The 56,114-nt window shown below is 65.9% G+C and carries 53 protein-coding genes and 1 other RNA gene (1 of these 54 running past the window's edge); 35 read left to right on the top strand and 19 right to left on the bottom strand.

Annotation, left to right across the window (positions count from 1 at the left end; all coding sequences use genetic code 11):
* From NF616_RS17375 to NF616_RS17360, 4 genes are all read right to left on the bottom strand, one after another.
* Positions 1-424, bottom strand: partial view of a BON domain-containing protein gene (locus NF616_RS17375; protein WP_252274643.1) — the 5' portion only. The gene continues 110 nt to the left of window position 1, outside the view; 424 of the gene's 534 nt are visible here — the first part of the coding sequence; the start codon lies at positions 422-424; its stop codon lies off the left edge, out of view.
* Entirely contained in the window at positions 421-1,014 is a 594-nt protein-coding gene (locus tag NF616_RS17370) for a phosphoheptose isomerase (RefSeq protein WP_252274642.1), read from the bottom strand. Before NF616_RS17370 ends, NF616_RS17375 begins: the two co-directional genes overlap by 4 nt.
* Before the next feature lie 126 nt (positions 1,015-1,140).
* Complete coding sequence (locus NF616_RS17365) at positions 1,141-1,506, bottom strand: YraN family protein (protein ID WP_252274640.1); 366 nt, start codon at positions 1,504-1,506, stop codon at positions 1,141-1,143.
* Entirely contained in the window at positions 1,493-3,304 is a 1,812-nt protein-coding gene (locus NF616_RS17360; protein WP_252274638.1) for a penicillin-binding protein activator, read from the bottom strand. The genes NF616_RS17365 and NF616_RS17360 overlap by 14 nt, the downstream gene beginning before the upstream one ends.
* 129 nt (positions 3,305-3,433) lie before the next feature.
* Here NF616_RS17360 and rsmI point away from each other — a divergent pair, with 129 nt between their 5' ends.
* From rsmI to lpxC, 18 genes are all read left to right on the top strand, one after another.
* Positions 3,434-4,300, top strand: a complete 867-nt coding sequence (rsmI, locus tag NF616_RS17355) for a 16S rRNA (cytidine(1402)-2'-O)-methyltransferase (RefSeq protein ID WP_434091905.1) — start codon at positions 3,434-3,436, stop codon at positions 4,298-4,300.
* Between the two features lie 40 nt (positions 4,301-4,340).
* Positions 4,341-4,690, top strand: an RNA gene (gene rnpB / locus NF616_RS17350) — RNase P RNA component class A.
* A gap of 300 nt (positions 4,691-4,990) precedes the next feature.
* On the top strand, positions 4,991-5,446 hold the full coding sequence (mraZ, locus tag NF616_RS17345) for a division/cell wall cluster transcriptional repressor MraZ (protein WP_252274637.1): 456 nt from the start codon (positions 4,991-4,993) through the stop codon (positions 5,444-5,446).
* Positions 5,447-5,451: 5 nt separating this feature from the next.
* A complete protein-coding gene (gene rsmH, locus NF616_RS17340) occupies positions 5,452-6,393 on the top strand; it encodes a 16S rRNA (cytosine(1402)-N(4))-methyltransferase RsmH (protein ID WP_252274635.1) in 942 nt (313 codons plus the stop codon).
* Entirely contained in the window at positions 6,390-6,683 is a 294-nt protein-coding gene (gene ftsL, locus NF616_RS17335) for a cell division protein FtsL (protein ID WP_252274633.1), read from the top strand. The genes rsmH and ftsL overlap by 4 nt, the downstream gene beginning before the upstream one ends.
* Positions 6,680-8,431 (top strand): peptidoglycan D,D-transpeptidase FtsI family protein, encoded by a 1,752-nt coding sequence (locus tag NF616_RS17330; RefSeq protein ID WP_252274631.1) that lies wholly within the window; start codon positions 6,680-6,682, stop codon positions 8,429-8,431. The genes ftsL and NF616_RS17330 overlap by 4 nt, the downstream gene beginning before the upstream one ends.
* A complete protein-coding gene (locus tag NF616_RS17325) occupies positions 8,431-9,894 on the top strand; it encodes a UDP-N-acetylmuramoyl-L-alanyl-D-glutamate--2,6-diaminopimelate ligase (protein ID WP_252274629.1) in 1,464 nt (487 codons plus the stop codon). The genes NF616_RS17330 and NF616_RS17325 overlap by 1 nt, the downstream gene beginning before the upstream one ends.
* Positions 9,887-11,260 (top strand): UDP-N-acetylmuramoyl-tripeptide--D-alanyl-D-alanine ligase, encoded by a 1,374-nt coding sequence (locus NF616_RS17320; RefSeq protein WP_252274627.1) that lies wholly within the window; start codon positions 9,887-9,889, stop codon positions 11,258-11,260. The genes NF616_RS17325 and NF616_RS17320 overlap by 8 nt, the downstream gene beginning before the upstream one ends.
* Positions 11,261-11,262: 2 nt before the next feature.
* The gene (mraY, locus tag NF616_RS17315; protein ID WP_252274626.1) at positions 11,263-12,345 is read left to right on the top strand and encodes a phospho-N-acetylmuramoyl-pentapeptide-transferase; all 1,083 of its coding nucleotides are present in this window, start codon (positions 11,263-11,265) and stop codon (positions 12,343-12,345) included.
* Positions 12,346-12,351: 6 nt separating this feature from the next.
* Positions 12,352-13,698, top strand: coding sequence for a UDP-N-acetylmuramoyl-L-alanine--D-glutamate ligase (murD, locus tag NF616_RS17310; RefSeq protein ID WP_252274624.1), 1,347 nt, complete (start codon positions 12,352-12,354; stop codon positions 13,696-13,698).
* The gene (gene ftsW / locus NF616_RS17305) at positions 13,695-14,918 is read left to right on the top strand and encodes a putative lipid II flippase FtsW (protein ID WP_252274622.1); all 1,224 of its coding nucleotides are present in this window, start codon (positions 13,695-13,697) and stop codon (positions 14,916-14,918) included. Before murD ends, ftsW begins: the two co-directional genes overlap by 4 nt.
* Positions 14,908-15,978 (top strand): undecaprenyldiphospho-muramoylpentapeptide beta-N-acetylglucosaminyltransferase, encoded by a 1,071-nt coding sequence (gene murG / locus NF616_RS17300; RefSeq protein ID WP_252274620.1) that lies wholly within the window; start codon positions 14,908-14,910, stop codon positions 15,976-15,978. The genes ftsW and murG overlap by 11 nt, the downstream gene beginning before the upstream one ends.
* A 34-nt stretch (positions 15,979-16,012) precedes the next feature.
* Complete coding sequence (gene murC / locus NF616_RS17295; protein WP_252275055.1) at positions 16,013-17,419, top strand: UDP-N-acetylmuramate--L-alanine ligase; 1,407 nt, start codon at positions 16,013-16,015, stop codon at positions 17,417-17,419.
* Positions 17,416-18,357 carry a D-alanine--D-alanine ligase gene (locus tag NF616_RS17290; RefSeq protein ID WP_252274618.1) on the top strand — a complete coding sequence of 314 codons (942 nt, stop codon included), beginning with the start codon at positions 17,416-17,418 and terminating at the stop codon, positions 18,355-18,357. The genes murC and NF616_RS17290 overlap by 4 nt, the downstream gene beginning before the upstream one ends.
* Before the next feature lie 3 nt (positions 18,358-18,360).
* The gene (locus NF616_RS17285) at positions 18,361-19,224 is read left to right on the top strand and encodes a cell division protein FtsQ/DivIB (RefSeq protein WP_252274617.1); all 864 of its coding nucleotides are present in this window, start codon (positions 18,361-18,363) and stop codon (positions 19,222-19,224) included.
* Positions 19,225-19,247: 23 nt separating this feature from the next.
* Positions 19,248-20,492: a cell division protein FtsA gene (ftsA, locus tag NF616_RS17280; protein ID WP_252274615.1), complete on the top strand. Its 1,245-nt coding sequence runs from the start codon at positions 19,248-19,250 to the stop codon at positions 20,490-20,492.
* A 52-nt stretch (positions 20,493-20,544) separates the two neighbouring features.
* Positions 20,545-21,744 (top strand): cell division protein FtsZ, encoded by a 1,200-nt coding sequence (gene ftsZ / locus NF616_RS17275; RefSeq protein ID WP_252274613.1) that lies wholly within the window; start codon positions 20,545-20,547, stop codon positions 21,742-21,744.
* 106 nt (positions 21,745-21,850) lie between these two features.
* Positions 21,851-22,762, top strand: coding sequence for a UDP-3-O-acyl-N-acetylglucosamine deacetylase (gene lpxC, locus NF616_RS17270; protein ID WP_252274611.1), 912 nt, complete (start codon positions 21,851-21,853; stop codon positions 22,760-22,762).
* Positions 22,763-22,829: 67 nt separating this feature from the next.
* On the opposite strand, the gene NF616_RS17265 is transcribed toward lpxC, so the two are convergent.
* On the bottom strand, positions 22,830-23,285 hold the full coding sequence (locus NF616_RS17265) for a DUF721 domain-containing protein (RefSeq protein ID WP_252274609.1): 456 nt from the start codon (positions 23,283-23,285) through the stop codon (positions 22,830-22,832).
* A gap of 244 nt (positions 23,286-23,529) precedes the next feature.
* On the opposite strand from NF616_RS17265, the gene secA reads away from it, so the two are divergent.
* The 4 genes from secA (at position 23,530) to NF616_RS17245 (ending at position 29,347) form a co-directional block, all read left to right on the top strand.
* Positions 23,530-26,277 (top strand): preprotein translocase subunit SecA, encoded by a 2,748-nt coding sequence (gene secA / locus NF616_RS17260; RefSeq protein WP_252274608.1) that lies wholly within the window; start codon positions 23,530-23,532, stop codon positions 26,275-26,277.
* Positions 26,278-26,373: 96 nt separating this feature from the next.
* Positions 26,374-27,606, top strand: a complete 1,233-nt coding sequence (argJ, locus tag NF616_RS17255) for a bifunctional glutamate N-acetyltransferase/amino-acid acetyltransferase ArgJ (RefSeq protein ID WP_252274606.1) — start codon at positions 26,374-26,376, stop codon at positions 27,604-27,606.
* A gap of 170 nt (positions 27,607-27,776) precedes the next feature.
* Positions 27,777-28,409: a glutathione S-transferase family protein gene (locus tag NF616_RS17250; protein ID WP_252274604.1), complete on the top strand. Its 633-nt coding sequence runs from the start codon at positions 27,777-27,779 to the stop codon at positions 28,407-28,409.
* The gene (locus tag NF616_RS17245; protein WP_252274602.1) at positions 28,406-29,347 is read left to right on the top strand and encodes a Nudix family hydrolase; all 942 of its coding nucleotides are present in this window, start codon (positions 28,406-28,408) and stop codon (positions 29,345-29,347) included. Before NF616_RS17250 ends, NF616_RS17245 begins: the two co-directional genes overlap by 4 nt.
* Positions 29,348-29,411: 64 nt before the next feature.
* Here the strand turns inward: NF616_RS17245 and NF616_RS17240 are convergent, their stop codons facing one another.
* The 4 genes from NF616_RS17240 to NF616_RS17225 form a co-directional block, all read right to left on the bottom strand.
* Positions 29,412-29,993, bottom strand: a complete 582-nt coding sequence (locus NF616_RS17240) for a cob(I)yrinic acid a,c-diamide adenosyltransferase (RefSeq protein ID WP_252274601.1) — start codon at positions 29,991-29,993, stop codon at positions 29,412-29,414.
* A complete protein-coding gene (locus NF616_RS17235) occupies positions 29,993-31,966 on the bottom strand; it encodes a sensor histidine kinase (RefSeq protein WP_252275052.1) in 1,974 nt (657 codons plus the stop codon). Before NF616_RS17235 ends, NF616_RS17240 begins: the two co-directional genes overlap by 1 nt.
* Positions 31,967-32,059: 93 nt before the next feature.
* Entirely contained in the window at positions 32,060-32,974 is a 915-nt protein-coding gene (locus NF616_RS17230) for a putative 2-dehydropantoate 2-reductase (protein ID WP_252274599.1), read from the bottom strand.
* Entirely contained in the window at positions 32,971-33,936 is a 966-nt protein-coding gene (locus NF616_RS17225; protein WP_252274597.1) for a GGDEF domain-containing response regulator, read from the bottom strand. Before NF616_RS17225 ends, NF616_RS17230 begins: the two co-directional genes overlap by 4 nt.
* A gap of 148 nt (positions 33,937-34,084) precedes the next feature.
* Here NF616_RS17225 and NF616_RS17220 point away from each other — a divergent pair, with 148 nt between their 5' ends.
* The gene (locus NF616_RS17220) at positions 34,085-34,564 is read left to right on the top strand and encodes a YajQ family cyclic di-GMP-binding protein (protein ID WP_252274595.1); all 480 of its coding nucleotides are present in this window, start codon (positions 34,085-34,087) and stop codon (positions 34,562-34,564) included.
* Between the two features lie 108 nt (positions 34,565-34,672).
* The gene (locus NF616_RS17215; protein WP_252274593.1) at positions 34,673-35,509 is read left to right on the top strand and encodes a mechanosensitive ion channel family protein; all 837 of its coding nucleotides are present in this window, start codon (positions 34,673-34,675) and stop codon (positions 35,507-35,509) included.
* Positions 35,510-35,516: 7 nt separating this feature from the next.
* Here NF616_RS17215 and NF616_RS17210 read toward each other — a convergent pair whose 3' ends face one another.
* Positions 35,517-37,118 carry an AmpG family muropeptide MFS transporter gene (locus NF616_RS17210; RefSeq protein WP_252274591.1) on the bottom strand — a complete coding sequence of 534 codons (1,602 nt, stop codon included), beginning with the start codon at positions 37,116-37,118 and terminating at the stop codon, positions 35,517-35,519.
* Positions 37,119-37,149: 31 nt separating this feature from the next.
* Complete coding sequence (locus NF616_RS17205) at positions 37,150-37,539, bottom strand: MGMT family protein (protein ID WP_252274589.1); 390 nt, start codon at positions 37,537-37,539, stop codon at positions 37,150-37,152.
* On the opposite strand from NF616_RS17205, the gene NF616_RS17200 reads away from it, so the two are divergent.
* Both NF616_RS17200 and NF616_RS17195 read left to right on the top strand, forming a co-directional pair.
* Positions 37,538-38,536, top strand: coding sequence for a DUF481 domain-containing protein (locus tag NF616_RS17200; RefSeq protein WP_252274587.1), 999 nt, complete (start codon positions 37,538-37,540; stop codon positions 38,534-38,536). The genes NF616_RS17205 and NF616_RS17200 overlap by 2 nt on opposite strands.
* Positions 38,537-38,634: 98 nt before the next feature.
* The gene (locus NF616_RS17195) at positions 38,635-39,648 is read left to right on the top strand and encodes a DUF481 domain-containing protein (protein ID WP_434091910.1); all 1,014 of its coding nucleotides are present in this window, start codon (positions 38,635-38,637) and stop codon (positions 39,646-39,648) included.
* A gap of 45 nt (positions 39,649-39,693) precedes the next feature.
* On the opposite strand, the gene NF616_RS17190 is transcribed toward NF616_RS17195, so the two are convergent.
* The 6 genes from NF616_RS17190 to NF616_RS17165 form a co-directional block, all read right to left on the bottom strand.
* Positions 39,694-40,443: a phytanoyl-CoA dioxygenase family protein gene (locus tag NF616_RS17190; protein ID WP_252274584.1), complete on the bottom strand. Its 750-nt coding sequence runs from the start codon at positions 40,441-40,443 to the stop codon at positions 39,694-39,696.
* 306 nt (positions 40,444-40,749) lie between these two features.
* Positions 40,750-41,550, bottom strand: coding sequence for a cyclic nucleotide-binding domain-containing protein (locus NF616_RS17185; protein WP_252274583.1), 801 nt, complete (start codon positions 41,548-41,550; stop codon positions 40,750-40,752).
* Between the two features lie 107 nt (positions 41,551-41,657).
* Positions 41,658-41,930, bottom strand: a complete 273-nt coding sequence (locus NF616_RS17180) for a TfoX/Sxy family protein (protein ID WP_252274581.1) — start codon at positions 41,928-41,930, stop codon at positions 41,658-41,660.
* Positions 41,927-42,706 carry a class I SAM-dependent methyltransferase gene (locus NF616_RS17175; protein WP_252274579.1) on the bottom strand — a complete coding sequence of 260 codons (780 nt, stop codon included), beginning with the start codon at positions 42,704-42,706 and terminating at the stop codon, positions 41,927-41,929. The genes NF616_RS17180 and NF616_RS17175 overlap by 4 nt, the downstream gene beginning before the upstream one ends.
* Before the next feature lie 10 nt (positions 42,707-42,716).
* Complete coding sequence (locus NF616_RS17170) at positions 42,717-43,055, bottom strand: pentapeptide repeat-containing protein (RefSeq protein ID WP_252274578.1); 339 nt, start codon at positions 43,053-43,055, stop codon at positions 42,717-42,719.
* A 52-nt stretch (positions 43,056-43,107) separates the two neighbouring features.
* Positions 43,108-44,667, bottom strand: a complete 1,560-nt coding sequence (locus NF616_RS17165) for a bifunctional aminoglycoside phosphotransferase/ATP-binding protein (RefSeq protein WP_252274576.1) — start codon at positions 44,665-44,667, stop codon at positions 43,108-43,110.
* 117 nt (positions 44,668-44,784) lie between these two features.
* On the opposite strand from NF616_RS17165, the gene mrcB reads away from it, so the two are divergent.
* The 3 genes from mrcB to NF616_RS17150 are packed head-to-tail and all read left to right on the top strand — an operon-like array spanning position 44,785 to position 48,192.
* A complete protein-coding gene (mrcB, locus tag NF616_RS17160) occupies positions 44,785-47,103 on the top strand; it encodes a penicillin-binding protein 1B (protein ID WP_252274574.1) in 2,319 nt (772 codons plus the stop codon).
* Positions 47,104-47,125: 22 nt separating this feature from the next.
* Positions 47,126-47,863: a tetratricopeptide repeat protein gene (locus NF616_RS17155; RefSeq protein ID WP_252274572.1), complete on the top strand. Its 738-nt coding sequence runs from the start codon at positions 47,126-47,128 to the stop codon at positions 47,861-47,863.
* Positions 47,863-48,192 (top strand): YqcC family protein, encoded by a 330-nt coding sequence (locus tag NF616_RS17150; RefSeq protein ID WP_252274571.1) that lies wholly within the window; start codon positions 47,863-47,865, stop codon positions 48,190-48,192. The genes NF616_RS17155 and NF616_RS17150 overlap by 1 nt, the downstream gene beginning before the upstream one ends.
* An 18-nt stretch (positions 48,193-48,210) precedes the next feature.
* Here NF616_RS17150 and NF616_RS17145 read toward each other — a convergent pair whose 3' ends face one another.
* Positions 48,211-48,642: a DUF4124 domain-containing protein gene (locus NF616_RS17145; RefSeq protein ID WP_252274569.1), complete on the bottom strand. Its 432-nt coding sequence runs from the start codon at positions 48,640-48,642 to the stop codon at positions 48,211-48,213.
* Between the two features lie 409 nt (positions 48,643-49,051).
* Here NF616_RS17145 and NF616_RS17140 point away from each other — a divergent pair, with 409 nt between their 5' ends.
* Entirely contained in the window at positions 49,052-50,782 is a 1,731-nt protein-coding gene (locus tag NF616_RS17140; RefSeq protein WP_252274568.1) for an acetolactate synthase 3 large subunit, read from the top strand.
* Between the two features lie 2 nt (positions 50,783-50,784).
* Positions 50,785-51,276, top strand: coding sequence for an acetolactate synthase small subunit (gene ilvN, locus NF616_RS17135; protein ID WP_252274566.1), 492 nt, complete (start codon positions 50,785-50,787; stop codon positions 51,274-51,276).
* 42 nt (positions 51,277-51,318) lie between these two features.
* On the opposite strand, the gene ilvY is transcribed toward ilvN, so the two are convergent.
* Positions 51,319-52,200, bottom strand: a complete 882-nt coding sequence (gene ilvY / locus NF616_RS17130) for an HTH-type transcriptional activator IlvY (RefSeq protein WP_252274564.1) — start codon at positions 52,198-52,200, stop codon at positions 51,319-51,321.
* 125 nt (positions 52,201-52,325) lie between these two features.
* Between ilvY and ilvC the strand changes: the two genes are divergently transcribed.
* The 4 genes from ilvC to msrQ all read left to right on the top strand — a co-directional run bounded on the left by ilvC (position 52,326) and on the right by msrQ (position 56,017).
* The gene (ilvC, locus tag NF616_RS17125) at positions 52,326-53,342 is read left to right on the top strand and encodes a ketol-acid reductoisomerase (RefSeq protein ID WP_252274562.1); all 1,017 of its coding nucleotides are present in this window, start codon (positions 52,326-52,328) and stop codon (positions 53,340-53,342) included.
* A gap of 159 nt (positions 53,343-53,501) precedes the next feature.
* Complete coding sequence (gene pssA / locus NF616_RS17120; RefSeq protein ID WP_252274561.1) at positions 53,502-54,317, top strand: CDP-diacylglycerol--serine O-phosphatidyltransferase; 816 nt, start codon at positions 53,502-53,504, stop codon at positions 54,315-54,317.
* 63 nt (positions 54,318-54,380) lie between these two features.
* On the top strand, positions 54,381-55,382 hold the full coding sequence (msrP, locus tag NF616_RS17115; protein ID WP_252274559.1) for a protein-methionine-sulfoxide reductase catalytic subunit MsrP: 1,002 nt from the start codon (positions 54,381-54,383) through the stop codon (positions 55,380-55,382).
* Positions 55,382-56,017: a protein-methionine-sulfoxide reductase heme-binding subunit MsrQ gene (gene msrQ, locus NF616_RS17110; RefSeq protein WP_252274557.1), complete on the top strand. Its 636-nt coding sequence runs from the start codon at positions 55,382-55,384 to the stop codon at positions 56,015-56,017. The genes msrP and msrQ overlap by 1 nt, the downstream gene beginning before the upstream one ends.
* Positions 56,018-56,114: the final 97 nt, after the last annotated feature.

Below are 56,114 nucleotides of genomic sequence, written 5' to 3'. Positions count from 1 at the left end.
CGATGCCGTTCTCGGTTACCACCTTGATCTTGGCGCTCGGCACATTGCTGTTGAACAGCATCTGCGTCTTGATCTTGCTGGTCAGGGCGGCGTCGTTGCTGCGCGCCACCAGCGAGCTGGGCGGCAGTACCTGAATCTCGTTGTGCAGCTTTTTCACGCCCTGCACGCGATTGGCGATCTGTCCGGCTTTCTCCTTGAGCTCGGCGCGCGGTGTCTGCCCGGCCAGCAGGATCACGCCGTTATAGGCGGTCACCACGATGTGCGAGGTCGGGCTGGCGAGGTCGGCGTGGCCGCGGGAGATCGCGTTGGCTACGTCGGGCTCGAGGAACTGGTCGTCGATCTTGTTGCCGATGCTGCGGTTGCTGCAGCCGGCCAGGACCAGGCCGAGGGCAAGGGTAACGAGGATCAGCGGATTGCGGGTCATTCTTCACTCCCGAAAAGTTGACGGTCGATCAGGTCGCACAGGCAGTGGATGGCGAGCAGGTGCACTTCCTGGATGCGTGCGGTGACTTTGGACGGTACGCGGATCTCCACGTCCTCCGGCAGCAGCAGCGAGGCCATGCCGCCGCCGTCGCGGCCGGTCAGGGCGACCACCAGCATCTCGCGGTCGTGGGCGGCCTGGATGGCCTGGATCACGTTGGCCGAGTTGCCGCTGGTGGAGATCGCCAGCAGCACGTCGCCGGGCTGGCCCAGGGCGCGGATCTGCTTGGAAAACACTTCGTTGTAGCTGTAGTCGTTGGCGATCGAGGTGATGGTCGAGCTGTCGGTGGTCAGGGCGATGGCCGGCAGGCTAGGGCGCTCGCGCTCGAAGCGGTTGAGCAACTCGGACGAGAAGTGCTGGGCGTCGCCGGCCGAGCCGCCGTTGCCGCAGGTGAGGATTTTGCCCTCATTGAGCAGCGAATTGACCATCACCTGGCTGGCGTGCTCGATGAAGGGGGTCAGGACTTCCATGGCCTGTTGCTTGGTGTCGATGCTGGCCTGGAACATCTGGCGAATGCGGTTCTGCATATCCATGGAGGAAACCTTAGGTGTGCTGGCTGAGACAGCCGGAAGAGTCGGAAGTCGCCGGTGCGCGCGATGGACGAGGTTTTACCTGAGGGAGGCGCCGCGGGTCGACTTGAAATCCTTGATCGGGCCTATTCACGTTTCGAAAGCGTTGCGTAGCCAGTTCAGTCCGCTATCGCCGGGGCCGATCGCCACCACGTCGAAGCGGCAGGGCTGCCTGCTCCAGCGCTGCTCGCGCTGCAGGAACAGCTCGGCGGCGAGGATCAGGCGCTGACGCTTACGGGCGTCGACGCTCTCCAGGGCGCCGCCCCAGGCCGCATGCTTGCGATAGCGGACTTCGACGAATACTACTGTATCGCCGTCGAGCATGACCAGATCGAGCTCGCCGCCGCGGCAGCTCCAGTTCTGCGTCAGCAGGCGCAGGCCGTGCCGCTGCAGATGCTCGAGCGCCTGATGCTCGGCGGCGCGTCCGCTGGCCTGGCGGGTGTTAATGGATGGCATCCGGCAGGCGCTGCACCTGGCCGTCGCGGAACTCGGCCCAGGGCAGGCTGCGCTCGATGCGCTGGGCCTGATTCAGGCTCAGGTTGCCAGAGAGGCCTTCTACGCGGCTGTCCGGCAGGGCTTTCAGCTGACTCAGGCGCGGAGCGAGGCGGAAGGCATCGACGCCCATCGCGTAGAGGCGGCCCAGGCTGCCGGCGGCCTGCGGCCACTGGCGGTCGACCTGCTGGCGCAGCGGATCGTTGGCATCCAGCAACCAGGGGGTCTCGCAGAAGCGGATGCCTTCGAGGTCCCGATACTGGGTCGGGTTATGGCCGCCGCTGTACAGATGCGAAGTGGCATAGACCGGCAGGTCGCCGGCGTACTGGAACGCCAGGGTCGGCTTGATCTGCTGAGCCTGCTGCGGGGTGGCGGCGAGGAAGATGAAATCGATGTCCTGGCGGCGCGAGGGCAGGGCCGCCAGCTGGGTGCCCAGGGTGTTCTGCAGGCGCTTGGCGCGCGCCTCGCTCTGGCGCAGTTGCAGCAGATCGGCGATCTGCTGGGCCAGCTCCACCGGCTGGTCGACGTGCTCGGCGGCGATCAGGTTGCCGCCGGCGGCTTGCCAGCTCTGCTGGAAGGCGGCCAGCACGCGGTTGCCCCATTCCCCGCGCGGCACCAGGGCGACGGCGCTGCGCATGCCATCGGCCCAGGCACGACGGGCGACTTCGCGGGCTTCGTCCTCGGCGGCCAGGCCGAACTGGAACAGCTGGGCCGGAGCCTCGCGACCGGCGTCGCTATAGTTCAGCGCCAGGGTGGTCAGCGGCAGTTGCGGGCGGTCGCTGAGCTGCTTCACCAGTGGCTTCTCCAGCGGGCCGACCACCAGTTGCACGCCATCGGCCTGGGCCTGGCGGTAGAAGTCGTCCAGCGAAGACAGGCGCGAGCTGTCGTACAGCACCACTTCCGGGGGATTCTGCCCGGCCTGCTGAGCCTGATAGTGCGCGGACAGGAAGCCGTCGCGCAGGGCGCGGGCCACCGCGGCCAGCTGGCCGTCCTGCGGCAGCAACAGGGCGATCTTCTGCAGTGGCTGGCCGGCCAGCTCCTTGAGTTTCGCCAGCGGCGCCGGCAGTTGCTCGGCCGCAGGGTGTTGCGGGTGCTGGGCTTTCCAGTCTTCGATGGCGGCCAGTTGCTGGTCGGGTGTGCCGAACGTCTTGGTGGCCAGGGCCAGGCTCATCCAGCCGTCCAGATCGCTGTCGCCGGAGCTGGTCAGCTGGCTCTGCGGCAGCCTCGACACCAGGCTCCAGATGGTTTCGTGATTATCCTTGGCGGCCTCGCCGGACAGCAGGGGGGCAATGAACACGCGCTCGCGGGCGGCGGCTTGCAGCTGGCCGTCGGCTTCCAGGGCGCGAGCGCGAACCAGTTGGGTGCGGATCTGCAGCTCCACCGGCAGCTCGCCCAGGCGCTCCAGGCTGGGGTGCTGCAGCGCCTTGAGTGCACTCTTCGGCTTGTCGCGCGCCATGGCCAGCTCGGCTTCGAGCGTGGCGGCGAAGACCTGCTGGGCCGGCTTCAGGCCGTCTTTCGGCGTTTCGCTGAGGATGCGCGTGGCGCGACCAATGTCCTGCTGCCGGTAGGCCAGATCCGCCGCCGAGAGGCGCAGCAGCGCGGCCTGTTCCGGTTCGGCTTGTCCGGCCTGCTGCAGCAGCTGGTCGATGCTGGCCTGGGGCGTGCGGGGCAGCTCGCCCAGACCGGACGAGGGCGACCCGGCGCAAGCGGCGAGCAGGCCGGCGAGACAGAGGATGGACAGCGGGCGCAGGCAGGCGATCATCGAATACGTTCCCGGTACTGATCAGCTTTAAGGAAGGCGCGATTGTACCCAAGCACCGCCGCCCATGCGATGTCGGGGGCTCGAAACGGGCTACAATGCGCGCTTTCCGAGGTCATTCGAGGTGCGCCTGTGAGCGTTTCCGCCGTTCCCGCCACTGGCACGCTGTACGTGGTCGCCACGCCCATCGGCAATCTGGACGATATCTCTGCGCGTGCGCTGCGGGTGCTCGGCGAGGTCTCGCTGATCGCGGCGGAGGACACCCGGCACTCCTTGCGCCTGTTGCAGCACTTCGGCATCGCCACGCCGCTGGCCGCCTGCCATGAGCACAACGAGCGTGACCAGGGCGGGCGTTTTCTCGCGCGCTTGCAGGCTGGCGAGGATGTGGCGCTGATCTCCGATGCCGGCACGCCGTTGATCTCCGACCCGGGCTTTCACCTCGTGGGCGCCGCGCGCGCCGCCGGCGTGCGGGTGGTGCCGGTGCCCGGGGCTTGCGCCCTGATCGCGGCACTCTCGGCGGCCGGCCTGCCGTCGGACCGCTTCGCCTTCGAAGGGTTTCTGCCGGCCAAGTCGGTCGGCCGTCGGGCGCGACTGGAGCAGGTCAGGGAAGATGCGCGCACTCTTATCTATTACGAGGCTCCTCATCGTCTGCTCGAGTCTCTGGCAGACATGCGCGACGTCTTCGGTGGCGAGCGGCTGGCCGTGCTCGGTCGCGAGCTGACCAAGACATTCGAGACCCTCCAAGGGCTCCCCTTGGCCGAATTGCATGACTGGGTGGCGTCCGACAGCAACCAGCAGCGCGGCGAGTGCGTGATCCTTGTGGCCGGCTGGCGCGCGCCGGAAGGTGACGATGCGCTGTCCGCGGAGGCGCTGCGGGTGCTGGATCTGCTCCTCGGCGAGATGCCCGTCAAGCGTGCGGCGGCGCTGGCTGCGGAGATCACCGGAGTGCGCAAGAATCTGCTCTATCAGGCGGCGCTCGATCGGCAGAAGTCGTCCTGAGCTTGTTCTCGACGGCTTGCCTCGCTACCCTTGGCGGCGGAGAGTCGATCGGACAGTCGCTGCCTTCCATCTGGAAGGGGGAGGAAAGTCCGGGCTCCATAGGGCAGAGTGCCAGGTAACGCCTGGGAGGCGCGAGCCTACGGAAAGTGCCACAGAAAATAACCGCCTAAGCGCGCAAGCGCCGGTAAGGGTGAAAAGGTGCGGTAAGAGCGCACCGCACGGCTGGTAACAGTTCGTGGCTAGGCAAACCCCACTCGGAGCAAGACCAAATAGGGTTCCATCGGCGTGGCCCGCGCTGGAACCGGGTAGGTTGCTAGAGGCGTACAGCGATGTGCGTCGTAGAGGAATGACTGTCCTCGACAGAACCCGGCTTACAGATCGACTCTCCTCCTTTCTTCTGCTTCTTCTCGCCCCGCTCGTAATACCGAAAAAATCTTACTCTTAAGAAACTACTTTAAGTTTGAAATTCAGCTCGCTGAAGTCGCTCAAATTCGTCTCAAAAAAGCCCCCGTTTCGCTTCTTCCAAACCTCTCCTTAATTCGCTAAATCGCCGTCCCATAAGGATTTTTCCTATTTGGCGCGCCTTGACGCTGGGGTGCCCGCATTTCTATAGTGTGCCGAAGTGGCACAAAGTGGAAGAAAGTGGGTCATAGGGGCACGGAAAGCTAATCACAGTGGGGAAGCGCAGCCTTGTTTCGCGGAGCTAACGCCATCAGCCTTGATGCCAAGGGGAGACTCGCGATGCCTAGTCGGTATCGTGAGGAGCTCGTTGCGCGTTGTGCTGGTCAGCTCATCGTGACGATTGATGCCGTCGACCCCTGTCTCTGCGTCTATCCGCTGCCCGAGTGGGAGCTGATCGAGGCCAAACTCCGCGACCTGCCTTCCCTGCGCGAAGAAACCCGCCGCCTGCAGCGCCTGCTGATCGGCAACGCCGTGGACATCGAGCTGGACGGCAGTGGTCGTTTCCTCGTACCGCCGCGTCTGCGCACCCATGCCGGCCTCGACAAGCACGCGATGCTGGTCGGCCAGCTGAACAAATTCCAACTCTGGAACGAAGATGCCTGGAACGCGCTTGCAGACGCCGACCTGGCTGCCATCAAACAACCCGGCGCTCTGCCGGACGACCTGCGCGACCTGATCCTGTGACCACCATGACCAGCAGCTACCGTCACATCACCGTGCTGCTCGACGAGGCCGTCGAGGCCCTCGCCGTGCGCGCCGATGGCTGCTATCTGGACGGCACCTTCGGGAGGGGCGGGCACAGTCGGTTGATTCTCGAAAGGCTCGGGCCAGACGGTCGGCTGCTCGGGTTCGACAAGGACCCACAAGCCATCGCAACGGGGAATGCACTGGCGGCCGAAGACGGCCGCTTCGTCGTTGTACAGCGCAGCTTCGCCGAGCTGGGCGACGAAGCGTCGGCGCGCGGCCTGGCGGGCCGGGTCGATGGCGTGCTGCTGGATCTCGGCGTGTCCTCGCCGCAGCTGGACGACGCCGAGCGCGGCTTCAGTTTCCTCAATGACGGCCCGCTCGACATGCGCATGAATCCGGAAGCCGGCGTCAGCGCCGCCCAGTTCATCGCTACCGCGGACGAGGATGAGATCGCCCGGGTATTCAAGGAATACGGCGAAGAGCGCTTCGCCAAGCGCATGGCCCGCGCCGTGGTACAGCGCCGTGGTGAAAAGCCGTTCGAGCGTACCGCCGACCTGGCGCAGGTGCTGACCGACGCCAATCCCGCCTGGGAGAAGGGCAAGAATCCGGCGACCCGTGCTTTCCAGGGGCTGCGCATTCACGTCAATAACGAGCTGGGCGATCTGGAACGCGGACTCGACGCCGCGCTGGAGTCGCTCGCCGTCGGTGGTCGTCTGGTGGTGATCAGCTTCCACTCGCTGGAAGACCGCATCGTCAAACAGTTCATGAAGCGCCAGGCCAAGGGCGAGGCGGACAAGCTGCCGCGCGACCTGCCGATCATCCCCAAGGCCTTCGAGCCGCGCCTCAAGCTGCTGGGCAAGCCGATCTACGCTGGCGACGCGGAGCTGAAGGCCAACCCGCGCTCGCGCAGTGCGGTGATGCGCGTGGCGGAGAAAGTGCGATGAGCCGCCAATACGCCAAGCCACTGCCGCCCGGCAGCCTGCTGCTCGCCGTGCTGTTCGGCGCCGTGCTGCTGTCGGCCATTGCCGTGGCCTACAGCGCCCACTGGAATCGCCAATTGCTCAACACCCTGTACGGCGAGCTGAGCGTGCGCGACAAGGTCCAGGCCGAGTGGGGGCGTCTGGTGCTCGAGCAGAGCACCTGGACCGCGCACAATCGCATCGAGTCCCTGGCCGCCGGCCAACTGAAGATGCGCATTCCTGAGCCGGCCGAAGTGCAGATGGTGGCGCCATGATCGGCCTCGAAGGCGCTCTCTATCCCTGGCGTTTCCGCCTGGTGCTGGGTCTGCTGGCGCTGATGGTCGGCGCCATCGCCTGGCGCATCGTCGATCTGCACGTGATCGACCACGATTTCCTCCAGGCCCACGGTGACGCACGCAGCGTGCGACATATCCCGATCCCGGCGCACCGTGGCCTGATCACCGATCGCAACGGCGAACCGCTGGCGGTCAGTACGCCGGTGACCACCCTGTGGGCCAACGGCAAGGAGCTGTTCAAGGCGCAGGAGCGTTGGGGCGACCTGGCGGCCGCGCTCGGTCAGGAGCCCAAGACTTTCGCCCAGCGCCTGCAGGGCGCCAAGGATCGTGAATTCATGTACCTGGTGCGCGGCCTGACGCCCGAACAGGGGCAGCGCATCCTCGACCTCGAAGTGCCCGGCGTGTACGGCCTGGAAGAATTTCGTCGCTTCTATCCCGCCGGTGAGGTGACCGCCCACGTGGTCGGCTTCACCGATGTCGATGATCGCGGCCGCGAGGGCGTGGAGTTGGCCTTCGAGGACTGGCTGGCCGGCGTGCCCGGCAAGCGCCAGGTACTCAAGGACCGTCGCGGCCGTCTGATCAAGGACGTGCAGGTGACCCAGAACGCCAAGGCCGGCAAGACCCTGGCGCTGTCCATCGACCTGCGTCTGCAATACCTGGCCCACCGGGAGCTGCGCAACGCGCTGATCGAGCAGGGCGCCAAGGCCGGCAGTCTGGTGATGATCGACGTGAAGACCGGCGAAGTGCTGGCCATGGTCAATCAGCCGTCCTACAACCCGAACAACCGCCGCAGCATGCAGCCGGCGGCGATGCGCAACCGCGCCATGATCGACGTGTTCGAGCCGGGCTCGACGGTCAAGCCAATCTCTATGGCCGCCGCGCTGCAGACCGGGCGCTGGAAGCCGGAAGACAAGGTCGAGGTGTACCCGGGCTCGCTGCAGATCGGCCGCTACACCATCAAGGACGTATCCCGCACTCAGGGGCCGATCCTCGACCTGACCGGCATCCTGATCAACTCGTCCAACGTCGGCATGAGCAAGGTCGCCTTCGACATCGGCGGCGAGACCATCCACGACATGATGAGCAAGGTGGGCTTCGGTCAGGACACCGGCCTGGGCTTTCCCGGCGAGCGCGTCGGCGAGCTGCCGAACCATCGCGAGTGGCGCAAGGCCGAGACCGCGACCCTGTCCTACGGTTACGGCGTCTCGGTGACCGCGATCCAGATGGCCCATGCCTATGCCACGCTGGCCAACAACGGCCAGGTGTTGCCGCTGTCGATGACCCGTGTCGATCGCCAGCCGGTCGGTGCACAGGCGGTGCCGGCCGAAGTGGCCAAGACGCTGCAGATCATGCTGCAACAGGTGGTCGAAGCCCCGCGGGGCGTATTCCGCGCCCAGGTGCCGGGGTACCACGTGTCCGGCAAGAGCGGCACCGCGCGCAAGGCCAGCGTCGGCAGCAAGGGCTATCGGGAAAACGCCTATCGCTCCATGTTCGCCGGCTTCGCGCCGAGCACCAACCCGCGCATCGCGATGATGGTGGTGGTCGACGAGCCCAGCAAGGACGGTTACTACGGCGGTCTGGTATCGGCCCCCGTGTTCAGCAAGGTGATGGCCGGGTCGCTGCGCCTGATGAACATCACGCCGGACAACCTGCAGCCGCCGGTCGAACCGGCCGCGGCGCAACCGCAGACCGCCACCGCCGCCGTCACCCCGGGAGGGCGAATCTGATGCCCATGCCGCTCAATCAATTGCTGCCGCAGGCGCAGGGTAATGCGCTGATTCGTGAGCTCACGCTGGACAGCCGCAAGGTGCGCCCCGGCGACCTTTTTCTCGCCGTGCCCGGTCTGGCTCAGGACGGCCGTGCGCACATCGCCGACGCCGTGGCTCGCGGCGCCGCCGCCATCGCCTACGAGGCCGAAGGCGCCAGCGTCATGACCGCGCACAGCGCCGAGCTGGTGTCGATCAAGGGCCTGGCCGGCCAGCTGTCCGCCATCGCCGGCCGCTTCTACGGCGAGCCAAGTCGCGCCCTGCGGCTGGTCGGCGTCACCGGTACCAACGGCAAGACCAGCGTCAGCCAACTTGTCGCCCAGGCGCTGGATCTGCTGGGCGAGCGCTGCGGCATCGTCGGCACCCTTGGCACCGGCTTCTTCGAGGCGCTGCAGAGCGGCCGCCACACCACGCCGGACCCGGTCTCGGTGCAGGCGACTCTGGCCGAGCTGAAGCAGGCCGGCGCTCGTGCCGTGGCCATGGAGGTTTCCTCCCACGGGCTCGACCAGGGTCGTGTGGCGGCGCTGGACTTCGACGTGGCGGTGTACACCAACCTGTCCCGCGATCACCTGGACTACCACGGCAGCATGGAGGCCTATGGCGCCGCCAAGGCCAAGCTGTTCGCCTGGCCGAGCCTGAAGGCGCGGGTGGTCAACCTGGACGACGCCTTCGGTCGCGAACTGGCCGCGCAGCCCAGCGAGTCGCGGTTGATCGGCTACAGCCTGAGCGACGCCAGTGCGTACCTGTTCTGCCGCGAGGCGCGCTTCGACGATCATGGCGTGTGGGCGCATGTCGTCACGCCGCAGGGCGAGGGACTACTGCGCAGCCCGCTGCTCGGCCGCTTCAATCTGAGCAACCTGCTGGCCGTGGTCGGCGCGCTGCTCGGTCTGGGGCATGGCCTGGACGAGATCCTGCGCGTGCTGCCGCAGCTGCAGGGGCCGGTCGGCCGCATGCAGCGCTTCGGTGGCGAGGACCGCCCATTGGTGGTGGTCGACTACGCGCATACCCCGGATGCGCTGGAGAAGGTGCTCGAGGCGCTGCGTCCGCATGTCACCGGCCGGCTGCTGTGCCTGTTCGGCTGCGGCGGCGACCGTGACCGCGGCAAGCGCCCGCTGATGGCCCAGGTTGCCGAGCGCCTCGCCGACGTCGTGCTGGTGACAGACGACAACCCGCGCAGCGAAGACCCGGCCGTGATCGTCGCGGATATCCGCGCTGGCTTCGCCAAGCCCGAAGCCGCCGAGTTCGTTCACGGACGTGGCGATGCCATCGCCCGCCTGATCGCCGCGGCAAGCGTTGGCGACGTGGTCCTGCTGGCGGGCAAGGGGCACGAGGATTATCAGGAGATCGCCGACGTGCGCCACCCGTTCTCCGACCTGGAAGAAACCACCAAGGCCCTGCAGGCCTGGGAGGCCGTCCATGCTTAAGCCGCTGCTGCTGAGCGAGGTGGCCCAGACCCTGGATGCCTGTCTAGTGGGCGCCGACGTGGCGTTCTCCGCGGTCTCCACCGACAGTCGCAAGATCGAGGCCGGTCAGTTGTTCATCGCCCTGGTCGGGCCGAACTTCGACGGCCACGACTATCTGGCCGACGTCGCCGCCAAGGGCGCCGTCGCCGCCCTGGTGCAGCGCGAGGTCGCCGATGCGCCGCTGCCGCAGCTGCTGGTCGCCGACACCCGCATCGCCCTGGGCCAGCTCGGTGCGCTGAACCGCGCCGCCTTTGCCAAGCCCCTGGCCGCCATCACCGGCTCCAGCGGCAAGACCACCGTCAAGGAAATGCTCGCCAGCATCCTACGCGTCGGCCTGAACGGCCCGGTGCTGGCCACCCGCGGCAACCTCAACAACGACCTCGGCGCGCCGCTGACCCTGCTGGAACTGGCGCCCGAGCACGTCGGGGCGGTGATCGAGCTGGGCGCCAACCATGTCGGCGAGATCGCCTACACCGTCGGCCTGACCAAGCCGGACGTGGCGATCATTACCAATGCCGGTCTGGCCCATGTGGGCGAGTTCGGCGGGCCGGAGAAGATCGTCGAGGCCAAGGGCGAAATCCTCGAGGGCCTGAGCGAGCAGGGCGTCGCCGTGCTCAATCGCGACGACAAGGCCTTCGCCACTTGGCAGGCACGTGCCCGGGGCCGCCAGGTGCTGAGCTTCGCCCTGCACGAACAATCCGCCGATGTGCGCGCCAGCGAGCTGTGGCGCGATGCCCGTGGCTGCGCCGGCTTCGCCCTGGTCGGCGTCGCTGGCGAGGCGCGCATCCAGCTCAACCTGCTGGGCGAACACAGCGTGGCCAATGCCCTGGCCGCCGCCGCCGCGGCGCATGCCCTCGGCGTGCCGTCGGTCGGGATTCGCCAGGGCCTGGAAGCGCTGCAGCCGGTCAAGGGCCGCGCCGTAGCCAGCCTGGCGCCGAACGGGGTGCGGGTGATCGATGACAGCTACAACGCCAACCCGCTGTCCATGTGCGCGGCGGTGGATATACTCGCCGGCTTTTCCGGTCGCACCGTCCTGGTGCTGGGAGACATGGGCGAGCTGGGCAAGTGGGCCGAGCAGGGCCATCGCGATGTCGGCGCCCACGCCGCCGGCAAGGTCGATGCGCTCTACGCCGTGGGGCCACTGATGGCTCACGCCGTCGCGGCCTTCGGCGAAAAAGGCCGTCATTTTGCCGAACAAGCCAGCCTGATCGACGCGCTCCGCGGCGAGTTGGGCGATACAACCATTCTAATTAAAGGCTCGCGCAGCGCAGCGATGGACAAGGTCGTCGACGCGCTGCTGCAACGGGCATCCGGGGAGGCTCACTAATCATGCTGCTGCTGCTGGCCGAGTACCTGCAACAGTTCCACACCGGCTTCGGGGTGTTCCAGTACCTGACGCTGCGCGGGATTCTCGGCGTGCTCACCGCGCTGGCCCTGTCGCTTTGGCTGGGGCCTTGGATGATCCGCACCCTGCAGATCCGCCAGATCGGCCAGGCCGTGCGCAACGACGGCCCGCAGTCGCACCTGTCGAAGAAGGGCACGCCGACCATGGGCGGCGCGCTGATCCTCACCGCCATCGCCGTGAGCACCCTGCTCTGGGCCGACCTGGCCAACCGCTACGTGTGGGTGGTGCTGGCCGTGACCCTGGCGTTCGGCGCCATCGGCTGGGTCGATGACTACCGCAAGGTGATCGAGAAGAACTCGCGCGGCCTGCCGAGCCGCTGGAAATACTTCTGGCAGTCGGTGTTCGGCCTGGCCGCCGCCGTCTTCCTTTATATGACCGCGCAGGACCCGGTGGAAACCACCCTGATCCTGCCGGTGCTCAAGGACGTGGCCATTCCCCTGGGCGTCGGTTTCGTCGTGCTGACCTACTTCGTCATCGTCGGTACCAGCAACGCGGTGAACCTGACCGACGGCCTCGACGGCCTGGCCATTCTGCCGACCGTGATGGTGGCCGGCGCGCTGGCGATCTTCTGCTACCTGTCGGGCAACATCAAATTCGCCGAGTACCTGCTGATCCCCTATGTGCCGGGCGCCGGTGAGCTGATCGTGTTCTGCGCCGCGCTGGTCGGCGCCGGCCTGGGCTTCCTGTGGTTCAACACCTACCCGGCCCAGGTCTTCATGGGCGACGTCGGCGCCCTGGCCCTGGGCGCGGCGCTGGGCACCATCGCCGTGATCGTCCGCCAGGAAGTCGTGCTGTTCATCATGGGCGGCGTGTTCGTCATGGAAACCCTGTCGGTGATGATCCAGGTCGCCAGCTTCAAGCTGACCGGCAAGCGCGTGTTCCGCATGGCGCCGATCCACCACCACTTCGAACTCAAAGGCTGGCCGGAGCCGCGCGTGATCGTGCGCTTCTGGATCATCACCGTGATCCTGGTGCTGGTCGGCCTGGCTACGTTGAAACTGAGGTAATAGAGAGTGTCGCTGATCGCTTCCGACCAGTTCCGCATCGTTGTCGGCCTCGGCAAGAGCGGCATGTCCCTGGTGCGCTTCCTCGCGCAGCAGGGCGTGCGCTTTGCCGTGGCCGACACGCGCGCGAACCCGCCGGAGCTGGCGACCCTGCAGCGCGACTACCCCGAAGTGGAAGTGCGCTGCGGCGAGCTGGACGTCGACTTCCTGTGCCGCGCCTCGGAGCTATACGTGAGCCCCGGCCTGGCCTTGGCCACCCCGGCGCTGCGCGAGGCGGCGGCCCGTGGCGTGAAGATGTCTGGCGACATCGATCTGTTCACCCGCCACGCCAAGGCGCCGATCATCGCCATCACCGGCTCCAACGCCAAGAGTACCGTCACCACCCTGGTCGGCGAGATGGCGGTGGCGGCCGGCAGGAAGGTCGCGGTCGGCGGCAATATCGGCACCCCGGCGCTGGAGCTGCTCAGCGATGATGTCGAGCTGTACGTGCTGGAACTGTCCAGCTTCCAGCTGGAGACCACCGAGCGCCTGAATGCCGAGGTCGCCACCTGCCTGAACGTCAGCGAAGACCACATGGACCGCTACGACGGCATGGCCCAATACCACCTGGCCAAGCACCGCATCTTCCGCGGCGCCAAACAGGTGGTGGTGAATCGCGATGACGCCCTGTCCCGTCCGCTGATCGCCGACCAGGTGCCGTGCTGGACCTTCGGCCTGGGCAAGCCCGACTTCAAGCGCTTCGGCCTGATCGAGGAGAACGGCGATAAGCAACTGGCCTTCCAGTTCGAGACCCTGATGCCGACCGCCGAGCTGAAGATCCGCGGCGCGCACAACCAGTCCAATGCCCTGGCGGCCCTGGCCCTCGGCCACGCCGTCGGCCTGCCGTTCGCCGCGATGCTCGACACCCTGCGTCGCTTCGCCGGTCTGCCGCACCGCTGCCAGTGGGTACGCGAGCTGCGCGGCGTGGGCTACTACGACGACTCCAAGGCCACCAACGTCGGCGCCGCCCTGGCCGCCATCGAGGGCCTGGGCGCGGACATCGCCGGCAAGCTGGTGCTGATCGCCGGCGGCGACGGCAAGGGTGCCGATTTCTCCGCATTGAAGGCGCCGGTGGCCAAGTTCTGCCGCGCCGTGGTGCTGCTCGGTCGTGATGCCGAGCGCCTCGCCGAAGCGCTCGGCGACGCCGCCCCGCTGGTTCGCGTGAGCACCCTGGACGAGGCCGTGCAGCACGCTGCCGAGCTGGCCGAACCCGGCGACGCCGTGCTGCTGTCGCCGGCCTGCGCCAGCCTGGACATGTTCAAGAACTTCGAAGAGCGTGGGCGTCTGTTCGCCCAGGCGGCGGAGGGCCTGCAATGATCGTGCTCGGTCGCCTGCTCGCCCTGCCGTCGCCGCTGCGCACCCGTCGCGGCATCGACCTGGACTTTCCGCTGCTCGCCGGCTGCCTGGCCCTGCTGGGCCTGGGCCTGGTGATGATCACCTCGGCCAGCTCGGAAGTCGCCGCGGCGCTGTCGGGCAACCCGCTGTACCACATGATTCGTCACCTGATCTATCTGGCCATCGGCATCAGCGCGGCCGTTGCCACCCTGATGATTCCCATGGCCTTCTGGCAGCGTTACAGCGCCAGCCTGCTGCTGGTCGCCTTCGTCCTGCTGGTGCTGGTGCTGATTCCCGGCATCGGCCGCGAAGTGAACGGTGCCAAGCGCTGGATCGGCTTCGGCATGTTCAACGTGCAGCCGTCCGAACTGGCCAAGCTGTTCACCGTGGTGTTCATCGCCGGCTATTTGGTGCGCCGCCAGGAAGAGGTGCGCGAGAAACTCTCCGGCTTCCTCAAGCCGATGCTGGTGCTCGGCCCCATGGCCGCGCTGCTGCTAGCTGAGCCGGACTTCGGCGCCACCGTGGTTCTGGTCGGTTCGTGCATCGCCATGCTGTTCCTCGGCGGCATCAACCTGCTGCGCTTCATTCCGCTGGTGGCGGTGGTGTTGGCCGCCGGTGTGCTGGTGATGACCAGCCAGGCCTATCGCCTGGAGCGCCTGACCAACTTCATCGACCCCTGGGCCGACCAGTACGGCGCCGGCTATCAGCTGAGCCAGGCGCTGATCGCCTTCGGCCGCGGCGAATGGTTCGGCGTCGGCCTGGGCAACAGCATCCAGAAGCAGTTCTACCTGCCCGAAGCGCACACCGACTTCGTCTTCGCCGTGCTGGCCGAGGAACTGGGCATGATCGGCGCCCTGGGCACTGTCGGCCTGTTTGTCTTCGTCGCCGTGCGCGCCCTGTACATCGGCCTGTGGGCAGAGAAGGCCAAGCAGTTCTTCTCCGCCTATGTGGCCTACGGCATCGCCATGCAGTGGATCGGCCAGGTGCTGATCAACATCGGCGTGAACGTCGGCCTGCTGCCGACCAAGGGCCTGACCCTGCCGTTCCTCAGCTACGGTGGCAGCTCGCTGATCATTTGCTGCGTCAGCCTGGCGATCCTGCTGCGCATCGAATGGGAGCGCCGCACCTCGCTCGGCAGCGAGGATGTGGAGTTCAGCGAGACGGATTTCCTCGAGCGCGAGGAGGTTGGCCATGCGCGGTAACGTCCTGATCATGGCCGGCGGCACCGGCGGCCACGTGTTCCCGGCCCTGGCCTGCGCCCGCGAATTCAAGGCGCGCGGTTATGCCGTGCACTGGCTGGGAACGCCGCGTGGCATCGAGAACGAACTGGTGCCGGCCGCCGAGCTGCCGCTGCACCTGATCCAGGTTTCCGGCCTGCGTGGCAAGGGCAAGTTGTCGCTGCTCAAGGCGCCGCTGCAGCTGATTCGCGCGCTGTTCCAGGCGCGCCGCGTGATGCGCGAGCTTAAGCCGGTCTGCGTGCTGGGCATGGGTGGCTACGTCACCGGTCCGGGCGGCCTGGCCGCACGGCTCGACGGCGCGCCGCTGGTGATCCACGAGCAGAACGCCGTGGCTGGCACCGCCAATCGCAGCCTGGTGCCGTTCGCCGCACGCGTGTGCGAGGCCTTCCCGAGCACCTTTGGCCGACGCGCCAAGCTGCGTACCACCGGCAACCCGGTGCGCGAGGAGCTGTTCCTCGAGACTCCGCGCGACAGCCTGTCCGGACGCCAGCCGCGCCTGCTGGTACTCGGCGGCAGCCTGGGCGCGGAGCCGCTCAATAAGCTGCTGCCGGCCGCCCTGGCCAAGGTCCCTGCAGACCTACGCCCGCAGGTGTTCCACCAGGCCGGCAAGCAGCACGACCAGGTCACCGCCGAGCGCTACCGCGAGGCGGGCGTCGAGGCCGAAGTCGCACCTTTTATCAAAGACATGGCCCGGGCCTACGCCTGGGCCGATCTGGTGGTCTGCCGCGCCGGCGCGCTGACCGTCAGCGAGCTGGCCGCCGCCGGTCTGCCGTCGTTCCTCGTGCCGCTGCCGCACGCGATCGACGATCACCAGACCCGCAATGCCGAATATCTGGCGAAGGAGGGCGCCGCCGTCCTTCTCCCGCAACATGCAACCGACGCGGACCAGCTGGCCGCGCAGTTGACCGAGGTTCTGATGCACCCCGAAACACTCAAGAACATGGGCCGCACCGCCCGCAGCCTGGCCAAACCGGACGCCACCCGCACGGTGGTCGATATCTGCCTGGAGGTGGCTCGTGGCTAAGTCTCCCGCCGCCGCGCGCTCGGAAATCCGCCGCATGCGCCGCATCCGTCGCATCCACTTCGTCGGTATCGGCGGCGCCGGCATGTGCGGTATCGCCGAGGTGCTGCTGAACCTGGGCTACGAAGTCTCCGGCTCTGACCTCAAGGCGTCGGCCGTGACCGAGCGCCTGGAGAGCTTCGGCGCCATCGTGTACATCGGCCACCGCGCTGAGAACGCCGAACAGGCCGATGTACTGGTGGTGTCCAGCGCCATCAACACCGCCAACCCGGAAGTGGCCACCGCGCTGGAGCGCCGCATTCCGGTAGTGCCGCGCGCCGAGATGCTCGCCGAGCTGATGCGCTACCGTCACGGCGTGGCCGTGGCCGGCACTCACGGCAAGACCACCACCACCAGCCTGCTGGCCTCGGTATTCGCCGCCGGCGGCCTGGACCCGACCTTCGTTATCGGTGGCCGCCTGAACGCCGCCGGCACTAACGCCCAGCTGGGCAGCAGCCGTTACCTGATCGCCGAGGCGGACGAGAGCGACGCTAGCTTCCTGCACCTGCAGCCGATGGTCTCGGTGGTCACCAACATCGACGCCGACCACATGAGCACCTACGGCGGCGACTTCAACGTTCTGAAGAAGACCTTCATCGAGTTCCTGCACAACCTGCCGTTCTACGGCCTGGCCGTGCTCTGCGTGGACGACCCGGTGGTGCGCGAACTGCTGCCGCAGGTGGCCCGTCCGACCGTGACCTACGGCTTCGCCGAGGATGCCGACGTGCGCGCCATCAACGTGCGCCAGGAAGGCATGCGCACCTATTTCACCGCCCTGCGTCCGAGCCGCGAGCCGCTGGACGTGTCGGTGAACATGCCGGGCAACCACAACGTGCTCAACGCCCTCGCGACCATCGCCATCGCCACCGACGAGGGCATCGACGATGCCGCCATCGTTCAGGGCCTATCCGGCTTCCAGGGCGTCGGCCGGCGCTTCCAGGTCTACGGCGAGCTGCCGGTGGACGGCGGCAGCGTGATGCTGGTCGACGACTATGGCCACCACCCGCGCGAAGTGGCGGCGGTGATCAAGGCCGTGCGCGGCGGCTGGCCGGAGCGCCGCCTGGTGATCCTGTACCAGCCGCACCGCTACAGCCGTACCCGCGACCTCTACGACGACTTCGTCCTGGTGCTCGGCGACGCCAATGTGCTGCTGCTGATGGAGGTCTACCCGGCCGGCGAGGAGCCGGTGCCCGGCGCCGACAGCCGTCATCTGTGCCACAGCATCCGCCAGCGTGGCCAGCTCGACCCGATCTACGTCGAGCGTGGCACCGAGCTGGCCCCGATCATCAAGCCGCTGCTGCGTCCGAACGACATCCTGCTGTGCCAGGGCGCCGGCGACATCGGCGGCGTTGCGCCGCAACTGATCAAGCATCCGCTGTTCGCGGTTCAAGGTGAGTCGAAATGAGCCTGCATTCCACCCTCGATCCCAAGGCGTTCGGCCGCGTCGCCGTGCTGTTCGGCGGCAAGAGCGCCGAGCGTGCGGTGTCGCTGAAGTCCGGCGCCGCCGTACTGGAAGCGCTGCAGGCCGGCGGCGTGGACGCCTTCGGTATCGATGTCGGTGATGACTTCCTGCAGCGCCTGACCCGCGAGAAGATCGATCGCGCCTTCATCGTGCTGCACGGCCGCGGCGGCGAAGACGGCTCCATGCAGGGCCTGCTCGAGTGCGCCGGCATCCCCTACACCGGCAGCGGCATCCTCGCCTCGGCCCTGGCCATGGACAAGCTGCGCACCAAGCGCGTGTGGCTGAGCCTGGGCCTGCCGACGCCCGCCCATGCCACCCTGGCCTGCGAAGAGGACTGCCGTACTGCGGCTGCCGAGCTGGGCTTCCCGTTGTTTGTCAAGCCGGCCCACGAGGGCTCCAGCATCGGCATGGCCAAGGTCGCCGATATCGATGCACTGATCGCCGCCTGGAAAGATGCCAGTCGCTACGACTCGCAGGTGCTCGTCGAGCAGATGATCGACGGCCCCGAGTACACCATCGCCATGCTGCGCGGCCAGGTGCTGCCACCCATCGGCCTGGGCACGCCGCACACTTTCTACGATTACGACGCCAAGTACCTGGCCAGTGACACCCAGTACCGCATTCCCTGCGGCCTGCCGGCCGACAAGGAAGCCGAGTTGAAGGAGCTGACCGCGCGCGCCTGCGAAGCCGTGGGCACCCAGGGCTGGGCACGCGCCGACGTGATGCAGGACGCCAGCGGCAAGTTCTGGCTGCTGGAGGTGAACACCGTGCCGGGCATGACCGATCACAGCCTGGTGCCGATGGCCGCGCGCGCCGCCGGTCTGGATTTCCAGCAACTGGTGCTGGCGATCCTGGCCGACAGCGTCGAGGCGAGGGGCTAAGCCATGGTCGCCACCCTCCGTCATCACTCGCAGCCGATCGGTGGTGCTACCCGGCGCAAGCCGGCGCCTGCCCGCGGCGCGAGCCGGATGGTGGCCAGGGAGCCTTTGGCCGCGCGCCTGCCGAAGCCGGATTTTGGCGTGCTTAAGCGCCTGACCTGGCCGCTGCTGCTGGTAGCGCTCGGCTTGGGAACCTATGAGCTGGCACAGCGTCTGCTGCCCTATGCCGATCGGCCGATCGCCCGGGTGAGCGTGCAGGGCGAGCTGAGTTACATCAGCCAGAAGGCCGTGAAGGAACGCATCGCACCGTACGTCTCGGCGAGCTTCTTCACTGTGGATCTGGCCGGCATGCGTGCCGAGCTGGAGCAGATGCCCTGGATTGCCCACGCCGAAGTACGTCGGGTATGGCCCGATCAGGTGGCGATCAGCCTGGAGGAACAATTGCCGGTGGCCCGCTGGGGCGATGGCGCGCTGCTGAACAATCAGGGCCGCGCCTTCGCCCCGCGCGAGGCGGCCAACTACGAACACCTGCCGCTGCTGTCCGGGCCCAAGCGCGCCCAGCAGCGTGTGATGCAGCAATACCAAGTGCTCAGCCAGCTGTTGCGGCCGCTGGGCTTCACCATCAGCAGCCTGGAGTTGCGCGAGCACGGCAGCTGGTTCATCAGCACCGCCCAGGGCGTGGACATCCTGCTCGGGCGGGATCATCTGGTCGACAAGATGCGGCGTCTCGCCAGCATCCACGACAAGGTGCTGAAGCAGCAGATCGCGAATGTCGCGCGCATCGACCTGCGTTACGCCAACGGCCTGGCCGTGGCCTGGCGTACGCCGGTGGCGCCGGCGGTGACCGAAACGACGGTCGCCGTCCAGTGAATCGAGGGAGAACAGAAGAAATCATGGCAAGCGTGCAGAGCGGCAAGATGATCGTCGGCCTGGACATCGGCACCTCCAAGGTGGTGGCGCTGGTGGGCGAGGTGACCGCCGATGGCGAGCTGGACATCGTCGGCATCGGCACCAGTCCGTCGCGCGGCCTGAAGAAGGGCGTGGTGGTGAACATCGAGTCCACCGTGCAATCCATCCAGCGTGCCATCGAAGAGGCGCAGCTGATGGCCGGCTGCCGCATCCACTCGGCCTATGTCGGCATCGCCGGCAACCACATCCGCAGCCTCAACAGCCACGGCATCGTCGCCATCCGCGACCGCGAAGTGAGCCCGGCGGACCTGGAGCGCGTGCTCGACGCCGCCCAGGCGGTGGCCATCCCCGCCGACCAGCGCGTGCTGCACACCCTGCCGCAGGACTACGTGATCGATAACCAGGAGGGCGTGCGCGAACCGCTCGGCATGTCCGGCGTGCGCCTGGAGGCCAAGGTGCACGTGGTCACCTGCGCCACCAACGCCGCGCAGAACGTCGAGAAATGCGTGCGTCGCTGCGGCCTGGAAGTGGACGACATCATTCTGGAGCAGCTGGCCTCGGCCTACTCGGTCCTGACCGAGGACGAAAAGGAGCTGGGCGTCTGCCTGGTGGACATCGGCGGCGGCACCACCGACATCGCCATCTTCACCGAGGGCGCGATTCGCCATACGGCGGTGATCCCGATCGCTGGCGATCAGGTCACCAACGACATCGCCATGGCCTTGCGTACGCCGACCCAGTACGCCGAAGAGATCAAGATCCGCTACGCCTGTGCCCTGGCCAAGCTGGCCGGCGCCGGCGAGACGATCAAGGTGCCGAGTGTCGGCGAGCGCGCCCCGCGCGACCTGTCCCGCCAGTCCCTGGCCGAGGTGGTCGAGCCGCGCTACGACGAGCTGTTCACCCTGATCCAGGCCGAACTGCGTCGCAGCGGGTACGAAGACATGATCCCGGCCGGCATCGTGCTCACCGGTGGCACCGCCAAGATGGAGGGCGCCGTCGAACTGGCCGAGGAGATTTTCCACATGCCGGTGCGACTGGGTGTGCCGCACAGCGTCAAAGGCCTGACCGATGTCGTGCGCAACCCGATCTACTCCACTGGCGTGGGCCTGTTGATGTACGGTCTGCGCAAGCAGTCCGAGGGCTATCAGGCTCCCGGCATCCAATATGGCGACGAGCCCAAGACACCTGTACTGGAACGGCTGAAACGCTGGGTCCAGGGCAATTTCTGATGTGAAACCCGCGGTAGCTGTAGGCAATAACTAAAAAGGAAGGAGAGGGGAAATGTTCGAGCTCGTAGATAACGTGCCGCAAAGTGCAGTCATCAAAGTGATCGGCGTGGGCGGTGGCGGCGGTAACGCCGTCAACCACATGATCAAGAACAACATCGAAGGCGTGGAATTCATCTGCGCCAACACCGACGCCCAGGCGCTGAAGAACGTCGGCGCGCGTACCGTGCTGCAACTCGGCCCGGGCGTGACCAAGGGCCTGGGTGCCGGCACCAACCCGGAAATCGGCCGTCAGGCCGCCATGGAAGACCGCGAGCGCATCGCCGAAGTCTTGAATGGCGCCGACATGGTGTTCATCACCACCGGCATGGGTGGCGGTACCGGTACCGGTGCGGCGCCGATCATCGCCGAAGTGGCCAAGGAGATGGGCATCCTCACCGTTGCCGTGGTGACTCGTCCGTTCCCGTTCGAAGGTCGCAAGCGCATGCAGGTCGCCGACGAGGGCATCCGTGCCCTGTCCGAATGCGTCGACTCGCTGATCACCATCCCCAACGAGAAGCTGCTGACCATCCTGGGCAAGGACGCCAGCCTGCTGTCCGCCTTCGCCAAGGCCGACGACGTGCTGTCCGGCGCCGTGCGGGGCATCTCCGACATCATGCAGCGTCCGGGTCTGATGAACGTCGACTTCGCCGACGTGAAGACCGTGATGGGCGAAATGGGCATGGCCATGATGGGCACCGGCTGCGCCAGCGGTCCGAACCGTGCGCGCGAGGCCACCGAGGCGGCCATCCGCAATCCGCTGCTGGAAGACGTCAACCTGCAGGGCGCCCGCGGCATCCTGGTCAACATCACTGCCGGTCTGGACCTGTCGCTCGGCGAATACGCCGCCGTGGGCGAGATCATCGAGGCCTTCGCCTCGGAAGCGGCGACCGTCAAGGTCGGCGCGGTGATCGATCCGGACATGCGCGACGAGCTGCACGTGACCGTGGTGGCCACTGGCCTGGGCGCGCGCATCGAGAAGCCGGTCAAGGTGATCGATAACACAGTTCCGGCGTCCGCCGTTGCCGCTCCGGCTGCCACCATCAGCGCCGCCCCGCGCGCTGCCGAGCAGCCGGCCGTCAACTACAAGGACTACGAGCGCCCGACCGTTCAGCGCCAAAGCCTCGCCGGCAGTGCCGCCGTGGCCAAGCTGAACACGCAGGACGACCTGGATTACCTCGATATCCCGGCCTTCCTGCGCCGTCAGGCTGATTGATGCTGTCTATCAGGAGTATATTGGTGATTGGTGTTCAGCAAAGGGTGGTTCTGCTATCATCGCCGCCCATTGTTGAAAACAGTTCGCAACAAGCGCAGCCAAAGCCATGATCAGACAACGCACCCTGAAGAACATCATCCGAGCCACCGGCGTTGGCCTGCACTCGGGGGAAAAGGTTTACCTGACCCTCAAGCCGGCCCCGGTGGATACCGGTATCGTGTTCCGTCGCACCGATCTGGACCCGGTCGTGGAAATCCCCGCCCGCGCCGAGAACGTCGGTGAGACCACCATGTCGACCACTCTGGTCAATGGTGAGGTCAAGGTGGACACCGTCGAGCACTTGCTTTCGGCCATGGCAGGCCTGGGCATCGACAACGCCTACGTCGAGCTGTCGGCGTCAGAAGTCCCGATCATGGATGGCAGCGCCGGTCCCTTTGTATTCCTGATTCAGTCGGCTGGCCTGGAAGAGCAGGAAGCACCGAAGAAATTCATCCGCGTGCTGCGCGAAGTGACGGTGGAGGAGGGCGACAAGCGCGCCACCTTCCTGCCCTTCGACGGCTTCAAGGTGAGCTTCGAGATCGATTTCGATCACCCGGTCTTCCGCGGTCGTACCCAGACCGCCAGCGTCGACTTCTCCAGCACTTCCTTCGTCAAGGAAGTGAGCCGCGCGCGGACCTTCGGGTTCATGCGCGACATCGAGTTCCTGCGTTCGCAGAACCTGGCACTCGGCGGCAGCGTGGAGAACGCCATCGTGGTGGACGAGTTCCGCGTGCTCAACGAAGACGGCCTCCGTTACGAGGACGAGTTCGTCAAGCACAAGATCCTCGACGCCATTGGCGATCTGTACCTGCTGGGTAACAGCCTGATCGGCGAATTCCGCGGCTTCAAGTCGGGGCACGCCCTGAACAATCGTCTGCTGAGAACCCTCATCGAGCAGACGGATGCCTGGGAAGTGGTGATCTTCGATGACGCCAGCACCGCGCCGATCTCCTACATGCGTCCGGTTGCGGCCGTATAGGCGACATTTCCCCTTCTGTTGTAATTCAAGGCCACCCTTGGGTGGCCTGTTTTTTTCCGCTATCTATCTATTCACCGCGTCGGGCATTGCGCGCGAGGCGCTCCAGGGCGGCGCGCAGCTTGGGATCGCCAATGCCCTCGGCGGCGCTGCACAGGCTGTCGGCGGCGGCTTCGGACAGCTCTTTCTTGTTCGCCTGGTACGCCACCTGGGTATTCGGCGGGCGCACCTTGACCTGGATCTTCTGCAGGCCGGCGAACTCCGGCATCGCCTGCAGCAGCCGCAGCAGGCGGCGCTGCTGGTAATGCAAACGGGTGGCCCAGTGGCCGTTGCTGCTCAGCAACAGCAGGCAGCCGTCCTGCCAGCTGGCGACCTGGCAGTGTTCGCGCGCCGCCGGTTCCAGCTGTGCCTCCACCAGCGCCTGCAGCTTGCCCAGGCGGCGCGCGGCGCTGAACAGCGCCTGCAGCGGCTTGTGTTCGCGCAGGAGGGTCGAGGGCGTCTTGGCGGCAGGGGGGCGCAGGCTCATGGCGGTGGATTCGTGAACGGGGCCACCCATGTTAGCAAAGGCCCTTGCAGCTGTCGGTCTCCGTCCCCATATAGCTAGCCGGTTCGCTTGCGCGAGTGCCCGACGCCTGCCGTCGATCACGGGAGTCGCACTTTTCTCGTCAACGTTTCCGAGTAGAATGCCCCCTTCGCATGCGGCCGAGCAGGTCGCCGGGCACGTCCTTCTGGGCCGCCCTCCATCCCCCAGCGTGGAAGAATTCGTCTATATGTTTGCGCCACTGTTGAAGAAACTCTTTGGAAGCAAGAACGAGCGTGACGTGAAGCGCATGCTCAAGACAGTGGCCGCGATCAATGCACTCGAAGAGCAGATGCTCGGCCTCTCCGACGAGCAGCTGCGGGGCAAGACTGACGAATTCAAGGCGCGCCTGGAGAAGGGCGAGACCCTCGACCAGATCCTGCCAGAGGCGTTCGCCGTGGCTCGTGAGGCGGGCAAGCGGGTGATGGGCATGCGTCACTTCGACGTACAGCTGATCGGCGGCATGACCCTGCACGAGGGCAAGATCGCCGAGATGCGTACCGGCGAGGGCAAGACCCTGGTGGGCACCCTGGCGGTGTACCTCAACGCGCTGTCCGGCAAGGGCGTGCACGTGATCACGGTGAACGACTACCTGGCTCGCCGCGACGCCAACTGGATGCGTCCGCTCTACGAATTCCTCGGTCTTTCCGTGGGCGTGGTGATCCCCTTCATGCCGCCGGAAGAGAAACGCGCCGCCTACGCCGCCGACATCACCTACGGCACCAACAACGAATTCGGCTTCGACTACCTGCGCGACAACATGGCCTTCAGCCTGGAAGAGAAATTCCAGCGTGAGCTCAACTTCGCCGTGATCGACGAAGTGGACTCCATCCTCATCGACGAGGCGCGTACGCCGCTGATCATCTCCGGCCAGGCCGAAGACAGCTCGAAGATGTACATGGAGATCAACCAGCTGATCCCGCGCCTCAAGCAGCACATCGAGGAAGAGGAAGGCGTGGTCACCCAGGAAGGCCACTACAAGGTCGACGAGAAGACCCGCCAGGTCGAGCTAAACGAGGCCGGCCACCAGTACGTCGAAGAGCTGCTCACCGCCGGTGGCATGCTGGCCGAGGGCGAGAGCCTTTATTCCGCGCATAACCTGGGCCTGCTGACCCACGTCTACGCCGGCCTGCGCGCGCACAAGCTGTTCCACCGCAACGTCGAGTACATCGTGCAGAACGGCCAGGTGATCCTGATCGACGAGCACACCGGCCGTACCATGCAAGGCCGCCGCCTGTCCGAGGGCCTGCATCAGGCCATCGAGGCCAAGGAAGGCGTGAACATCCAGGCCGAGAGCCAGACCCTGGCCTCGACCACGTTCCAGAACTACTTCCGCCTGTACAAGAAGCTCGCCGGCATGACCGGCACCGCCGACACCGAGGCCTTCGAATTCCGCCAGATCTACGGCCTCGACGTGGTGGTCATCCCCACCCACCGCCAGATCGCGCGCAAGGACTACAACGACCTGGTCTACCTGACCCAGGAAGAGAAGTACCAGGCGATCATCACCGACGTGAAGGAATGCCAGGCCCAGGGCCGGCCGATCCTGGTCGGTACCGCCTCGATCGAAACCTCCGAATACGTCTCCAAGCTGCTCGAGGAGGCCGGCATCGAGCACAAGGTGCTCAATGCCAAGTACCACGAGAAGGAAGCCGAGATCATCGCCCAGGCCGGTCGCCCGGGCGCGGTGACCCTGGCCACCAACATGGCCGGCCGCGGCACCGACATCCTCCTCGGTGGCAACTGGGAGGCCGAGGTGGCCGCCCAGGAAAACCCCAGCGAAGAGCAGATCGCGCAGATCAAGGCCGACTGGCAAAAGCGCCATCAGCAGGTGATCGAGTCCGGTGGCCTGCACGTGATCGCCTCCGAACGCCACGAATCCCGCCGTATCGACAACCAGCTGCGCGGCCGTGCCGGCCGCCAGGGCGACCCGGGTTCCAGCCGCTTCTACCTGTCGCTGGAAGACAACCTGATGCGCATCTTCGCCTCCGACCGGGTGAAGAACTTCATGAAGGCCCTCGGCATGCAGTCCGGCGAGGCCATCGAGCACCGCATGGTGACCAACGCCATCGAAAAGGCCCAGCGCAAGGTCGAGGGCCGCAACTTCGACATGCGCAAGCAGCTGCTCGAGTACGACGACGTGGCCAACGAGCAGCGCAAGGTGATCTACCACATGCGCAACAGCCTGCTGGCCGCCGACAACATCGGTGAGACCATCGTCGACTTCCGCCAGGAAGTGCTCGACACCACCATCAGCAACCACCTGCCACCGCAATCGCTGCCGGAGCAGTGGGATATCCCCGGCCTGGAGGCCTCGCTGCAGAGTGATTTCGGCATACGTCTGCCGGTCCAGCAGTGGCTCGACGAAGACGACAAGCTGTACGAGGAGACCCTGCGCGAGAAGATCCTCGCCGAGCTGCTCGCGGCTTACCACGAGAAGGAAGAGCTGGCCGGCGCCGAGGCGCTGCGTACCTTCGAGAAGCAGATGCTGCTGCGCGTGCTGGACGACCTGTGGAAGGACCACCTGGCCACCATGGATCACCTGCGTCACGGCATCCACCTGCGCGGCTACGCACAGAAGAACCCCAAGCAGGAATACAAGCGCGAGTCCTTCACCCTGTTCCAGGAGCTGCTGGATTCGATCAAGCGCGACACCATTCGCGTGCTGTCCCACGTGCAGGTGCGCCGCGAGGATCCCGCCGAGGAAGAGGCCCGTCTGCGCCGCGAGGCCGAGGCCATGGCCCAGCGCATGCAGTTCCAGCACGCCGAGGTCTCGGCCCTGGACGCCGTTGCGGCGGAAGGCGAAGGCGAGGAGCCCGAGCAGGAGGCCGCCGCGGCCATCGCCCCGGTGCGTGCCGAGCCGAAGATCGGCCGCAACGAGCCGTGCCCCTGCGGGTCCGGCAAGAAGTACAAGCATTGCCACGGCCAGGTCGGTTGATCCGCACCTAGCCTGCTAGACAGAACGCCGCGACCGGTCCTGCCGCTCGCGGCGTTTTTCCACATCCGCTTCACTGCCTACGAAGGAGCGTCTCCTATGGCCGTCGGTCTCGGTCCCCTGCCCAAGCTGCACCCCGTTCCCGGTTTCGAACTCGGCATCGCCTCCGCCGGCATCAAGCGTCCGGGCCGCAAGGACGTGGTGGTGATGCGCTGCGCCGAAGGCTCGCGCGTGGCCGGCGTGACCACTACCAATGCGTTCTGCGCCGCCCCGGTGATCGTCACCCGCGAGCGCGTGGCCGGTGACGTGCGTTTTCTGCTGACCAACACCGGCAACGCCAACGCCGGCACCGGCCCGGACGGCCTGGCCAATGCCCGCCGCACCTGCGCCGCCCTGGCCGCGCTGACCGGCGTGGCCGAGACCGCCGTGCTGCCGTTCTCCACCGGGGTGATCGGCGAGCCGCTGCCGGTGGCCAAGATCGAGGGCGCGCTGCAGGCCGCCCTGGACGATCTGCACGAGGATCACTGGGCCGAGGCCGCCACCGGCATCATGACCACCGACACCCTGCCCAAGGGCGCCAGCCGCCAGTTCCAGCACGAGGGCGTGACCGTCACCGTGACCGGCATCAGCAAGGGCGCCGGCATGATCCGGCCGAACATGGCCACCATGCTCGGCTACATCGCCACCGACGCCAAGGTGGCCCGCGAGGTTCTGCAGGACCTGGTGCGCGACGCGGCGAACAAGTCGTTCAACCGCATCACCATCGACGGCGACACCTCGACCAACGACTGCTGCATGCTGATCGCCACCGGCCAGGCGGCGCTGCCGGAAGTCACCTCGGCTTCGGGCGAACTGTTCGGCAAGCTCAAGCAGGCGGTGCTGGAGGTGTTCATGGAAGTGGCCCAGGCCATCGTCCGTGACGGCGAAGGCGCCACCAAGTTCGTCACCGTGCAGGTCAACGGCGGCGGCAACCACCAGGAATGCCTGGATGTGGCCTACGCCGTGGCCCACTCGCCGCTGATCAAGACCGCGCTGTTCGCTTCCGACCCCAACTGGGGCCGCATCCTCGCCGCCGTCGGCTATGCCGGCGTGCCGAATCTGGACGTCAGCAAGATCGACGTCTTCCTCGGCGACGCGCGCCAGGGCGAGGTACGCATCGCCAGCCAGGGCGGCCGCGACGCCAGCTACACCGAGACCCAGGGCGCCGCCGTGATGGCGCGGGAGGAGATCGGCATCCGCATCGAACTGGGCCGCGGCAGCTGCAGCGAAACCATCTGGACTACCGATCTCTCCCACGAATACGTGAAGATCAACGCCGAATACCGCACCTGAGCCGTGCCCGTCCCCGCTCCCTTAGGGAGTGGGGACGGGCGAGGTCGCTGCGGGCGACGCTTCGGCCGCGTGCCGTCATTCCTTTCATTCATGGTCCCATGCGCAAGCGGAATTGTTCGCGGCCTTGCCGTGCGCGTACCCTGCGCCTTCAACCCTTCTAGGAGAACGCCATGTCTCTCAAACTGGTGATCGGCGACAAGAACTATTCCTCCTGGTCGCTGCGCGCGGCGCTGGCCATGGACCTGACCGGCGTGCCCTACGAAGAGATCGGCATACGCCTGTACCAGCCGGACAGCCGTCGCCAGCTGATGGCCCACGCGCCGACCGGCAAGGTGCCGGTGCTGCACACCGAGGAAGGCCCGGTGTGGGATTCGCTGGCCATCGCCGAATACCTGGCCGAGCGCTTTCCCGAGGCGCACCTGTGGCCGCGCGGCCAATATGCCCGGGCTCTGGCGCGCAGCGTCTGCGCCGAGATGCACAGCGGTTTCATGGCCCTGCGCAGCCACCTGTCCATGGATCTGGCGCGCGACCAGGCCCTGGCCGAGATGCCCGCCGAGGCCCAGGCCGATATCGATCGCGTGTGCCGCCTGTGGGCGGACTGCCGCCAGCGCTTCGGCCAGGATGGCCCCTACCTGTTCGGTCACGTCAGCATCGCCGACGCCTTCTTCGCCCCGGTGGCGGCGCGCATGCGCAGCTACCGCGTGGCACTGCCGGACGAGGCCGCCGCGTACGTCGAGACCATCTACCAGTGGCCGGCCTTCCAGCGCTGGTACCAGGCCGGGCTGCGGGAGGTGGGCGCGTGAAACGCATCCACGTGGCCGCCGCGGTGATCCGCGGCGAGGATGGCCGGGTACTGATCGCCAAGCGCCCGCAAGACAAGCACCAGGGCGGCCTGTGGGAATTCCCCGGCGGCAAGGTGGAAGCGGGCGAGGCGGTGGAGCGGGCCCTGGCGCGCGAGCTGGAAGAGGAGCTGGGCATCCGTGTCGACGCCGCTCGACCGTTGATCCAGGTGCACCACGACTATCCGGACAAGCAGGTGCTGCTGGACGTATGGGAAGTCTCTGCCTTCAGCGGCGAACCCCACGGCGCCGAGGGTCAGCCGTTGGCCTGGGCCGGCGAGCGCGAGTTGCTCGACTACGAGTTTCCCGCCGCCAACCAGCCGATCGTCGCGGCGGCGCGCCTGCCCGACAGCTACCTGATCACCCCGGATAGCCTCGAGCCGGCCGAACTGATGCGCGGCGTGCGCGCCGCGCTGGCTGCCGGCGCCCGGCTGATCCAGCTACGTGCGCCGAACATGTTCGATCCGCAGTACCGCGACCTGGCGGTGGATATCCAGGGCCTCTGCGCCGGCAAGGCGCAGCTGATGCTCAAGGGGCCGCTGGAATGGCTGGGTGATTTTCCCGCCGCCGGCTGGCACCTGACCGCCGAACAGCTGCGCAAGTACGCGCCGAATGGCCGGCCTTTCCCGGGCCAGCGCTGGCTGGCTGCCTCCTGCCACGGTGCCGAGGAGCTGGCCCTGGCCGCGCGCATGGGCGTGGACTTCGTCACCCTGTCGCCGGTGCAGGCCACCCAGACCCATCCGGATGCCACGCCGCTGGGCTGGGACGTCGCCGCCGAGCTGCTGCGCGGCAGCAACCTGCCGGCTTATCTGCTCGGCGGTGTCGGGCCGGATGACCGTTCGCGCGCCTGGCAGGCCGGCGCCCAGGGCGTCGCCGGCATTCGCGCGTTCTGGCCGGGATGACCTCGCGGCCCATGGTGCGCTAGGGCGCCCATGCGCAGCGGGGCAGCGGCGATGGATGCCGCTGTTACGAAGCCGGTTTCTGCGCCGCCTGCCAGAGCACTTCGTCGACCTGCGTGCGCCGCGCGATCAGGCGCGCGGCGACGAACAGCAGATCGGACAGGCGATTGACGTAGGCCATGCCCACCGGGCGCAGCGGCTCCACGGCGTTGAGCTGCTGGCAGCGGCGTTCGGCGGTGCGAGCCAGGCTGCGACAGACATGGGCCTGGGCGACCAGGCGCGAGCCGCCCGGCAGGATGAAGTTCTTCAGCGGCCCGACCTCCTCGTTCCAGCGGTCGATGGCCGCCTCCAGGCGCTCCACTTCCGGCTCCTGCAGGGCCTGGTACTCCGGCATCGCCAGCTCGCCGCCGAGGTCGAACAGGCGGTGCTGGCAGGGGCTCAGGACTTCGACGATCTCGCCTAGCGCCGGCCGGCTCGCCAGCTCATCGGCCAGGTCCGCCAGCAACAGGCCGAGCTGGCTGTTGAGGTTATCCAGCTCGCCCATGGCCTCCACCCGCGGATGGTCCTTGGCCACCCGGCGGCCGTCGGCCAGCCCGGTCTCGCCCTTGTCGCCGGTCTTCGTGTAGATCTTGCTCAGTCGGTAGCCCATCAGACGCTAATGCCTTCCGCAGGTGAGGTGAGTGGCAGGCGCAGGGTGAAGCAGGTGCCCTGCCCCTGGGTGGACTGCACCTCCATCTGCCCCTTGTGGTTGTTGGTGACGATGAAATAGGAAACGGACAGGCCCAGGCCGGTGCCCTGGCCCACTTCCTTGGTGGTGAAGAAGGGCTCGAAGATGCGCTTGCGCACGGTCTCGGGCATGCCGACGCCGTTGTCTTCCACCTGGATCTCGGCCCAGGGCGGATTGAGGCGAATGCGCAGGGTGATGCGCCCCGGCTCGTCCTCGTCGTCGCGCTGGTGGATGGCCTGGGCGGCGTTCTTCAGCAGGTTGAGCAGCACCTGTTCCATCTCGTTGGCGGTGGCCGGCACCGGGCCGAGCTGCGGGTCGAAATCGCGGACGATGTCGATGGCCTTGAAGTCGAAACTGTCGGTCAGGTCGAAGTCGTTGCCGGCGATTTCCAGTGCCTGGTCGACCAGCACCGGCAGCTGGCAGGGCGCCAACTGGCGGGTGCTGCGGCGGCTGAAGGCGAGCATGTGGCTGACGATCTTCGCCGCGCGCGAGCCGGCCTGGGCGATGCCGTCGAGCAGCTGCGGAATCTCCCGGCTCAGCAGGTAGGCGTTGACGTCGTCGAGGGCGATACCGGCCTCCACCGCCAGGTCCTGGTTCTTCGCCAGCTCCGGCGACAGGCGCCGGCGGATGTTCTGCACGTTGTGCAGGATGGCGCCGAGCGGGTTGTTGATCTCGTGCGCCATGCCGGCGGCCAGGCCGCCTACGGAGAGCATCTTCTCCGACTGCACCATCATCTCTTCCAGCGACAGGCGCTGGGTGATGTCGTCGATGCGGATCACCACGCCACGCCCGCCGCCGCCCATCAGCGGGTAGAAGGTCAGCGCGTAGTGGTGCGCCTCCTCGCCCTTGCGCCAGGTGACCCGCTCGATCTTCTCCACCCGGTGGTGCTCGGCGGTGCGCTTGAGCTGGGCGAGGAACGGCTTGAGCGGCGGGAAGGCGAGGAACACCGGCTGGTTCAGCGCCTCGTCCAGCGGTGTGCCGGAGAGCGCGCTGGCCTCCTGGTTCCACTGGGTGACGTAGAGCTGGTCGTCGAGGGCGATCAGCGCCGAGGGCATGGAGTCGATGATGTTGTTCAGGTAGTTCTGGAAACCGGTGAGTTTCTTCTCGATCTTGCTGCGCACCTGCACTTCCAGCTCCAGCTTGCGGTTGGAGTGGCGGGTTTCCTCGGCCAGGCTCTGGGCCTGGGAGAAGGCACTCTCGGCATCGTCGCGGGCGCGTTTGAGCTGCTGCTCGCGAGCCTCCATGCGGCCGAGCATGGTGTTGAAAGCGTCGGCCAGGCTGCCGATCTCGTCGCGGTTGCCGCGGGCGGCGCGCAGCGAGTAGTTCTCCTCGCGGGTCACCTGGCGCGAGAGCTCTTCCAGGCGGCGGATCGGTCGGGTGATCAGGCGGCGCACCTGACGCGCGATCAGCGCCCAGAGCACCACGCTGATGGCCAGGATCACGCCGCTGGCGGTCAGCGTGCCGGTGTAGAAGGCCCCGGGCAGCTCGCTGGAGGCAACCAGCAGCAAGCGACCGGGCGTCGTGTCCGGCTGCGGCAGTTCGATCACCCGGGTGGAGCGGAATTCGCCCTGGCGCCAGTGCTCCAGATCGCCGCCGTAGGCCGGCAGGCGCAGGGGTTCGCCCAGCTGCAGGTCGGCCAGGCGCCGGCCGCCGCTGTCATAGATCGCCGCGGCGCGCAGCGGGGTATAGCTGTCCAGGCGTTGCAGCACCTCACGCGCGGCCTCGGGCGAGGACAGGGCGTGGCGGCTCAGTTCGGGGGCGGCAATCAGCTTGCCGATGGCCTGCAGGGCCTGCGGCGCCACGCTCTCCTGGGAGATCCAGTAGGCCGCGCTAATGAAGGCCAGGTTGGCCACCAGCATCACGGTGGCCAACAGCACCAGCAGCGCGGCGAGCATCTTGCGGCCGACCGGCAGGTTGTCGAGGCGTTGACGCAGAGAGGTCAAGGGCGCGGCTTCCGCTTCGGGTGGGAGAGGCAGGGTAGCGCCGCTTCAGGTCACGGGCAATCCGCGACCCGTGAGGTACTCGCGCAGGCGCTGCAGGAGGTGCTCCAGGCGCGGCAGATGCAGCCCGAGGCGCTCGGCCGTGGCCAGGGCGTGGCCGAGCAGGTAGCCGATCTCCGTGCGCCGGCCGTTGGCCACGTCCTGGTGCATGGAAGAATAGTTGGCGGCGGTGCCGTCGATCACCCGCAGCACTTCCTGGTGCAGGTCGGTCGCGGCCTCATCCTGGCCGGCGGCGCGCAGCAGGGTGGCGAGTTCGTCGCACAGGCCGGCGACCTCGTCCGGCCAGTCGCGCAGGCCGCCGTTGCGGCAGTCGTGCAATACGGTCAGCGGATTGATCGCGCAGTTCAGGGCCAGCTTGCGCCATAGCTTGGCGAGGATGTCGGCGCTCCACGCGTGGGGAATGCCCGCGGCGCTCAGGTCGTTCAGCCACGCCGGCGCCCGGCGTTCACCCGGGACGCCGAGCCAGGTGTGGCCGCGCCCGGCGTATACCACGCGAAAGGCGCCGTCGCGAAAGGCGCCCTCGGTGCTCGAGGCGAACACACACTGCGCCCGCGGCAGGCGCGCGGCCACCGCCTCCTGGCTGCCGAGGCCGTTCTGCAAGAGGACGATCTCGGCGCCGGGGGCGAGGCGCGGGACCAGCTCGGCGGCGGCCTCCTCGGCATCGTAGGCCTTGCAGGCGAGCAGCAGGCGGCGGATGGGGATGCCGGTGTGCGGGGTTTCCGCGGGGATGGGGTGCAGGCTGGCCAGGCCATCCTCGACCAGGGTCAGGCCACCGACGGCGCGGTACTGGCCGAGGCGGGCCTGGTCACGCAGGATCAGCCGTACCGGCAGCCCGGCCCGGGCTAGGCGGGCCGCCCACAGCCCGCCCAGGCTGCCGGCGCCGAGGACGTGCCAGATGTTCACTGCGGCAGCGGCAGGCGCACCGCGCTGACCCGCCCGCTGGCGTAGGAGTCCGGCAGCACGCGAGCGGCCTCGGCGAACAGCAGATGCGGCTCGACCGGCAGCGACTTGGCGTCCAGGCCGACCAGGGCGATGCCGGCCTTGAGGCTGATGAAGCCCTCGCTGGTCTTGAAGGCCTTGAGGTTGAGGCCCTCGTGCATGCGCTTGAAGCTGCTCGGCGAGCATTCGTGGAGATCGTCGAGCATGGCGATCATGCCGAAGTGGGTGTCGTCGACCCGGGTCAGCACGTCCAGTGGCCGCACCAGCTGCTGCAGGCGACGCGCCACGCCGTGCAGCACCTCGTTCCAGAAACCGTTGCCGTGCTGCAGGCGCAGCGCCTCGCCTTCCTGCAGGCCGATCAGCAGGTAGCACAGCGCGCCGCCGCGGGACTCGACCTGGCGCAGGCAGTCGCCGAGCTTCTGCTGCAGGTAACGCGGGTTGCCCAAACCGGTCAGCGGGTCGACCAGGTTGCGCTGCTCGAGGCTGGCGATGTTCTGGGTCAGCATACGGTTTTCATTGAGCAGGCGCTGCAGGGTGTTGCACAGGCGATCCGCCGCATACACACGTGGCACCAGCTGCTCGTTCATCGCCGCCTTGCTGATGAAGTCGTCGACACCGCGGTCGAAGGCCTCGGAGAGTACGTTGTCGCCTTCCTTGCCGGTCAGCAGGATGACGTAGGTGTAGTGCTCGGCCGTCTCGTCCAGCTGGCGCACCCGGCCGGTCAAATCCAGGCCATCCATTTCCGGCATCAGCCAGTCGGCCAGCAGCACGCTGGCGGGGCGCTTCTCCAGCAGGCGCAGGGCCTCGGCGGCGCTGTTGGCGAAGCGCACATCCTGGTAGCCGGCCTGGCTGAGGGCGCGGCCGATCATGGCGCTGGAGAACTTGGCGTCGTCCACCACCAGGATGCTGAGATGGGGGTTGGGCATTGAGGAGGCTCGCAGGCAGGGAAGGGTTGGCGCCGCGGTTTGGCCGAACGGCGCGTCAGACTGGCTATAATGGGCGCGCCATTTTTATCGTCAAGTCAGGCGCGCTCACTCCGTGAGGGGGATCGCGCCGTCCATCAGGAGCAAGCCCATGCCTTCGTTCGACGTGGTGTCGGAACTGGACAAGCACGAACTCACCAACGCGGTCGACAATGCCACCAAGGAGCTCGACCGCCGCTTCGACCTGCGCGGCAAGTGCAGCCTCGAAAGCAAGGACAAGACCATCACCATCACCGCCGAGGCGGAGTTCATGCTCGAGCAGGTGCTCGACATAGTTCGCGCCAGCCTGATCAAGCGCAAGATCGACAGCCAGTGCATGGAGGCCAAGGAACCCTACGCCTCCGGCAAGGTGATGAAGCAGGAAGTGACCTTCCGCGAAGGCATCGACAAGGAGCTGGCGAAGAAGATCGTCGCCCTGATCAAGGACGCCAAGCTCAAGGTGCAGGCCGCCATTCAGGGCGAGCAGGTGCGCATCACCGGCAAGAAGCGCGACGACCTGCAGGAGGCCATCGCCCTGCTGCGCGGCCAGGACCTGGGCATGCCGCTGCAGTACAACAACTTCCGCGACTGATGCCGCGAGGGAACCTCGCGCGTCCCGCAGGCGTCTAGCAGTTACACCCCTCGCCGCCATGGTTCCCCCATGGCGGCGTCGTTTCCGCCGTCCGAAAAGGAGTGAGCCATGGAATTTAGCTACGAAGAGATGGTGAGGCTGTCGCAGGCCTGGCTGCCGGTGGTGCTGGAGTACAGCGGCAAGCTGACTCTGGCGCTGGTCACCCTGGCGATCGGCTGGTGGTTGATCAACCGCGTCACCGGGCGACTCGCCCTGCTGATGCAGGGGCGCAAAGTGGACCTGGCGCTGACCGGCTTCATCCGCAGCCTGGCCAACATCGTGCTCAAGGTGTTGCTGCTGGTTAGCGTGGCGTCCATGGTCGGCATCTCCACGGCCTCGTTCATCGCCGCCATCGGTGCCGCGGGCCTGGCCATCGGTCTGGCGCTGCAGGGCAGCCTGGCCAACTTCGCCGGCGGTGTACTGATCCTGCTGTTCCGCCCGTTTCGCATCGGCGACTGGATCGAGGCGCAGGGGCTGTCGGGCACCGTGGACAGCATCCAGATCTTCCACACCGTGCTGCGCACCGGTGACAACCGCACGGTGATCCTGCCCAACGGCGCCTTGTCCAACGGTCCGATCATCAATACCTCGCGCCAGGCGACCCGGCAGATCGTGTTCGACGTCAAAGTCGATTACGAGGCCGACCTGCCGAAGGCGCAGCAAGTGCTGCGCGAGATGGCCGAGGACCCGCGCGTGCTCAAGGAGCCGGCGCCGGCCGTGGTGGTGGCCGGGCTCGGCGATACCTACATCACTCTGTCGCTGCGGGTCTGGACGGCCAACTCCGATTACTGGGCGGTGACCTTCAAGTTCAACGAGGAAATCCGCGACCGCCTGCGCGAGGTCGGCGTGGACATCGCCATGCCGGGCCTGCTGGCCCACACGGTGCGGTCGGCGCCGCCGGCCTGAGGCCCTTTCAGGCCTCGCCGCGCGGAGCGGGGGCGTCGGCGGGCTGCGGACCCTGCTGGCGCCACTGCAGCGCGATGAGGATCAGCGTCGGGATGCCCAGCAGCGCCGTGATCAGGAAGAACTGGCCGTAGCCGACCTTCTCCACCATGACCCCCGAATAGCCGCCCGCCAGGCGCGGCAGCAGCAGCATGATCGAGCTGAGCAGCGCGTACTGGGTGGCGGAGAACTTCAGGTTGGTCAGGCTCGACAGGTAGGCAACGAAGGCCGCGGTCGCCAGGCCCGAGCTGAGGTTGTCCAGGGTGATGGTCACCACCAGCATCAGCATGTGCGGGTCGAGCACGGCGAGCAGTTGGTTGACCGTCTGCTGGGCGTACTCCGCCGGGTTGGCGACGACGCCGAGGCCGGAGAGGCTGGCGAACAGCAGGTTGGTGCCCGCCGAGGCCGCACCGCCGATCAGTAGGATCGGCAGGATGCCGAAGCGCACGATCAGCAATCCGCCCAGGGCCGCGCCGAGCAGCGTCATGATCAGCCCGAACAGCTTGCTGACGCTGGCGATCTGGCTCTTGGCGAAGCCCATGTCGATGTAGAAGACGTTGGCCATCACGCCCATCACCGTGTCGGACATCCGGTAAGTGGCGATCAGCCCGAGTAGTAGCAGAGCCTGCCAGCGATAGCGAATGATGAAGTCGTTGACCGGCGTGAGTACCGGTGCCAAGCCACGACGGCCCATGCGCGACAGGCACACCGCGGTGAGGATGCTGTACAGCAGAAAACGCAGGAAGGCACGGTCGTCGCGGACCAGTTCGACCACGCCCATCTCGCCGACGAGCACGAGGAACACGTCGCTGCGGAAGAACTGGGTGAACATCGCCGGCACCGAGACCAGCAGCACGATCAGCACCACCACCGAGGCCAACTGGCGGTACAGGCCGTAGCGCGCCGCGGCAATCTGCGTGCGCAGCGGCACCGGCGGCTCGCGCATCCACAGGGTGGTGATCACGCCCGGCAGCATCAGCATGGCGAACAGCAGGTAGGTACTGGCCCAGGCCCCGTGCTGGTAGCCGGAGCCGGGAGTGCCGAACCAGCCGGCGAAATACAGGGCGCCGGCGGTGGCCAGCAGCGCGGCGACCCGGTAGCCGGCCATGTAGCTGGCGGCGAGCGCGGCCTGGCGGGTGTCGTCGACGATCTCCAGGCGGTAGGCGTCCACCGCGATGTCCTGGGTCGCCGAGGCGAAGGCCACCACCACCGCCACCGCGATCAGCCAGGACAGATGCTGCTGCGGATCGCACAGCGCCATGCCGATCAGGCCGAAGGCCACTAGGCCCTGGGACAGCACCAGCCAGGAACGGCGCCGGCCGAGACGACCGAGCAGCGGCAGGCGCCACTGGTCGAGCATCGGCGCCCAGACCCATTTGAAGGCATAGGCCAGGCCGATGAGGCTGGCGTAGCCGATGGTCTGGTGGGTGACACCCGCCTCGCGCAGCCACACCGAGAGCGTGGAGAACACCAGCATGTACGGCAGGCCGGCGGCGAAGCCCAGCAGCAGCAGGGCCAGGGTCGCCGGATGGGCATAGGTGGCAAGCGCGGCGCGCCAGGTTCTGCGGGACATTGGGCTGATCGGGTTGGGCAAAGGGCGCACTCTAACCGTTCGTGTCCATGGGGCGCCAGCCATGGCGGCGCATGTCGACGCGGTCGTTGCGGATGGTCAGCCCCTCGGCGCGCAGGCGCGCGCGCTGCTCCTCTCCGGAGGGTGTGCCGGCCGCCAGGCTGAGTCGCCCGCCGGCGCCGAGCACGCGATGCCAGGGCAGGCGGGTGTCGTCCGGCAGCTGGCTGAGGGTGCGACCGACCCAGCGCGCGGCGCGGCCCAGGCCGGCCAGGGCGGCCAGCTCGCCGTAGGCGATCACCTTGCCTTCGGGAATCTCCGCCAGTACCAGGTAGAGTGCCGCGCGCCGGCCTTCGGCGCTTGCCGTGGGCTCCAGGGCTCGGGCATGTTCTGCTACCTCCCGTTGCGCTTTCGGAATCTTGGTCATGCGTCTTCGCATCCTGCTGTCGTTTCTGCTGTCGGCCCTGGCGGGCCCCGTCGTCGCCGATACCGTGTGGCTGAACAATGGCGATCGGCTGACCGGCGAGATCCTGCTGCTCGAGGGCGGCAAACTGGCGTTGAAAACGAAGTATGCCGGCCAGGTGCTGATCGACTGGAAGGATATCGACACCCTCAGCGCCGACAAGCCCCTGATGGTGCGTCGCGCCGGGTTGGACAGCGAGGGCAGCGAACGCCTGGAGGCCGCCGGCCGGGGCATGGTCCGGATGATCGATGGCGACGAGCGCGTGGTCACCCTGGCCAGCATCTCGCGTCTGGTGCCTCCCCGCGCGGTGCTCAAGGACCGCCTCTGGGAGGGCAATCTGGACGCGAAGCTGGACATGGAGCGCAACCAGAGTCGAACGGACGAGTGGAAGCTGAAGGGCAATACGCGCGTCGAGCACGGGCGCTGGCGCCACGTGCTGCGCGGCGAGCTGGAGCACGAGACGGAGGACGGAGAGAAGACCGAGGACAACTGGGAGCTGGAATACGACCTGGACCGCTTCTTCACCGATCACTGGTTCTGGAGGGCCGGCTTCGAGCAGGATGAGGACGAGTTCGAACTGATCGACCGCCAGCGCACCTACGGTATCGGCCCCGGTTACCGCTTCTGGGACAACGAGTTGGGTCGCCTGGACCTAATCACCCAATACAACCGCATCGAGCTGTTCAGCGCGATCGGCGACCGCAGCTTCGACAGCTGGTCGCTGGAGTGGGACTACAAGCGCCTGCTGTGGGGGACCCGCCTGGAGTTCTACAGCAACGCCGAGATGCAGATACCGCACATCAATGAAATCGACTATGTATTCGACGGCGAGGCGGGGTTGCGCTATCGGCTCAACGACTGGGCGAGGCTGTCGCTGCTATACGAGCTGAACCAGCTCCGCGGGCTGGGCCAGACGGTCTCCGATCGGCATTACCTGATCGGTGTCGGCATCGGCTGGTAGCCCCCCGTCTGAACTACACGGGCATTCGCCGGTCTGTGCTTGCTCAGCCGGCGTGCATCCGGATAATGCGCGCCTTTTCCAAACTCGCGCATTCTCTTCTGCTTATGATCTCGCTCCGTTCACTGCTCTGCCTGGCTTTCTGCGCCGCCCCCGCCACGCTTCTGGCCGACACCGTCTGGCTGAAGAACGGCGACAAGCTCACCGGCACCATTCAACTGGTCGACAGCGGCAAGCTGCTGTTGAAGACCGAGTACGCCGGCACCATCACGCTCGAGGTGGCGAAGATCGCGACCCTGGAAAGCGACCAGGAACTGCTGGTCAAGCAGAGCGATTTCGACGGCGAGCACGCCAAGTCGCTGAAGCCGGCGGGGCAGGGCCAGGTCGAGCTGGTCAACGGCGAAGCGCCGAAGGTGGTGGAGCTGGCCTCGATTAGCCAGATGATGCCGCCCAAACCGCTGGTGCAGGACCTGACCTGGACCGGCAACATCGATGTCGCCGCCGACTACAAGCGCGCCGAGAACGACATCAAGGATTACGACATCGACCTGGACACCAAGGCCCGCCACGGCGCCTGGCGTCACAGCATCGCGGCCGAGTACGACCACGAGACCAAGGACGACGAGCGCAAGACCGACCGGGTCGAGCTGAGCTACGACCTCGATCGCTTCTTCACTCGCAAGTTCTTCTGGCAGGGTCAGCTGAAATACAGCCACGACCGGGTCGAGGATCTGGAGACCCAGCGCACCGTCGGTACCGGCCCCGGTTACCAGTTCTGGGACAACGAACTGGGCGCCTTCTCTATGGCCGGCCTGTTCAACCGCAATGACTACGTCTTCGCCGACGGCACCAGCGAGCACTTCAACTCGACTTCCATGGAATGGGATTACAAGCGCTATCTGGGTGGCAAGAACCTGGAGCTCTACACCTTGGGTGAGCTCGGCATGCCCTTCGTCGACAAGATCGACTACATCATCGATACCGAGGCCGGCGTGCGCTACAAGCTGAACAGCTGGGCCGCCCTGAGCCTCAAGGCGGAATGGGACAAAGTCGCCAGTGAGCACGGCGACACCAACGAGCGTCGCTACATGATCGGTGTCGGCGTCGGCTGGTAACGGCTCCTCCCGCGCCAGCCTTCCCTCGGCTGGCGCCACTTTCCCTCAATCGTATTCCGCGGCCTCGTGGTCGCCCAGCAGCCTGCACTGGCGCGGCGTGCTGGCGGCCAGCACCGCCGGGTTGAAGCGGAACTGCAGATAGGGCGAGAACTTCTGCGCCACCATGCGCCGGCCGTAGTGCATCTGCAGCAGATAGCGGGTGCGTGGGCTGCGATTGCGGCTGCCGGCGTGCCACAGCTCGCTGCGAAAGAACAGCAGATCGCCAGCACGGCATAGCACCGGCTCGGGCGAATGGCCGCGCCATGCTGTCTCGCCAGCCTCCGGCGCGCGCCCGGCGCGATGGCTGCCGGCGATGACCAGGGTCGGGCAGAGATCGATGTCGATATCGTCGAGGTACAGCTGCGCGGTGCAGATCTGCATCGGCAGGCGAAAGCCGGGATCGTCCAGCAGGCTGCTCGGCAGCGGCATGGCGAGATGGTCGATGTGCAGGTCGGCACCGATGAAGCCCGGGTGGCAGCGCCAGGCGGTCTGGCCGATCAGATGACAATCCGCGCCGAGCGCGGCCTCGGCCAGTTCGATCACGCCGGGCAGGTCGAGATAGGGCAGCCACAGCGGGTCGCGGTTGAACACGCACTTGTAGTGATCGACCAGGCCGGTGTAGTCCCAGTGAATCGGCTGCAGATGGTCGATGGCCTGGCGCAGCTCTGCGATCTGCGTGGCATTGACTGCGCCGGGCAGCAGGGCGAAGCCGTCCTCGTGCAGCGCCTGCAGGCGCATCGCGGTGGCTTGATCCATGGTCGTGCTCCCGCCGTGGGCTTGCGCACATGCTGGCACGGAAGGGCGGGATGGGAAATCGCGGGCAAAAAAAGACCCGGCAAAAAGCCGGGTCAATAACCGTGATTAGCCTGATGAGGAGATAATCTGAAGAGTCCGACTGCTGTGGCCCCTTGAGCTTATCGGCTGATCTCGCGACCAGTTGGGGTAATAATAACAATTCTCATTTTGCCGTCAACACCTGGATGAGAATTATTTTCGACTGGTTGGCAAAGTCCTAGAAAACAAAACCCCGGCCTGGGCCGGGGTTCGTCTTGAAGCGCCGATTCACGCGGGCTGCAATTGGGTCCGCAGCTGTGTGACTTCCTTGTTCAGCAGGTCGATGCGGCGCGCCATGCTCTCGATGAGGCTATGGGCGATGCGCGGATTGCTCTGCATCAGGCTGAGGAACTGGTCCTTGGGGATCACCATCACGGTGCAGGGCTCGCTGGCGATCACCGTGGCGCTGCGCTTCTCGCGGGTGAACACGGCCATGGCGCCGAAGATCTCGTCCTTCTGCACATCGCCGACCTTCTGTCCGTCGACATGCGCTTCGGCGTGGCCCTCGATGATCACGAACACGTGGTCCGCGTCGTCGCCCTGGTGGATCAGCTCCTCGCCGGCGGCGAAGTGCTGGAAGCCGGTGGCCGGCCGGATCTCCGGTTGCTTGAGGCGGGCCAGGGCGTCGGAGAGCAGCGCGGTGTGGCCGATCAGGTACTGGATGAACAGCTCCTGACGCACTTCGCTGCCGTAGATGTGCTTGAACACCTCGCCGCGGGCATAGGGCACGAGGGTCAGTTGCTCCTCGCTGCTGTAGCGGCAGCTGGGCAGGTCGATGCCCTGGCGCAGGCCCACCAGATCGCCTTCCTGCAGGTAGAACAGCGGGCGTTCGTCGACCTGTGCGTGCAGCAGGCCGTTCTCGATGATGTACAGCTGGTTGCCGGGCAGCAGCTTGGCGAGGTCTTCGACCTGCTCCAGGCGCAGGGGGGAGCCGCTGGGCTGCAGCCCTTCGAGCAGCTGCGTGGGAATGCTCTGCAGGCGCTGGATCAACTGATCGGCGTAGGCCGGTTGCTCCCCGAGTAGGTACATGTCGGTAATTCCTTGAACTGGCTGGGCTGACGATAAGGCACGCGGAGTATCGGCAACAATAGGCGGCGGCGTTATGCAGGTAAATGGCGCCGCTCGGAGGTTGTGAGCTAGCTCTTGTTGGCCGGCCCCTGTTCGTCCAGTCGAACGTTCAACTGGGCCTTGAGCCCCGGCGGCAGATCGTTCCAGTGCACGTCGAGCAGGGCGCCCTCGATGGCGTACATCAGCACCTTCGAGGCGCGGAAGCCGCGCGCGCGCACGGCTCGATAGGCGTCCACCGAACCCAGGCGGCGCAGATCGTTGGCACTGTGGATGCCTACCGCGTGCAGCCATTGAGCCGAGGTCTTGCCCAGGTTCTTCAGGTGTTGCAGTTCGTCGTTCATCGTGCCTCCTTGCCTGACGGTGCGGGGCCTGCCGGATAGCCTGCGAGAAAGTGTAGCGGCCAGCGCACGAAACGCTTCTGCTGCTCGTCGCCCCAGGCCCGGCGCAGCTCGGGGAGAAGCTCCCGGACCGGATCGCGCCCGCTGGCCCGCTCCAGTTTCTGCACCGCCGACCAGGTGGCGAGATAGCCCACCAGCTGTTCCAGCTGCCATTCCAGCTCGATGGCGAACGCCGGCACCTCGATGCGCGCGAACGGTGGCTGGATGTCGCGGTAGCCGGCATCGACGCTGGCGCGTCCCTCGGGCCAGTAGCCGCTTAGCGTGTTGCGGTAGAAGTCGTCAATCACTGCATCGAGCGCATCATCGATGCGCAGCAGGCTGTAGCACCAGGCGCAGAACAGTCCGCCCGGTCTGAGCAGGCGACGCGCTTCGGCGAAGAAAGCCGGCGTGGCAAACCAGTGCAGGGCCTGGGCCACCGTGACCAGGTCGAGGCTCGCATCGGCCAACGGCTGGGCAGCGGCATCGGCGGCGAAGCAATCGACGCCATGCAGATCGGGCGCGGCGCGCAATTGTTCGGGGCTGGCGTCGCAGGCGAGCACCTGGTGGAAATGCGCAAGCAGCGGCTGGCTGGCCTGGCCGTTGCCGCAGGCGATATCCAGAGCGCGCTCGCGCCCCGGACTGTGGGCGGCCAGCCATGCGAACAGCGCAGGGGGATAGTGCGGCCGAAAGCTGGCGTAGGCACTGGCGCGGTTGCCGAACAGGCGAGCGATCTCGTTCATGGCCGGGCGATCAGCGATAGCGCATGCGCGTGCCGAATTGCATCGACAACAGGATCTCGTCGGCGCACAGCTGGGACGGGAAATAGGCGCCGGAGATCTGTGCGTGGGCGATGCTGGCGCCCTCGAGGTTGGCGTCGCGCAGGTCCAGGCCGCGCAGGTCGGCACCGCGAAAATAGGCGTCGGCGAAGTCGATGCGACTGGCATCCAGCTGGCGCAGATCCAGGCCGCGCAGGTCGGCCTCGCGCAGATCGATGCTGCCACCTTCGGGCTTCTGCTTGTTGAACTCGGCGACCTTTTCGTCGCGCAGCAAGCGGTAGAGCGGACTGTCCAATTGGCGGGGCTGACTCATGGGGTGCCTCCGTAGGGCCTGTCGCCAGTATAGACAGGCCTGGAGGCGCGGCTCAGAGTGCGGGGAGACGCTGGCGAATACTGTCGATCAAACCATCCAGGCTGGCGGCCTGATGGGTGTCGACGCGGCGGCTGTGGGCCTGTTCGTCTTCGCTCAGCTCGTCGCGGCCCGCTTGCTGCGCCTGGATCACCTGCAGCGTGGCGTCGGAAGGATCGCGGCCTTCGCTCTGGCGTTGTTGCAGCCAGGCGGCGATAACCTCCTGCGGCGCCTGGCAATCCAGGATCAGGAAAGGCGCGCCGTTGCTCTCGGCCACCTGCCAGGCGGCTGCGCGCTGCTCGCGCTTGAGGTAGGTCGCATCCAGCACTACCGGGAAACCGGCATGCAGCGCCTGCGCCGCCAACTGGTGCAGGCGCTGGTAGGTGGCGGCGCTGGCTTCGGCGTTGTAGATGCCGTCGCCGACTTCCTTTGTCTGCTGTGGCTGCTCGCCGAACAGGCGCTTGCGCTCGACGTCCGAGCGTACGCGGATGGCGCCCAGCGCCTCGACCAGGCGCAGCGCGACATGACTCTTGCCGACGGCCGAGACGCCGCTGGCGATGGCGAGGAAGGGAGTGGGGATGGCGCTGTAGCTCTCCGCTAGGTTGGCGTAGTTGCGGTACTGGCGCAGGGTTGCGGCCTTCTGCACGGCATCGCTCTGGTGCGCGAGGCTGAACAGCGCGACCTTGGCGCGCACCAGGGCGCGGTGGGCCTTGTACAGGTTGAGCAGTTCCAGTGCGTCGTAGTCACCGGTGCGCTCCAGCCAGGCGCTGACGAAGCGCCGCGACAGGGCCTTGAGGCCGCGGTCTTCCAGGTCCATGGCGAGAAAGGCCACGTCCAGCGCGACGTCGATCAGGCGGAACTCTTCGTTGAATTCGATGCAGTCGAACAGCACCACCTGGCCGTCGAGCAGGGTGGCGTTGCCCAGGTGGATGTCGCCATGGCACTCACGAATCGCGCCGTTCGCCGCGCGGCGGGCCAGCAGCGGTTCCAGGCGGGCGATGCTGGCTTCCATCCAGCCCTCCAGCGCTTCGAGCTGACGCAGGTCGGCGGCGTCGCTGAGCAGCGGGCGGATTTGCTCGAAGTTCTGCCGCATCGGCGCGACGATGGCCCGCGGCAGGCACAGCGGATGATCGACGGCCACCGCCGGGGTACGGCCATGGAAGCCGGCGATCTGCTCGGCGAGGGCATCGATGTGCGCGGGAGTCAGCTCGCCACGTGCCTGCACGGCGCTGAGCAGCTGGCTCTGCGGGAACTGGCGCATCTTCAGCACGTATTCGATGGCGGGGCCTTCACCGCCCAGCTGCGGCGCTTCCTCGCTGCCGGTGACCGGCAGCACTTCGAGGTACAGGCCCTCGGTAAGGCGCTGGTTGAGGCGCAGCTCTTCGCCGCAGAAGTGGCGACGCTGGTCGAGATCGGTGAAGTCGAGGAAGCCGAAGTTGACCGGCTTCTTGATCTTGTAGGCGAAGGGACCGGTGAGCAGCACCCAGGAGATGTGCGTCTCGATGACCTGGAAACCGTCTACCGGATGCGGGTAGAGGGCCGGGTTCTGCAGGGCGGCGATCAGGGCTTGGCTCACGGTCTTTCCTTGCGTTCTGAAATCGTTAAGAGGCGGCATTATGGCCGCTGTGAGCCGCTCTGCAAACCGCCCGGGCGCGCCTGTCGGCCCCTGGCAAAGTGCGTATAATGCCGCGCCATGACTCGTTCCCGTACCCCTCGCAAAGGCGCCAAGCGCCGCGCCGGCAGTCGTTCCTGGCTGAGCTGGCTGTTCAAATTGTCGCTGGTCGGCCTGGTGCTGTTGGCCGGTTTCGCCGTGTATCTCGACGCCGTGGTGCAGGAGAAATTCTCCGGCAAGCGCTGGACGGTGCCGGCCAAGGTCTACGCCCGGCCACTGGAGCTGTTCGTCGGCCAGAAGCTGAGCAAGCAGGACTTCCTCACCGAGCTGGACGCCCTCGGCTATCGCCGCGAAGGCGCGGCCAATGGTCCCGGCGCGGCGGCAGTGAACGGCAATCTGGTCGACCTGCATACCCGCGGTTTCCAGTTTTATGAGGGTAACGAGCCGGCCCAGCGGGTGCGGGTGGAGTTCTCCGGCGATTACGTGGCCGGGCTGAACCAGGGCAGTGGCGCCAAGCTCGCCGTGGCGCGCATGGAGCCCTTGCTGATCGGCGGCCTGTACCCGGCGCACCACGAGGATCGCATCCTGATCAAGCTGGATCAGGTGCCGCCCTATCTGGTCGAGACCCTGGTGGCGGTAGAGGACCGCGAATTCTTCAACCACTTCGGCGTATCGCCCAAAGGCATCGCCCGTGCGGTGTGGATCAACGCCACCGCCGGCCAGTTGCGCCAGGGCGGCAGTACGCTGACCCAGCAGCTGGTGAAGAACTTCTATCTGACCAGCGAGCGCAGTCTGACCCGCAAGCTCACCGAGGCCATGATGGCGGTGCTGCTGGAGCTGCATTACGACAAGAAGGAAATCCTCGAGGCCTACCTCAATGAGGTGTTCCTAGGTCAGGACGGGCAGCGCGCCGTGCATGGCATCGGTCTGGCCAGTCAGTACTTCTTCAGTCAGCCGCTGGGCGAGCTGAAGCTGGAGCAGGTGGCGCTGCTGGTCGGCATGGTCAAGGGACCGACCTATTACAACCCGCGGCGCAATCCCGAGCGTGCGCTGGAGCGCCGCAACCTGGTGCTGGATCTGCTGGCGCAGCAGGGCGTGGTTACCGTCGAGGAGGCCGAGGCGGCGAAGAAGAAGCCGCTCGGCGTGACCAAGCGCGGCAGCCTGGCCGACAGTTCGTTTCCGGGCTTCCTCGATCTGGTCAAACGCCAGTTGCGCGAGGACTACCGCGAGGAAGACCTGACCGAGGAAGGTCTGCGCATTTTCACCAGCTTCGATCCGATCCTGCAGCTGAAGGCCGAGTCGGCCCTGAGCGAGACCTTCAAGCGTCTGTCCGGTCGAAAGGGCCTGGACGCGGTCGAGGCGGCCATGGTGGTAACCAATCCGGAAACCGGCGAGGTACAGGCGCTGGTCGGCAGTCGCCAGCCGCGCTACGCCGGCTTCAATCGGGCGCTGGACGCCAACCGCCCGATCGGCTCGCTGATCAAGCCGGCCGTGTATCTCACCGCGCTGGAGCGCCCGAGCCAATACACGCTGACCACCCGGCTGGAAGACACGCCGTTCTCGGTAAAGGGACAGGATGGTCAGGTCTGGCGGCCGAAGAACTACGACGGCAAGCCCCACGGCAGCATCTACCTCTATCAGGGCCTGGCCCACTCCTACAACCTGTCGACCGCCAAGCTCGGCCTGGAACTGGGCGTGCCCAACGTGCTCAAAACCCTCGAGCGGCTGGGCGTGCACCGCGAATGGCCTGCCTATCCGTCGATGTTGCTGGGGGCGGGTGCCCTTAGTCCGATGGAAGTAGCAACCATGTACCAGACGCTGGCCAACGGCGGCTTCAACACTCCCTTGCGCGGCATTCGCAGTGTGCTGGCCGCCGATGGCGAGCCGCTCAAGCGTTACCCCTTCCAGATTCAGCAACGCTTCGACCCGGGCGCCATCTACCTGGTGCAGAACGCCATGCAAAAGGTGATGCGCGAGGGCACCGGGCGCTCGGTGTACAGCCAGTTGCCAGCCTCGCTTACGCTGGCGGGCAAGACCGGTACCAGCAACGATTCGCGTGACAGTTGGTTTGCCGGCTTCAGTCAGGACCTGCTGGCGGTGGTATGGATGGGCCGCGACGACAACGGCCAGACGCCGCTGACTGGCGCCACCGGTGCCCTGCAGGTCTGGGCCGGCTTCATGAAGAAGGCCGACCCGCTGCCGCTGGACATGCCGATGCCGGACAACGTCGCGCCGGCCTGGGTGGATGCATACAGTGGTCAGGGCTCCGCCTCCGGCTGCCCGAATGCCGTGGAGATACCCTATATCCGCGGCAGCGAGCCGCCGCCCGGGCAACCCTGCGGCATGCTGGAGGCTCCGACGGAGAACGTGATGGACTGGGTGCGTGGCTGGCTCAATTGAACTGCTTCGAGTGAGGACGTGAATGGCTAAGTGGTGGATTTCCGTAGTAGTGGCCTCGGCACTGGTGTCCGGTTGCTCCAGCGTGCCCAGGGGTTCCATTCCTGTGCAGGACTCCAGCGGCAACCTGATGGCCGACGAGCAAGGCGCTTTCGCCGGTCGCGGTGGTGTGGCACAGCCGCAGCAGCCCCAGACCCAGACCCAGACCCAGACCCAGAGCCTGCCGGAAGATTCCGGAGTGGTGGTAATGGTGCCCGGCGGCGTCAGCTCGGCACCGCTGGAGACATACCCGGACGGCAGCAGCGCGACGCCTTCGATCTATCCGTCGGCACCGCTGAGCACCGGTCCTGCTCCTGGTGTCGGCGGCTATCAGGCACCGAGCGCACCGAGCATGCCCAGTGGCATTCCCTCCGGCGGCAGCCTGGCGGCGGATGAACAGCTCGACGGTCCGGTGCTGGCGCTGCTGACCAGCGCCCAGCAGCAACAGAGTGGTGGTGATCTCGACGGCGCCTCTTCCAGCTTGGAGCGCGCCCAGCGCATCGCCCCGCGCGAGCCGCAGGTGCTTTATCGCCTGGCCGAGGTGCGCCTGGCCCAGGGCGATGCCGCCCAGGCCGAGCAACTGGCGCGTCGCGGCCTGACCTACGCCAACGGCCGCCCGGCCCTGCAGGCCAGTCTGTGGGATCTGATCGCCCAGTCGCGCGAGCGCCAAGGCGATCCGGCCGGCGCCGCTCAGGCTCGCGAACGCGCGCGGGTCCATCTCTGATGGACTCCCGTCTGCCCGCGGTCGCCGATCAGCTGCTGCTGATCGAGCGCGAGCTGCGCCAGCTCGGCATGTGGTCGGTCGAGCCGCCGTCGGCGGAGGCGCTGGCCAGCCAGCAGCCGTTCTGCGTCGATACCCTCGACTTCGAGGCGTGGCTGCAATGGGTCTTCCTGCCGCGGATGAAGCACTTGCTGGAGATGGCCGGGCCGATGCCGACGGCGTCGGGCATCCGGCCGATGGCCGAGGAACGCTACAAGGGGCGTGAGGCGGAGGTGGGAGCGCTGCTCACAGCGCTGGGGGCGTTCGACAGCCTGATCGGGAGCGCTCGCTGAGCGCTCCCGTTACTCCTGCTAGTTGCAGTTTTCCACAATGGCTTTTTCGCTTTCCGTGATGCGGGCCTGACGCTCTTCTTCCGTCAGTCGACGCATCTCGCCATTTTCTTCGACGCGTACCCGCGGATTGTTCCGCAGCTGGGCCAGATTGGTGCGTGTGGTCTCGCAGAACTTCTTGCGTTCCGCCTCCTGCTTGGCGACATCCTGGCGAACCTTCTCGTCCAGGGCATCCTGCTTCTTATCGCCCTCGGTGGGCGTGGCGACCGGTTTCTGCGGCGGCGCCTTGGGCTGCGAGATATTAGGGTTCACCGTCGCAGCCGCCTGACCCTCCGGCGGCTGCGAGCCGAAGTGGACCTTTCCCTGATCGTCCACCCATTTGTAAATCTGCCCGGCCGAAGCACCGGTGCTCAAGGCGAGCAGCACACTGCACGCGAGAATCATGCGACGCATGTCGTTTCCTTTTTATCGGCAGCAAAAACCTGGCGGTTACTATAACCAAAAGCCGCGCATCTTCATCCTGCGTCATGTCACAAGCCAGGCCCGAAGAAACTGTGGCGGATGGCTTGACTTGGCGTTCAGTAATCCGAACAATCGGCCCTTCCTGCTGCAGTGAGGTCCGCCGCAAGCGTCCCTCAGCTCAGTGGAAAAAGGCGCTATCCGTGCCGACCCCCGTTACACCCGCAACGCGTTACCTCGCGCTGGGAAGGAAAGGCTCCGCAAGATTGGGCCGTTCCGTTACTCGTCAAGCCGACCCCTGCATCATTCGCGACCACAGTCGCGCCTGTCCGCTGACCAGTAAGACCTACTCAAAGGACCACTCGTTGTCGGGTGGTGATCTGGCGTTCTAGAGGTGAACAACGTGGAGCTTTTATCCGGCGCTGAAATGGTCGTCCGCTCGTTGCGTGACGAAGGCGTTAAGTACATCTACGGGTACCCGGGCGGTGCCCTCCTGCACATCTACGATGCCCTGTTCAAAGAGCCGGAAGTGACCCACATCCTGGTTCGCCACGAGCAGGCTGCCACTCACATGGCCGACGGCTATGCCCGCGCCACCGGCAAGGCCGGCGTGGTGCTGGTGACGTCCGGCCCGGGGGCGACCAATGCCATCACCGGCATTGCCACCGCCTACATGGATTCCATTCCGATGGTGGTGCTGTCCGGCCAGGTGCCGAGCCGCATGGTGGGCACCGATGCCTTCCAGGAGACCGACATGGTCGGCATCTCCCGTCCCATCGTGAAGCACAGCTTCATCATCAAGCATCCTTCGGAAATTCCCGAAGTGATGAAGAAAGCTTTCTATATCGCCCAGTCCGGCCGTCCCGGTCCGGTTGTCGTGGACATTCCCAAGGACATGACCAACCCGGCCGAGAAGTTCGAGTACAGCTACCCGAAGAAGGCCAAGCTGCGCTCCTACAACCCGGCGACCCGTGGTCACTCCGGGCAGATCCGCAAGGCCGTGGAGATGATCCTCGCCGCCAAGCGTCCGATCCTCTATTCCGGCGGTGGCGTGATCATGGGCAACGCCTCGGCTCAGCTCACCGAGCTGGCCAAGCTGCTCAACCTGCCGGTCACCAACACTCTGATGGGGCTCGGCGCCTTCCCCGGCGGCGATCGCCAGTTCGTCGGCATGCTCGGCATGCACGGCAGCTACACCGCCAACCTGGCCATGCACCACTCCGACGTGATCCTCGCCGTTGGTGCGCGCTTCGATGACCGGGTGATCAACGGCGAGACGGCGGCCAAGTTCTGCCCGAATGCCAAGATCATCCACATCGACATCGACCCGGCCTCGATTTCCAAGACCGTCAAGGCCGACATCCCGATCGTCGGCCCGGTCGACAGCGTGCTCACCGAAATGGTCGCCATCCTCAAGGAAATGGGCGAGACCCCGAACAAGGACACCGTCGGCCAGTGGTGGAAGCAGATCGACGAGTGGCGCGGCGAGGGCCGCCTGTTCCCCTACAACGAGGGCGACGGCAGCATCATCAAGCCCCAGGCCGTGATCGAGACTTTGTGGGAAGTGACCAAGGGCGATGCCTTCGTCAGCTCCGACGTCGGCCAGCACCAGATGTTCGCGGCGCAGTACTACCGCTTCAACAAGCCCAATCGCTGGATCAACTCCGGTGGCCTGGGCACCATGGGCTTCGGTCTGCCGTCGGCCATGGGCGTCAAGCTGAACTTCCCGGACGATGATGTGGCCTGTGTCACCGGCGAAGGCAGCATCCAGATGAACATCCAGGAGCTGTCGACCTGCCTGCAGTACGACCTTCCGGTGAAGATCATCAACCTGAACAATGGCGCGCTGGGCATGGTTCGCCAGTGGCAGGACATGCAGTACAGCAGCCGCTACTCGCACTCCTACATGGAATCGCTGCCGGACTTCGTCAAGCTGGCCGAATCCTATGGTCACGTGGGCATGCGCATCACCGACCTGAAGGATCTCAAGCCGAAGATGGAAGAGGCCTTCGCCCTGAAGAATCGCCTGGTGTTCCTCGACATCGCGGTGGATACCAGCGAGCACGTGTACCCGATGCAGATTCGCGAAGGTGCCATGCGTGACATGTGGCTGAGCAAGACGGAGCGGACCTGACCATGCGCCATATCATTTCCCTGTTGCTGGAAAACGAACCTGGCGCCCTGTCGCGCGTGGTCGGTCTGTTCTCCCAGCGTAACTACAACATCGAAAGCCTGACCGTGGCGCCGACCGAGGACCCGACCCTGTCGCGTCTGACGCTGACCACCGTCGGTCATGACGATGTGATCGAGCAGATCACCAAGAACCTGAACAAGCTGATCGAAGTCGTCAAACTGGTGAACCTGTCGGAAAGCGCGCACATCGAACGCGAGCTGATGCTGGTGAAGGTCAAGGCCACCGGCGCCCAGCGCGCCGAGGTCAAGCGCACCACCGACATCTTCCGCGGGCAGATCGTCGACGTCACCAGCAGCGTCTACACCATCCAGCTGGCCGGTACCAGCGACAAGCTGGACAGCTTCATCCAGGCCATCGGCACCGCATCGATTCTGGAAACCGTGCGCAGTGGCGTTACCGGCATTGCGCGTGGCGACAAGGTCTTGAGCGTCTGATCCAGCGCCGTGTCGCAAAGGCCCCGCCCAGTGCGGGGCTTTTTATTGCTGGCGATTCCAGAAGGCGGCGATCAGCGGGTCCTTGAGGCGCTTCTGCAGGGCGAACAGGCCGATGTCGTAGGCGGTCAACGGCGGCCGGATGTCGTAGATGCGAATGCGTGCGGTCAGCGGACTGTTGTCCAGCACGATCTGCGGCACCACACCGATGCCGAAGCCCAGGCTCACCATGCTGACGATGGCCTCGTTGCCGCTCACCTGGGCGTAGATACGCGGCTTTATGTCGTGGCTCTTCAGCCATCGATCGGTGCGTGTCCGTGCCAGTCCCTCTTCCGAGAGGATCATCGGCACGTCCCGCCAGCTTTCCGCATCCGGCTGCTTCAATTGCTCCTCGTTGAGCAGCTGGGGTGACTGTGGGCCGATGAAGCGCAGCTCGGAGCGGGCGATGGGCTGGAAGGCGACATCTGCCGGCAGGTTGTCCGGGCGAGCGCCGATGGCAAGGTCCTCCAGCCCCTGCTGAACCCGCTCGACGGCCTTGGCCGGGTCGCCGGTATGCAGCTTCATCTCGATGCGCGGGTAGTTCTGGCGGAAGCTGCTGAGGATGTCGTACAGGAAGCTGTAGCTGGCCGTGACCGAGCAATACAGGGAGAGCTCGCCATGCAGAATCAGCTGATCCTGCTTGAAGGTCTGGCGGATGGCCTGCCAGCCATTCATGACCTCTTGGGCATACTCGCGAAACTGTTGTCCCTCACGGGTCAGGCGGACCGAGCGGTTGTCGCGCAGAAACAGGGGAGCGCCCAGCTCATCTTCGAGCTGCTTGATGCTGCGGCTGAGCGCGGAAGGACTGACGTGCTGTTCGCGGCTGGTTTTGCCGAAGTGCAGGTTGTCCGCCAAAGAAAGAAAAAGCCTGAGTGCGTGGCTGTCCATATTCGTTTCATATATCGGCACGTTGTATTGCAAATATATCATTTTACGCAATGGAAAGGATCGCTTAAGGTGCCTCCGTAGCGGTGCTGAGCGCCCATCCCATTCGATCCAGAAGAGTCACGACCATGAAAGTTTTCTACGACAAAGACTGCGACCTCTCCATTATCCAGGGCAAGAAAGTCGCCGTGATCGGCTACGGCTCCCAGGGCCACGCTCAAGCGTGCAACCTGAAGGATTCCGGCGTCGACGTCACCATCGGTCTGCGCAAGGGCTCCGCTACCGTTGCCAAGGCCGAAGCCCATGGCCTGAAAGTTACTGACGTGGCCACTGCCGTTGCCAACGCCGATCTGGTCATGATCCTGACCCCGGACGAGTTCCAGGGCCGCCTGTACAAGGAAGAGATCGAGCCGAACATCAAGAAGGGCGCCACCCTGGCCTTCTCCCACGGCTTCTCCATCCACTACAACCAGGTGGTTCCGCGTGCCGACCTCGACGTGATCATGATCGCGCCGAAAGCCCCGGGCCACACCGTGCGCTCCGAGTTCGTCAAGGGTGGCGGCATCCCTGACCTGATCGCCATCTACCAGGACGCTTCCGGTAACGCCAAGAACGTCGCCCTGTCCTACGCCTGCGGCGTCGGCGGTGGTCGTACCGGCATCATCGAAACCACCTTCAAGGACGAGACCGAAACCGACCTGTTCGGCGAGCAGGCCGTTCTCTGCGGCGGTTGCGTCGAGCTGGTCAAGGCCGGTTTCGATACCCTGGTCGAAGCCGGCTACGCGCCGGAAATGGCCTACTTCGAGTGCCTGCACGAGCTGAAGCTGATCGTCGACCTGATGTTCGAAGGCGGCATCGCCAACATGAACTACTCGATCTCCAACAACGCCGAGTACGGCGAGTACGTGACCGGTCCGGAAGTGATCAACGCCGAGTCCCGTCAGGCCATGCGCAACGCGCTGAAGCGCATCCAGGACGGCGAATACGCCAAGATGTTCATCACCGAAGGCGCGGCCAACTACCCGTCCATGACCGCCTACCGCCGCAACAATGCCGCTCACGGCATCGAAGTGGTCGGTGAGAAGCTGCGTGCGATGATGCCGTGGATCTCCGCCAACAAGATCGTCGACAAGACCAAGAACTAAGGTCTTCCAGCGCTCAAAAAAACGCGGCTTAGGCCGCGTTTTTTTATGCCCCGGCGGGGCATCTGGTATAAAGCTCGCTCGCTCCAGCGTGTTATGCCGCGAACCCGTGGCGGCGCACTGGGTCGAAGCTTCTAAACCCATCGCTGCAAGGTAATGTTCATGAACGAACGTCCCGAGGATTCCGGGCAGGCTGCCGAACCGGAAAGCCTGCTGCCCATCGATGAACACGTGGAGGAAGGTCAGGATTCCGAGGGCCGCAAGGTCCGCCACCGTGGCATCTATCTTCTGCCCAACCTGTTCACCACCGCCGCGCTGTTTTCCGGCTTCTACGCCGTGATCAACGGCATGAGTGGCCAGTTCGATCACGCCGCCATCGCCATCTTCGTTGCCATGGTGCTCGACGGTCTCGATGGCCGCGTCGCGCGTCTGACCAATACCCAGAGCGCCTTCGGTGCCGAGTATGACTCGCTGTCGGACATGGTCGCCTTCGGCGTGGCCCCGGCACTGGTCGCTTTCGAGTGGGCACTGGGCAGCCTCGGCAAGGTCGGCTGGATGGTCGCCTTCATTTATGTGGCCGGCGCTGCGCTGCGTTTGGCGCGCTTCAACACCATGGTTGGCAAAGCCGACAAGCGCTACTTCATCGGGCTGGCCAGTCCGGCCGCAGCCGCAGTGGTGGCCGGCACCGTCTGGGCATTCAGCGACTTCGGCATCAAGGGCTCGAACATGGCCTTCGTGGTTGCCCTGCTGGTGGCGGCCGCCGGTTGTCTGATGGTCAGCAACATCAAGTATCACAGCTTCAAGGACCTGGACCTCAAGGGGCGCGTGCCTTTCGTGGCGATCCTGATCGTGGTGTTGGTGTTCGCCGTGGTCTTCAGCGACCCGCCCCGTATCCTGCTGTTGATTTTCCTCGCTTACGCCGCCTCCGGTCCTGTGCAATATTTGTTGCAACTGCGCCGGCGCAAAGCGGCCGAGTGATGTAATTTCCTCGCGGCTCCGCAGTCTACTGGCGCATTCGAAGTCCAGGCTGCGGAGCCCGCCATGCTGATCAAGACTCCATCTCCATCTGCCGCACGCGAGTGCGACGTCACACCCGAAGCCCATTACCTGTCCCGTCGACGCTTCATGGGTGCCGCTGGCGCTGCCCTGGCCATGGGCGCGTTGCCTGCACGCGCCGAGGCTGAGCGCTACGCCGGCGTCGAGCTAGGGGCTACTCCAGCCTGGTTTACTGAGAAGCTCCCCGAGATTCGCTGGCAGGCGGTCACCGCGGGTGAGGAGGCGTTGACACCTTATGCCGACGTCACCCATTACAACAACTTCTATGAATTCGGCACCAGCAAGGGTGATCCGGCACGTTACGCCGACAAGCTGGTGATCGAGCCCTGGTCAGTGATGATCGATGGCGAGGTTGCCAGACCAGGCCCTGTGTCGCTGGAGCAGTTGGTGCAGCCTCATAGGCTCGAGGAACGTATATATCGCCTGCGCTGCGTCGAGGCGTGGTCCATGGTCATCCCCTGGTTGGGCTTCCCATTGGCTGAGTTGCTCAAGCGCGCCGAACCGACCGGCAAGGCCAGGTACGTCCGTTTCGAGACGCAGCTCGCGCCGGAGCAGATGGCAGGTGTGCGTTCCGGCTTTTCGCTGATCGACTGGCCCTACGTCGAAGGTCTGCGCATGGACGAAGCCATGCATCCTCTGACGCTGATGGCGGTTGGGCTCTACGGACGGGTACTGCCGAATCAGAACGGCGCGCCGCTACGCCTGGTCGTGCCCTGGAAATATGGTTTCAAGAGCATCAAGTCGATCGTTCGCATCAGTCTGGTTGCTGAGCGGCCGCAGACGACTTGGGAAAAGCTGGCGCCGGACGAGTATGGCTTCTATGCCAACGTCAATCCGCAGGTAGACCATCCGCGCTGGAGCCAGGCCACCGAGCGGCGGCTGCCGAACAGCCTGTTCAGCCCCAACGTCATCGACACGCGCTTGTTCAATGGCTACGAGGAAGTGGCCTCGCTCTACAGCGATCTCGATCTGCGGAAGTACTACTGATGCGCTACCCGGTGTGGAGAGTAAGCGTTTTCATCGCAGCGCTGGCGTTCCCGGTGCTCTGGCTCTATCAGGGGCTGATGCAGCTCACCGGGCCCGATCCTGGCATGGTGCTGGTGGATAACCTGGGGCAGGGCGCGATGATTCTGCTTTTACTGACGCTGGGCATGACGCCGCTGCGGCGGCTCACAGGTTGGGGAGGCTGGCTCGCGGTGCGTCGCCAGCTAGGGCTCTGGTGCTTTGCCTACGCCGTGCTGCATCTGTGTGGCTTTCTATTGTTTATCTTGGGGCTGCGCTTCGATCGTCTGCCACATGAGCTGGGTGAGCGTCCTTACGTCATCGTTGGGACGATAGCGCTGATAGGGCTACTGCCGCTGGCGCTGACATCGAATCGCTGGAGTCAACGCCGCCTGGGCCGCCGGTGGCGGCAGCTGCACAAGATGATCTATCCGATTCTGGGATTAGCCTTGCTACATATGCTCTGGATAGTACGTTCGGACATCGGTGAATGGGTTGTCTACGCCGTACTCGGAGCAGGCTTGCTTCTGTTGCGTTTGCCTCAGCTGGCCGGGGCTCTCACGAGCGTGCAGGCGACTATGACGAAATCTTTTCAGAAAGGAGTTGACGGCCGGAATTAGGTCCTTATAATGCGCACCACTTCCGGCGCAGTCCTCTCGGAAAACTCCTTGGAAAACAAAGAGTTAGACGAAAAAAGAGGTTGACCGGATGGCGAAT

It is taken from the genome of Pseudomonas subflava (assembly GCF_023823685.1).
Lineage (GTDB): Bacteria > Pseudomonadota > Gammaproteobacteria > Pseudomonadales > Pseudomonadaceae > Aquipseudomonas > Aquipseudomonas subflava.
The sequence above is the reverse complement of the archived record's forward strand: the minus strand, read 5'-3'. Positions and strand labels throughout refer to the sequence as shown.

Coding starts and splice junctions, on each gene's coding strand:
- NF616_RS17370 (WP_252274642.1), bottom strand. CDS start 1,014: ATGGATATGCAGAACCGCATTCGCCAGATGTTCCAGGCCAGCATCGAC.
- NF616_RS17365 (WP_252274640.1), bottom strand. CDS start 1,506: ATGCCATCCATTAACACCCGCCAGGCCAGCGGACGCGCCGCCGAGCAT.
- NF616_RS17360 (WP_252274638.1), bottom strand. CDS start 3,304: ATGATCGCCTGCCTGCGCCCGCTGTCCATCCTCTGTCTCGCCGGCCTG.
- rsmH (WP_252274635.1), top strand. CDS start 5,452: ATGACCAGCAGCTACCGTCACATCACCGTGCTGCTCGACGAGGCCGTC.
- ftsL (WP_252274633.1), top strand. CDS start 6,390: ATGAGCCGCCAATACGCCAAGCCACTGCCGCCCGGCAGCCTGCTGCTC.
- NF616_RS17330 (WP_252274631.1), top strand. CDS start 6,680: ATGATCGGCCTCGAAGGCGCTCTCTATCCCTGGCGTTTCCGCCTGGTG.
- NF616_RS17325 (WP_252274629.1), top strand. CDS start 8,431: ATGCCCATGCCGCTCAATCAATTGCTGCCGCAGGCGCAGGGTAATGCG.
- NF616_RS17320 (WP_252274627.1), top strand. CDS start 9,887: ATGCTTAAGCCGCTGCTGCTGAGCGAGGTGGCCCAGACCCTGGATGCC.
- mraY (WP_252274626.1), top strand. CDS start 11,263: ATGCTGCTGCTGCTGGCCGAGTACCTGCAACAGTTCCACACCGGCTTC.
- ftsW (WP_252274622.1), top strand. CDS start 13,695: ATGATCGTGCTCGGTCGCCTGCTCGCCCTGCCGTCGCCGCTGCGCACC.
- murG (WP_252274620.1), top strand. CDS start 14,908: ATGCGCGGTAACGTCCTGATCATGGCCGGCGGCACCGGCGGCCACGTG.
- murC (WP_252275055.1), top strand. CDS start 16,013: ATGCGCCGCATCCGTCGCATCCACTTCGTCGGTATCGGCGGCGCCGGC.
- NF616_RS17290 (WP_252274618.1), top strand. CDS start 17,416: ATGAGCCTGCATTCCACCCTCGATCCCAAGGCGTTCGGCCGCGTCGCC.
- NF616_RS17285 (WP_252274617.1), top strand. CDS start 18,361: ATGGTCGCCACCCTCCGTCATCACTCGCAGCCGATCGGTGGTGCTACC.
- ftsA (WP_252274615.1), top strand. CDS start 19,248: ATGGCAAGCGTGCAGAGCGGCAAGATGATCGTCGGCCTGGACATCGGC.
- ftsZ (WP_252274613.1), top strand. CDS start 20,545: ATGTTCGAGCTCGTAGATAACGTGCCGCAAAGTGCAGTCATCAAAGTG.
- lpxC (WP_252274611.1), top strand. CDS start 21,851: ATGATCAGACAACGCACCCTGAAGAACATCATCCGAGCCACCGGCGTT.
- NF616_RS17265 (WP_252274609.1), bottom strand. CDS start 23,285: ATGAGCCTGCGCCCCCCTGCCGCCAAGACGCCCTCGACCCTCCTGCGC.
- secA (WP_252274608.1), top strand. CDS start 23,530: ATGTTTGCGCCACTGTTGAAGAAACTCTTTGGAAGCAAGAACGAGCGT.
- argJ (WP_252274606.1), top strand. CDS start 26,374: ATGGCCGTCGGTCTCGGTCCCCTGCCCAAGCTGCACCCCGTTCCCGGT.
- NF616_RS17250 (WP_252274604.1), top strand. CDS start 27,777: ATGTCTCTCAAACTGGTGATCGGCGACAAGAACTATTCCTCCTGGTCG.
- NF616_RS17240 (WP_252274601.1), bottom strand. CDS start 29,993: ATGGGCTACCGACTGAGCAAGATCTACACGAAGACCGGCGACAAGGGC.
- NF616_RS17235 (WP_252275052.1), bottom strand. CDS start 31,966: ATGCTCGCCGCGCTGCTGGTGCTGTTGGCCACCGTGATGCTGGTGGCC.
- NF616_RS17225 (WP_252274597.1), bottom strand. CDS start 33,936: ATGCCCAACCCCCATCTCAGCATCCTGGTGGTGGACGACGCCAAGTTC.
- NF616_RS17220 (WP_252274595.1), top strand. CDS start 34,085: ATGCCTTCGTTCGACGTGGTGTCGGAACTGGACAAGCACGAACTCACC.
- NF616_RS17215 (WP_252274593.1), top strand. CDS start 34,673: ATGGAATTTAGCTACGAAGAGATGGTGAGGCTGTCGCAGGCCTGGCTG.
- NF616_RS17210 (WP_252274591.1), bottom strand. CDS start 37,118: ATGTCCCGCAGAACCTGGCGCGCCGCGCTTGCCACCTATGCCCATCCG.
- NF616_RS17200 (WP_252274587.1), top strand. CDS start 37,538: ATGCGTCTTCGCATCCTGCTGTCGTTTCTGCTGTCGGCCCTGGCGGGC.
- NF616_RS17205 (WP_252274589.1), bottom strand. CDS start 37,539: ATGACCAAGATTCCGAAAGCGCAACGGGAGGTAGCAGAACATGCCCGA.
- NF616_RS17190 (WP_252274584.1), bottom strand. CDS start 40,443: ATGGATCAAGCCACCGCGATGCGCCTGCAGGCGCTGCACGAGGACGGC.
- NF616_RS17185 (WP_252274583.1), bottom strand. CDS start 41,550: ATGTACCTACTCGGGGAGCAACCGGCCTACGCCGATCAGTTGATCCAG.
- NF616_RS17180 (WP_252274581.1), bottom strand. CDS start 41,930: ATGAACGACGAACTGCAACACCTGAAGAACCTGGGCAAGACCTCGGCT.
- NF616_RS17175 (WP_252274579.1), bottom strand. CDS start 42,706: ATGAACGAGATCGCTCGCCTGTTCGGCAACCGCGCCAGTGCCTACGCC.
- NF616_RS17170 (WP_252274578.1), bottom strand. CDS start 43,055: ATGAGTCAGCCCCGCCAATTGGACAGTCCGCTCTACCGCTTGCTGCGC.
- mrcB (WP_252274574.1), top strand. CDS start 44,785: ATGACTCGTTCCCGTACCCCTCGCAAAGGCGCCAAGCGCCGCGCCGGC.
- NF616_RS17155 (WP_252274572.1), top strand. CDS start 47,126: ATGGCTAAGTGGTGGATTTCCGTAGTAGTGGCCTCGGCACTGGTGTCC.
- NF616_RS17150 (WP_252274571.1), top strand. CDS start 47,863: ATGGACTCCCGTCTGCCCGCGGTCGCCGATCAGCTGCTGCTGATCGAG.
- NF616_RS17145 (WP_252274569.1), bottom strand. CDS start 48,642: ATGCGTCGCATGATTCTCGCGTGCAGTGTGCTGCTCGCCTTGAGCACC.
- ilvN (WP_252274566.1), top strand. CDS start 50,785: ATGCGCCATATCATTTCCCTGTTGCTGGAAAACGAACCTGGCGCCCTG.
- ilvY (WP_252274564.1), bottom strand. CDS start 52,200: ATGGACAGCCACGCACTCAGGCTTTTTCTTTCTTTGGCGGACAACCTG.
- ilvC (WP_252274562.1), top strand. CDS start 52,326: ATGAAAGTTTTCTACGACAAAGACTGCGACCTCTCCATTATCCAGGGC.
- pssA (WP_252274561.1), top strand. CDS start 53,502: ATGAACGAACGTCCCGAGGATTCCGGGCAGGCTGCCGAACCGGAAAGC.
- msrP (WP_252274559.1), top strand. CDS start 54,381: ATGCTGATCAAGACTCCATCTCCATCTGCCGCACGCGAGTGCGACGTC.
- msrQ (WP_252274557.1), top strand. CDS start 55,382: ATGCGCTACCCGGTGTGGAGAGTAAGCGTTTTCATCGCAGCGCTGGCG.